Source organism: Azospirillum sp. BE72, assembly GCF_031455875.1.
In the GTDB taxonomy this organism is placed as follows: domain Bacteria; phylum Pseudomonadota; class Alphaproteobacteria; order Azospirillales; family Azospirillaceae; genus Azospirillum.
This window is the reverse complement of sequence record NZ_JAVDTO010000015.1, coordinates 56,486-114,156: the sequence shown is the minus strand read 5'-3', so window position 1 is coordinate 114,156 and position 57,671 is coordinate 56,486. Positions and strand designations below refer to the sequence as shown.

At 69.1% G+C, this 57,671-nt stretch carries 43 protein-coding genes, 2 tRNA genes and 1 riboswitch (1 of these 46 cut by a window edge); of the genes, 23 read left to right on the top strand and 22 right to left on the bottom strand.

What is annotated here, in order from left to right; translation table 11 throughout:
* Positions 1–47 precede the first annotated feature (47 nt).
* The 6 genes from J2Y49_RS26060 to J2Y49_RS26035 all read right to left on the bottom strand — a co-directional run bounded on the left by J2Y49_RS26060 (position 48) and on the right by J2Y49_RS26035 (position 5,872).
* Positions 48–866: a phosphodiesterase gene (locus J2Y49_RS26060; protein WP_310118160.1), complete on the bottom strand. Its 819-nt coding sequence runs from the start codon at positions 864–866 to the stop codon at positions 48–50.
* Between the two features lie 114 nt (positions 867–980).
* On the bottom strand, positions 981–2,030 hold the full coding sequence (locus tag J2Y49_RS26055) for an ABC transporter ATP-binding protein (RefSeq protein ID WP_310118158.1): 1,050 nt from the start codon (positions 2,028–2,030) through the stop codon (positions 981–983).
* A 12-nt stretch (positions 2,031–2,042) separates the two neighbouring features.
* On the bottom strand, positions 2,043–2,837 hold the full coding sequence (locus J2Y49_RS26050) for an ABC transporter permease (RefSeq protein ID WP_409017911.1): 795 nt from the start codon (positions 2,835–2,837) through the stop codon (positions 2,043–2,045).
* Between the two features lie 14 nt (positions 2,838–2,851).
* Positions 2,852–3,727, bottom strand: a complete 876-nt coding sequence (locus J2Y49_RS26045) for an ABC transporter permease (RefSeq protein WP_310118155.1) — start codon at positions 3,725–3,727, stop codon at positions 2,852–2,854.
* Between the two features lie 8 nt (positions 3,728–3,735).
* Complete coding sequence (locus tag J2Y49_RS26040; RefSeq protein WP_310118152.1) at positions 3,736–4,779, bottom strand: ABC transporter substrate-binding protein; 1,044 nt, start codon at positions 4,777–4,779, stop codon at positions 3,736–3,738.
* Positions 4,780–4,786: 7 nt separating this feature from the next.
* Positions 4,787–5,872, bottom strand: a complete 1,086-nt coding sequence (locus tag J2Y49_RS26035) for a LacI family DNA-binding transcriptional regulator (protein ID WP_310118150.1) — start codon at positions 5,870–5,872, stop codon at positions 4,787–4,789.
* 226 nt (positions 5,873–6,098) lie between these two features.
* Here J2Y49_RS26035 and J2Y49_RS26030 point away from each other — a divergent pair.
* Positions 6,099–6,175: transfer RNA gene (locus J2Y49_RS26030), tRNA-Arg, on the top strand.
* A 375-nt stretch (positions 6,176–6,550) separates the two neighbouring features.
* Here the strand turns inward: J2Y49_RS26030 and glmS are convergent.
* Both glmS and glmU read right to left on the bottom strand, forming a co-directional pair.
* Positions 6,551–8,377 carry a glutamine--fructose-6-phosphate transaminase (isomerizing) gene (glmS, locus tag J2Y49_RS26025; RefSeq protein ID WP_310118148.1) on the bottom strand — a complete coding sequence of 609 codons (1,827 nt, stop codon included), beginning with the start codon at positions 8,375–8,377 and terminating at the stop codon, positions 6,551–6,553.
* 56 nt (positions 8,378–8,433) lie between these two features.
* Positions 8,434–9,786: a bifunctional UDP-N-acetylglucosamine diphosphorylase/glucosamine-1-phosphate N-acetyltransferase GlmU gene (gene glmU / locus J2Y49_RS26020; protein WP_310118146.1), complete on the bottom strand. Its 1,353-nt coding sequence runs from the start codon at positions 9,784–9,786 to the stop codon at positions 8,434–8,436.
* A 712-nt stretch (positions 9,787–10,498) separates the two neighbouring features.
* On the opposite strand from glmU, the gene J2Y49_RS26015 reads away from it, so the two are divergent.
* Positions 10,499–10,750, top strand: a complete 252-nt coding sequence (locus J2Y49_RS26015) for a hypothetical protein (RefSeq protein ID WP_310118141.1) — start codon at positions 10,499–10,501, stop codon at positions 10,748–10,750.
* On the opposite strand, the gene J2Y49_RS26010 is transcribed toward J2Y49_RS26015, so the two are convergent.
* A complete protein-coding gene (locus tag J2Y49_RS26010; protein ID WP_310118139.1) occupies positions 10,695–11,576 on the bottom strand; it encodes a DUF3108 domain-containing protein in 882 nt (293 codons plus the stop codon). The two genes, J2Y49_RS26015 and J2Y49_RS26010, sit on opposite strands and share 56 nt — an antisense overlap.
* 188 nt (positions 11,577–11,764) lie before the next feature.
* Here J2Y49_RS26010 and J2Y49_RS26005 point away from each other — a divergent pair.
* The 4 genes from J2Y49_RS26005 to J2Y49_RS25990 all read left to right on the top strand — a co-directional run bounded on the left by J2Y49_RS26005 (position 11,765) and on the right by J2Y49_RS25990 (position 13,827).
* Positions 11,765–11,839, top strand: a tRNA-Val gene (locus J2Y49_RS26005).
* Positions 11,840–12,069: 230 nt separating this feature from the next.
* Positions 12,070–12,234: a sugar tyrosine-protein kinase gene (locus J2Y49_RS26000; protein ID WP_310118137.1), complete on the top strand. Its 165-nt coding sequence runs from the start codon at positions 12,070–12,072 to the stop codon at positions 12,232–12,234.
* Between the two features lie 140 nt (positions 12,235–12,374).
* Positions 12,375–13,256: a pantoate--beta-alanine ligase gene (panC, locus tag J2Y49_RS25995; RefSeq protein WP_310118135.1), complete on the top strand. Its 882-nt coding sequence runs from the start codon at positions 12,375–12,377 to the stop codon at positions 13,254–13,256.
* A 115-nt stretch (positions 13,257–13,371) separates the two neighbouring features.
* Entirely contained in the window at positions 13,372–13,827 is a 456-nt protein-coding gene (locus J2Y49_RS25990; RefSeq protein ID WP_310118134.1) for a flagellar basal body-associated FliL family protein, read from the top strand.
* Positions 13,828–13,886: 59 nt separating this feature from the next.
* Here the strand turns inward: J2Y49_RS25990 and J2Y49_RS25985 are convergent, their stop codons facing one another.
* Positions 13,887–15,278 (bottom strand): class II 3-deoxy-7-phosphoheptulonate synthase, encoded by a 1,392-nt coding sequence (locus J2Y49_RS25985; RefSeq protein WP_310118133.1) that lies wholly within the window; start codon positions 15,276–15,278, stop codon positions 13,887–13,889.
* A 303-nt stretch (positions 15,279–15,581) separates the two neighbouring features.
* Here J2Y49_RS25985 and J2Y49_RS25980 point away from each other — a divergent pair, with 303 nt between their 5' ends.
* Complete coding sequence (locus J2Y49_RS25980; RefSeq protein WP_310118131.1) at positions 15,582–16,946, top strand: AmpG family muropeptide MFS transporter; 1,365 nt, start codon at positions 15,582–15,584, stop codon at positions 16,944–16,946.
* A 27-nt stretch (positions 16,947–16,973) separates the two neighbouring features.
* On the opposite strand, the gene J2Y49_RS25975 is transcribed toward J2Y49_RS25980, so the two are convergent.
* The 4 genes from J2Y49_RS25975 to fliL form a co-directional block, all read right to left on the bottom strand.
* Positions 16,974–17,876 carry a manganese catalase family protein gene (locus tag J2Y49_RS25975; protein ID WP_310118129.1) on the bottom strand — a complete coding sequence of 301 codons (903 nt, stop codon included), beginning with the start codon at positions 17,874–17,876 and terminating at the stop codon, positions 16,974–16,976.
* A 263-nt stretch (positions 17,877–18,139) separates the two neighbouring features.
* The gene (locus J2Y49_RS25970) at positions 18,140–18,622 is read right to left on the bottom strand and encodes a hypothetical protein (protein ID WP_310118127.1); all 483 of its coding nucleotides are present in this window, start codon (positions 18,620–18,622) and stop codon (positions 18,140–18,142) included.
* 177 nt (positions 18,623–18,799) lie between these two features.
* Complete coding sequence (gor, locus tag J2Y49_RS25965) at positions 18,800–20,167, bottom strand: glutathione-disulfide reductase (protein ID WP_310118125.1); 1,368 nt, start codon at positions 20,165–20,167, stop codon at positions 18,800–18,802.
* Between the two features lie 118 nt (positions 20,168–20,285).
* Positions 20,286–20,777, bottom strand: coding sequence for a flagellar basal body-associated FliL family protein (gene fliL / locus J2Y49_RS25960; RefSeq protein ID WP_310118124.1), 492 nt, complete (start codon positions 20,775–20,777; stop codon positions 20,286–20,288).
* Positions 20,778–21,234: 457 nt separating this feature from the next.
* Here fliL and J2Y49_RS25955 point away from each other — a divergent pair, with 457 nt between their 5' ends.
* Positions 21,235–22,377 carry a nicotinate phosphoribosyltransferase gene (locus J2Y49_RS25955; RefSeq protein ID WP_310118260.1) on the top strand — a complete coding sequence of 381 codons (1,143 nt, stop codon included), beginning with the start codon at positions 21,235–21,237 and terminating at the stop codon, positions 22,375–22,377.
* Between the two features lie 222 nt (positions 22,378–22,599).
* Here J2Y49_RS25955 and J2Y49_RS25950 read toward each other — a convergent pair whose 3' ends face one another.
* From J2Y49_RS25950 to J2Y49_RS25935, 4 genes are all read right to left on the bottom strand, one after another.
* Positions 22,600–23,472, bottom strand: coding sequence for a branched-chain amino acid ABC transporter permease (locus J2Y49_RS25950; protein WP_310118122.1), 873 nt, complete (start codon positions 23,470–23,472; stop codon positions 22,600–22,602).
* 4 nt (positions 23,473–23,476) lie between these two features.
* Positions 23,477–24,613, bottom strand: a complete 1,137-nt coding sequence (locus J2Y49_RS25945) for an ABC transporter substrate-binding protein (protein ID WP_310118121.1) — start codon at positions 24,611–24,613, stop codon at positions 23,477–23,479.
* Between the two features lie 71 nt (positions 24,614–24,684).
* Positions 24,685–24,799, bottom strand: a riboswitch (TPP riboswitch).
* Positions 24,800–24,832: 33 nt separating this feature from the next.
* The gene (locus tag J2Y49_RS25940; RefSeq protein ID WP_310118120.1) at positions 24,833–25,747 is read right to left on the bottom strand and encodes a DMT family transporter; all 915 of its coding nucleotides are present in this window, start codon (positions 25,745–25,747) and stop codon (positions 24,833–24,835) included.
* 184 nt (positions 25,748–25,931) lie between these two features.
* The gene (locus J2Y49_RS25935; protein WP_310118119.1) at positions 25,932–26,264 is read right to left on the bottom strand and encodes a (2Fe-2S) ferredoxin domain-containing protein; all 333 of its coding nucleotides are present in this window, start codon (positions 26,262–26,264) and stop codon (positions 25,932–25,934) included.
* Positions 26,265–26,449: 185 nt separating this feature from the next.
* Here J2Y49_RS25935 and J2Y49_RS25930 point away from each other — a divergent pair, with 185 nt between their 5' ends.
* The 11 genes from J2Y49_RS25930 (at position 26,450) to J2Y49_RS25880 (ending at position 38,304) form a co-directional block, all read left to right on the top strand.
* A complete protein-coding gene (locus J2Y49_RS25930; RefSeq protein WP_310118118.1) occupies positions 26,450–27,601 on the top strand; it encodes an ABC transporter permease in 1,152 nt (383 codons plus the stop codon).
* 3 nt (positions 27,602–27,604) lie between these two features.
* Complete coding sequence (locus tag J2Y49_RS25925; RefSeq protein WP_310118116.1) at positions 27,605–28,579, top strand: ABC transporter permease; 975 nt, start codon at positions 27,605–27,607, stop codon at positions 28,577–28,579.
* A 4-nt stretch (positions 28,580–28,583) separates the two neighbouring features.
* Positions 28,584–29,003, top strand: coding sequence for a cytidine deaminase (cdd, locus tag J2Y49_RS25920; RefSeq protein WP_310118114.1), 420 nt, complete (start codon positions 28,584–28,586; stop codon positions 29,001–29,003).
* A 15-nt stretch (positions 29,004–29,018) separates the two neighbouring features.
* Positions 29,019–29,852, top strand: coding sequence for a purine-nucleoside phosphorylase (locus tag J2Y49_RS25915; protein ID WP_310118112.1), 834 nt, complete (start codon positions 29,019–29,021; stop codon positions 29,850–29,852).
* Complete coding sequence (gene deoC / locus J2Y49_RS25910; protein ID WP_310118110.1) at positions 29,849–30,688, top strand: deoxyribose-phosphate aldolase; 840 nt, start codon at positions 29,849–29,851, stop codon at positions 30,686–30,688. Before J2Y49_RS25915 ends, deoC begins: the two co-directional genes overlap by 4 nt.
* Before the next feature lie 3 nt (positions 30,689–30,691).
* Positions 30,692–32,011, top strand: a complete 1,320-nt coding sequence (gene deoA, locus J2Y49_RS25905; RefSeq protein WP_310118108.1) for a thymidine phosphorylase — start codon at positions 30,692–30,694, stop codon at positions 32,009–32,011.
* Between the two features lie 96 nt (positions 32,012–32,107).
* Positions 32,108–32,320, top strand: a complete 213-nt coding sequence (locus tag J2Y49_RS25900) for a hypothetical protein (RefSeq protein WP_310118105.1) — start codon at positions 32,108–32,110, stop codon at positions 32,318–32,320.
* Positions 32,321–32,511: 191 nt separating this feature from the next.
* On the top strand, positions 32,512–34,218 hold the full coding sequence (locus J2Y49_RS25895; protein WP_310118103.1) for an ABC transporter permease subunit: 1,707 nt from the start codon (positions 32,512–32,514) through the stop codon (positions 34,216–34,218).
* A complete protein-coding gene (locus tag J2Y49_RS25890) occupies positions 34,215–34,931 on the top strand; it encodes an ABC transporter ATP-binding protein (RefSeq protein ID WP_310118101.1) in 717 nt (238 codons plus the stop codon). The genes J2Y49_RS25895 and J2Y49_RS25890 overlap by 4 nt, the downstream gene beginning before the upstream one ends.
* A gap of 126 nt (positions 34,932–35,057) precedes the next feature.
* On the top strand, positions 35,058–36,401 hold the full coding sequence (locus J2Y49_RS25885) for a hypothetical protein (protein WP_310118099.1): 1,344 nt from the start codon (positions 35,058–35,060) through the stop codon (positions 36,399–36,401).
* A 61-nt stretch (positions 36,402–36,462) separates the two neighbouring features.
* The gene (locus J2Y49_RS25880) at positions 36,463–38,304 is read left to right on the top strand and encodes a chloride channel protein (RefSeq protein ID WP_310118097.1); all 1,842 of its coding nucleotides are present in this window, start codon (positions 36,463–36,465) and stop codon (positions 38,302–38,304) included.
* A 67-nt stretch (positions 38,305–38,371) separates the two neighbouring features.
* Here the strand turns inward: J2Y49_RS25880 and J2Y49_RS25875 are convergent, their stop codons facing one another.
* Complete coding sequence (locus tag J2Y49_RS25875) at positions 38,372–38,827, bottom strand: hypothetical protein (RefSeq protein WP_310118095.1); 456 nt, start codon at positions 38,825–38,827, stop codon at positions 38,372–38,374.
* A gap of 149 nt (positions 38,828–38,976) precedes the next feature.
* Between J2Y49_RS25875 and J2Y49_RS25870 the strand changes: the two genes are divergently transcribed.
* Positions 38,977–39,819, top strand: a complete 843-nt coding sequence (locus J2Y49_RS25870; RefSeq protein WP_310118094.1) for a DUF533 domain-containing protein — start codon at positions 38,977–38,979, stop codon at positions 39,817–39,819.
* Between the two features lie 54 nt (positions 39,820–39,873).
* Here J2Y49_RS25870 and J2Y49_RS25865 read toward each other — a convergent pair whose 3' ends face one another.
* Entirely contained in the window at positions 39,874–40,341 is a 468-nt protein-coding gene (locus tag J2Y49_RS25865) for a DUF1810 domain-containing protein (RefSeq protein WP_310118093.1), read from the bottom strand.
* Positions 40,342–40,379: 38 nt separating this feature from the next.
* The gene (locus J2Y49_RS25860) at positions 40,380–41,450 is read right to left on the bottom strand and encodes a serine hydrolase (protein ID WP_310118092.1); all 1,071 of its coding nucleotides are present in this window, start codon (positions 41,448–41,450) and stop codon (positions 40,380–40,382) included.
* Positions 41,451–41,794: 344 nt separating this feature from the next.
* Between J2Y49_RS25860 and J2Y49_RS25855 the strand changes: the two genes are divergently transcribed.
* The 3 genes from J2Y49_RS25855 to J2Y49_RS25845 are packed head-to-tail and all read left to right on the top strand — an operon-like array spanning position 41,795 to position 57,129.
* Entirely contained in the window at positions 41,795–43,396 is a 1,602-nt protein-coding gene (locus J2Y49_RS25855) for a PfaD family polyunsaturated fatty acid/polyketide biosynthesis protein (RefSeq protein ID WP_310118259.1), read from the top strand.
* 57 nt (positions 43,397–43,453) lie between these two features.
* Entirely contained in the window at positions 43,454–48,778 is a 5,325-nt protein-coding gene (locus J2Y49_RS25850) for an SDR family NAD(P)-dependent oxidoreductase (RefSeq protein WP_310118090.1), read from the top strand.
* Positions 48,775–57,129, top strand: coding sequence for a polyketide synthase (locus J2Y49_RS25845; protein ID WP_310118088.1), 8,355 nt, complete (start codon positions 48,775–48,777; stop codon positions 57,127–57,129). Before J2Y49_RS25850 ends, J2Y49_RS25845 begins: the two co-directional genes overlap by 4 nt.
* Here J2Y49_RS25845 and J2Y49_RS25840 read toward each other — a convergent pair.
* Positions 57,123–57,671: the 3' end of a cyclic nucleotide-binding domain-containing protein gene (locus tag J2Y49_RS25840; RefSeq protein ID WP_310118087.1), read on the bottom strand. The gene runs 639 nt beyond the window's last position; the window shows 549 of its 1,188 coding nt (coding positions 640–1,188); its start codon lies beyond the right edge, outside the window; the stop codon is at positions 57,123–57,125. The two genes, J2Y49_RS25845 and J2Y49_RS25840, sit on opposite strands and share 7 nt — an antisense overlap.

Here is a 57,671-nt window from a genome sequence, read left to right as displayed (position 1 = left end):
TACGCGAAGCCCGTGACAGGCGCGTGACAGCCTGGCGAAAGCCCGAGTTAATCGATCAGCTTTCCGTCCTTGAAGAAGGGATACGGGCCATCATAGTCGCCGATCACGGCGGTGTGGCTGACCACGCCGGTGTCGGCGCGCCACATGTGTATCTGGTAGCCCGGCGGCTCCATCACGAAGGCGGACGGCGCATCGTCGCGCAAATCGAGCGCCACCTGATGCGCAGTGGATGGGGCGGTCGACGCGATGGTGCCGGCCCAGCGCACCTGGATCGGCCGGTGCAGATGGCCGCACAGCACCCGTTCCACCTGCGGATGACGGCGCACCACCGCGGCCATGGCGTCGGCGCCGCTCAGGCCGAGCCGGTCCATATGGCCGATGCCGGTGTCGAAGGGCGGATGGTGCTGGAAGACGATTGTCGGCCGGTCGGGCTGCTCGGACAGGCGGGCATCCAGCCAGGCGAGGCGTTCCGCACAGAGCTCTCCGGAGCCGGAGCCGGGCAGCACGGTGTCCATGGCGATCAGGCGAACCGGCCAGTCCTCCACCGTGTAGTGGAAGAATGGGCTGTCGCCGACGCGGGCCGCAAGGTCGGGGAAGGCGTCGGAAAGACCGGCCCGTTCGTCATGGTTGCCGGGCACGGCGAAGAGCGGGACGTCGAGCGGGCGCAGCAGGGCGAGCAGGCGCTCGTACTCCTCGGCGTGGCCGGCATCGACGAGGTCGCCGGTGGCGAGGATCAGGTCGGGGCGGGGGGTGAGCGCCAGGACGGCGGCGACCGCACGCTCCAGGAACGGAGCGGTGTCGACGCGGCGGTAGGCGAGGCGACCCTCGGGCTTGATGTGGGTGTCGGTGATCTGGACGATGATCATGGGGGGCCTTTTGGGGGCTTAAGCGATTGATTTGGAAACGTTAGACCCCACCCCAACCCTCCCCCGCTGGGCGGGGGAGGGTTGGGGTGGGGGCAACCGTCGCAACGACCGAACTCACGGAACCGCCAGCACCCTCGCCGGATCGACGCGCAGCCACACCCGGTCGCCGCGCCCCAACTCGCTCCGCCCCAGGGTGTCCACCGTCAGCGCCGGCCCGTCCGTGGGCTCCACCACCAGACGGGTGCGGTCGCCCAGGAACACCGCGGCGGCGACGCTGCCGCCCAAATGCCCGTCGGCCTCCGATGCGAGCGTCAGATCCTCCGGCCGCACCAGCAGCTCCACCGCGCCGTCCGGTCCCGACCAGGGCAGCGACGCCGCTCCAATCGACAGCCTCCCGCCCCGTACCGTGCCGCCCAGCCGGTTCATCGTGCCGATGAAGTCGGCGACGAAGCCATCGGCCGGCTGGTAATAGATCTCGCGCGGGGTGCCGATCTGCGCCACACGCCCCTTGGCCATCACCACGATGCGGTCGCCCAGCGCCATCGCCTCGCCCTGGTCGTGCGTGACATAGACGGCGGTGATGCCCAGACTGCGCAGCAGCCGGTCGATCTCCAGCCGCAGGCTGTCGCGCAGCTTTGCATCCAGCGCCGTCAGCGGTTCGTCCAACAGCAGCACGCGCGGCCGCACCACCAGGGCACGGGCCAGCGCCACCCGCTGCCGCTGGCCGCCGGACAGCTGGTCGATCCGCCGCCCGGCGAATTCGCCGAGATGCATCAGGTCCAGCATCTCATCCACCCGACGGGCGCGCTCAGGCCGGGGCAGCTTGCGCACCTTCAGGCCATAGGCGACGTTCTCCGCCACCGTCATGTTGGGGAACAGGGCGTAGCTCTGGAACACCATGCCGACATTGCGGCGCTCGATCGGCAGAGCGGTCACGTCCTCCTCGCCGAACAGCACGCGGCCGCCGGGATCGGGGCTTTCCAGCCCGGCAATGATGCGCAGCGTGGTGGTCTTGCCGCAGCCGGAGGGGCCCAGGAAGACGATGGTCTCGCCGCCGCGGATGGTGAGGTCCAGCGGCTCCAGCGCGCGGGCGCTGCCGGCGAAAGTCTTGCCGCAGTGCTCCAGGCGGATCGGCACGGCATCGAGATGGAAGCTGTCGGGCATCTGGGAGTGGCCTCAAACGGACGGACGGCCGCGCTTGGCCAGACCCTGCAGCAGGATCAGGCTGGGCACGATCATCATGAAGAAGACGAGGGTGTAGGCGCTGCCGATCTCGATCCGCAGCGAGGCATAGCTGTCGGCCAGCCCGACCGGCAGCGTCTTGGTCAGCGGCGTGTGCAGCAGCCAGGTCAGGTTGAACTCGCCCACCGACAGGGTCAGCACCATCAGCGATCCGGCCAGGATGCCGGAGCGGCAGTTGGGCAGCACCACCGTGGCGAAGCGGCGGAGGAAGCCGGCGCCCAGGCTGGCGGCCCCCTCCTCCAGCGTCGTCAGGTCGATGGAGCCCATCACCGCCAGCACGGCGCGGACCATGAAGGGCAGGGTGAACAGCACATGGCCGATCAGGATGAACAGCCAGCTGCTGCGCAAATCGCCCACGCCGCCATAGGTGACGATCAGCGCCAAAGCGGTGGCGAGGCCGGGGATGGCGACCGGCATCATCAGCAGTTCCTCCACCAGCCGGGCGATCCGGCCGGGGCGGCGCGCCAGCACATAGGCTGCCGGCACCCCCAGCACCAGCGTGCAGGCGAGACAGGCGAAGGCGATCTGCAACGACAGCAGTATGGTGCCGGAATAGACCTGCAACACTTCCTGTACCCAGCGCAGGGTCAGGCCACTTTTCAGCCCGACGAAATAGTTGGCGGTCAGCCCGGCCAGCATCGACATCACCATTGGCACGGTCAGCAGGGCGCAGACCAGCAGGGTGAAGCCCAGTTGCAGCCAGAACCCCCAGCCCCGGCGATTCGACATTGTCTGCATTGCCGTCACCCCGCCGCCGCAACCGATGTGCCGGCGACGCTGCGCGCCACCGCGAGCGCCGCCCAGGTGATGATGCCGAGCAGGACGCTGAGCGCCGCCGCCGCCGCGATGTTCGCCTGGAGCGTGAATTCCGTATAGATCGTCATCGGCAGCACGTTGATCCGTGTGGCGAGCGTGAAGGCGGTGCCGAACGCGCCCATCGAGGTCGCGAAGCACAGGGCACCGGCGGAGATCAGCGCCGGCTTCAGCGCCGGCAGGATGACGTCGGCCACCACCCGCCAGGGGGATGCCCCCAGCGAGCGAGCCGCCTCCTCCAGCCGCGGGTCCAGCTTCTCCGCCGCCGCCATCACCGTCAGGATGACGCGCGGGATCGAGAAATAGACGTAGCCCAGGAACAGCCCGGCCATGGAATAGGCGAAGACCAGCTTCCCCCCGGTCAGCGCCTGGGTGATCGTGCCGATCAGCCCCTGGCGACCGGCCAGCATGATGACCATGAAGCCGATCACCACGCCGGGAAAGGCCAGCGGGAAGGTCAGCAGCGCCACCAGCAGGGCGTGGCCGGGAAAGTGATGGCGGACCAGGAACAGCCCGGCGACGGTCGACACCGCCAGCGTCACCAGGGTCACCCCGGCCGACAGCGCCAGGGTGGACAGGAGACTGTCGAGATGTCCGGGATCGATCAGCGTGGTGAGATAGGCGGACCAGCCCTCCGCCCCGCCGGCCCCGATCAGGATCAGGCGGACCAGCGGCAGCAGGAAGAAGGCCGCGAACACCGCCGCCGCCGGCGCGAGCAGGGCCGCCAGCCGCAGCGGTTCGCCCGCCCACCCCGGCCCGGCCGGCGGCCGTGCCGCCGGCCGGTGGGGGAGGGGAGCGTCCTGCACGCAGACGCTCACTTCACCTCCGCCTGATAGCGGTCCATGAAGCCCTTCTGCGCTTCGGCCATGCGGATGAGGTCGACCGGCTTGGCGCGGGCGTAATCGGCGGCCGGCAGGAACTTCGCCGCGGTCTCCGGCGACATCGCCTCGGCACGGACCGGGCGCATGAAGGCGTTGGCCCACAGGGTCTGCCCCTTGTCGGACAGGACGTAATCCAGAACCTTCTTGCCGTTCTCCGGGTTCGGGCCGTTCTTGACCAGCGCCATCACATAGGGCACCGACACGGTGCCTTCCTTCGGGATGACGAAGGCGACCGGCGCCTTGTCGGTGTATTTGGCACGGTAGGCGTTGAAGTCGTAATCGATCAGGATCGGAATCTCGCCCGACAGCACGCGGGCGTAGGAGGTTTGCTTCGGGACGATGGGCTGGTTCTTCTGCAGGTCCTTGAACCAGCCGATGGCCTTGTCGAAGCTGCCGTAATCGCCGCCCAGCGCCAGATTGACCGCCACCGCGCCGACATAGCCGACGGCGGCGCTGGTCGGGTCGAGATAGCCGACCATGCCCGAATAGTCGGGCTTCAGCAGGTCGGCCCAGCTCTGCGGCACCGGCTTGCCGCCCAGCGCCTCGGTGTTGACGAAGAAGCCCAGCGTGCCGCTGTGGATAGCGAACCAGTTGCCATCGGCGTCCTTCATCCCGTCGGGAATTTCGGCCCAGGCCGCCGGCTTGAAGGGGGTGACGACACCCGCCGCCTTGGCCTGGATGCCGACCGGCCCGCCGAGATAGACGACATCGGCCACCGGCTTGTCCTTTTCCGCCAACATGGCGGCGAGGGATTGGCCGGAGTTCTTGTTGTCGAACGGCACGGTGATGCCGAGATCGGCCTTGATCGCCTTCAACTGCGACGCCCAGTCGGCCCATTCCGGCGGGCAATTGTAGCAGATGGCGGTCGGCTCCGCGGCGGCTGCGGGAGAGACCGTGGCGGAAAGGGCGGCAACCAGCGAGACAGCGCCGAGGGCGGCGCCCAGAAAGAACCGGCTGGGCAGGAACGGCTTCATCATGATCGGGCTATCTCCGTTCGGGAAGCGTTTGGATCGGTTCGGAAGGCGCCGGGCCGAGCGATTCACCCGGACGCAAGGAAAAGGGCAGCATTACGGCGCGGCCCTGCAGGTCGCCGGAAAAGCCGGTGCGCAGGCATTCGAAGGCGGTGGCGCCCATGGCGCGGGCCGGCTGCACCAGGGTGGCGAGGCTGGGCGACATCAGCCGGCCGACCTCGATCCCGTCGAAGCCGCAGACCGACATATCGTCGGGCACCGACAGGCCGAGGTCGCGCAGCGCGCGGATGGTGGCGAGCGCCAGCATGTCGTTGGAGGCGAAGAGGGCGGTCGGCCGCTCCGGCCCTTCCAGATGGGGGGCAAGCCGGTGGGCCAGCCGCAGATCGTTGAAATCCACCTCCACCACCGGACCCGGCGGCAGGCCGGCGTCGGCCAGGGCCGCCTGCCAGCCGGCATGGCGCCGGCGCGAGCGGTCTGATTGGCGGAAGCGCCCGGCGATCATGCCGATGCGCCGGTGGCCGAGCACCGCCATCCGCTCCACCACCGCACGGGAGGCCGCGACATTGTCGACCGACACATGGGCGCGGAATGGGCGTTCAGGCTGGTTGTAGGCCAGGACATAGGGCAGCCGCACCTCGTCCAGCGTGTCGAGCGAACCGCTGCGGTCGGCGTCGGCGACGGTCAGCACCAGCCCTTCCACCCGATTGGACAGCAGCCCTTCGATGGCGCGGGATTCCTTGCCCGGATCATAATCGGTGGAAGCGATCAGGACGCTGTAGCCCGCCTCCGCCGCCGCCTCCTGGATGCCAGCGACGCTCTCGGCGAAGACGGGATTGGTCAGCGACGGCACCAGCACGCCGACGGTGCGCGTGCGCGCCGCCTTCAGGCTGCGCCCGATGGTGCTGGGGCGAAAGGACAGGTCTGACGCGGCGGTCCGGACCTTCTCCATCGTTTCCGGCGTGGCGTTTCCGCTGCCGTTGAGAACGCGCGACACGGTGGCGATGGACACCCCGGCGCGCGCCGCCACATCGCGGATCGTCGCCACGCGCTCCACCGCGCGGGCGGTGCCCCGCGGCGTCTGTCCATCGGTGAACCGCATCCCGTCCCGCACCATCGAACACCCGTCCTTTCAGCGCCGGCCGATCCGGCGTGGGGCAGAGTGACGGCGGCGTGTTGCAATCGCGTGACGTCAGGAAAACGGTTTCATGAAGAATGGAAACGTTTCCATGGACGGAGTTGGGGTGTTGTGGAGTCGTCGAAAAAAGGCTGAATTTAGTGTTTGCGTCGCCGAAGGGCTTGGACTATGTTCCACCTCCACCAGCGATGGACCCGTAGCTCAGCTGGATAGAGCGCTGCCCTCCGAAGGCAGAGGTCATGAGTTCGAATCTCGTCGGGTCCGCCATGAATTCAAGGGCTTAGCCGTTGCCGCGGCTAGGCCCTTTTCGTTTTGATTCGCTTTGTTGCATGTGCCGAGTGGATCGGGTTTTCACCTTGTACATGGTGTCTACCGCCGACCAGCCGACCGGCCGAGCCGCTTTTCGCTTGAACTCTTCCGTCGGCCCGCGCCGATACCCGGCATCCATGCCAAACCTCCCGGTCTCTCAGGCCATAGATGGAGGCTCTTCATTCTATCCGGGCAAGTGAATCCGAGACATGCCCGCTCCCCCGGAAGCCAATCCTCGATTGAAGATTCGCTTCCGCTAGAGCGGGCATCGCTCTATCTTTTATAGGCAGACAGTTCGTCCGCCGACAAATACAACGCTGAGCGTTTTTTGCTTTACTCGACAGTGACCGACTTTGCCAAATTCCGCGGCTGATCGACGTCCGTCCCCTTCAGCACTGCCGTGTGATAGGCAAGCAGCTGAACCGGAATGGCATACAGCAGCGGGGCGACCAGCGGATCGCAGGCCGGGAGCTCCACCGACCAGCGAACCTTGTCCTTCAGCTTGTCGATGCCCTTCTTGTCGGCCAGCAGCAGGACCTTGCCCGACCGCGCGCAGACCTCCTGCACGTTCGACACCACCTTCTCGAACAGCGCGTCGGACGGGACCAGCACGATCACCGGCACATTGTCGTCGATCAGGGCGATGGGACCGTGCTTCAGTTCTCCGGCGGCATAACCCTCGGCATGGATGTAGCTGATCTCCTTCAGCTTCAGCGCGCCTTCCAGGGCCAGCGGATACATGGCGCCGCGGCCGAGATACAGCACGTCGCGAGCCTCAGATACCTCCTGCGCCAGTTCCTTCAGCCGCTCGTCATGGGCCAGCACGTCGGCGGCACGGGCCGGGACCTCGCGCAGGGCGTGGGCGATCTGCTGCATCCGTTCCTGGTCGATGGCGCCGCGGGCGCGGCCGACAGTCACGGCAAGGCAGGCAAGCGTGGTCAGCTGGGTGGTGAAGGCCTTAGTCGAGGCGACGCCGATCTCCGGACCCGCCATGGTGTAGAGCACCGCGTCGGATTCCCGCGCGATGGTGCTTTCCGGCGCGTTCACGATCGACAGGATCTTCTGGCCCTGGCGCTTGCAATAACGCAGGGCCTCCAGCGTATCCAGCGTCTCGCCCGACTGCGAGATGAACAGCGCGATGCCGCCCGGTGGCAGCGGCGCCTCGCGGTAGCGGAACTCCGAGGCGATGTCGACCTCGACCGGGATGCGGGCCAGCGTCTCGAACCAGTATTTTGCGACGAAACCGGCATAATAGGCGGTGCCGCAGGCGACGATGGTCAGCTTGGACGCGCCGGCCAGATCGAACGGGAAGTCCGGCAGGGTGAAAGTGCCGGTTTCCGGGTTGATGTAGGCGTTCAGCGTGTCGCCGATGACCTGCGGCTGCTCGTAGATTTCCTTGAGCATGTAATGGCGGTAGCCGTCCTTGCCGATCAGGGCGCCGGACACCGCGGTGGTCTTCACCGGACGCTCCACCACCGCGTCGGAGGCGTCGTGGACGATGGCGGCGGTGCGGCTGACCTCGACCCAGTCGCCGTCCTCCAGATAGCAGATGCGGTTGGTCAGCGGCGCCAGGGCGAAGGCGTCCGACGCCAGATACATCTCGCCGTCGCCATAGCCGACGGCCAGCGGTGTGCCGTGGCGGGCGCCGATCATCAGCTCATGCTCGCCGGTGAAGATCAGCACCAGGGCGAAGGCGCCGGTGAAGCGCTTGAAGGCGGCGGCCGACGCCTGGACCGGCGTCATGCCGTGCTGGTCCAGGTAGTAGGTCACGAGATGGACGATCACCTCGGTGTCGGTGGCGCTTTCGAAGACGTAGCCGTGGCCGGTCAGCTCGTCCTTCAGCTCCTGGTAATTCTCGATGATGCCGTTGTGGACGACGGCAACGCGCTTGGTGGCATGCGGATGGGCATTGTTCTCCGTCGGGCCGCCGTGGGTGGCCCAGCGGGTGTGGCCGATACCGACCGTGCCGGACAGCGGCTGGTCGCGCAGCTTCATGTCCAGGTTGGCCAGCTTGCCCTCGGCGCGGCGGCGCTCGATGTGGCCGTTCACCAGGGTGGCGACGCCCGCGCTGTCATAGCCGCGGTATTCGAGCCGGCGCAGGCCCTCCACCAGCCGGGGGGACGCGTCGTGAATGCCGTTGATGCCGATGATGCCGCACATGGACCTGATGCTCCTGAAAATAGATGCCGACCGGAGAGTGAGGACCCGAACCGACCTTACGCCTTTTTTGCTTTCTCGTTTTGCTTCCGTTCGCGGAAACGCTGTGCCCAGCCGGCGTAAGCCTTCTGGCTGCCGCGGGCGACCACCAGGGCATCGGCCTCCACCGCCATCGTCACCACGCTGCCGGCGCCGACGATGGCGCCTTCGCCGATGACCACCGGTGCGACCAGCGCGGTGTTCGAACCGATAAAGGCTCCGGCGCCGATCTCGGTCCGGCTCTTGGAAAATCCGTCATAGTTGCAGGTGATGGTGCCGGCGCCGATGTTGGCCTTGGCGCCGACACGGGCATCGCCGATGTAGGTCAGGTGATTGGCCTTGGCCCCGGCCTCAATCACCGCGTTCTTCACCTCGACGAAATTGCCGATGTGGGCGTCCGGACCGATTTCCGCTCCCGGACGCAGTCGGGCGAAGGGGCCGATGACGGCGCCGCTGTCGATGCGCACGCCCTCCAGATGGCAGTAGGGCTTGATCTCCACCCGGTCGCCCACCGTCACCCCGGCGCCGAAGAAACAGCCGGGACCGACGACCACGTCGCGGCCGAGCCTGGTGTCGACGCTGAGGAAGGTGCTGTCGGGGTCGATCAGCGTGGCGCCGTTGTCCATCGCGGCCTTGCGCAGGCGGCGCTGCAGCAGCTTTTCCACCTCCGCCAGCTCGGCGCGGGAATTGACGCCGACCACCTCGGCCGGGGCGGCCTCCACCACTGCGCAGGCCATGCCGGCGCGGCGCGCGATCTGGACCACGTCGGTCAGGTAGTATTCGGACTTGGCGTTGTCGTTGCCGACGCTGCCGATCAGGTCGAACATGCGCGCACCGTCGAACGCCATCAGGCCGGCGTTGCACAGGGTGACCGCGCGCTCCTCCTCGCTGGCGTCGAGATACTCGACGATCTTCTCCAGCCCGCCGCGGGCGTTCAGGATCAGGCGGCCATAGGCGCCGGGATCGTCGGGCCGCATGCCCAGCACCACCACCGCCGGGTCGGCGGCCTGCCGGCGCGCCTGCACCAGGGCACGCAGCGTGTCCGGCGTGACCAGCGGCGTGTCGCCGTACAGCACGATGACGTCGCCGGTGAACCCCTCCAGCAGGCCGAAGGCGGCGCGCACGGCGTCGGCGGTGCCGCGCTGCTCGTGCTGGACCGCGGTGGGGTAGGGGGCGACGGCGGCGGCGACGCTGTCCATGCCGGGGCCGACCACCACCACGACATGATCGGGGTCGAGCGTCTTCACCGCGGCCAGCACATGCCCGACCATCGGCCGGCCGGCCACCCGGTGCAGAACCTTGGGCAGATCGGATTTCATGCGCGTGCCCTTGCCGGCGGCGAGGATCACGCAGGCGAGCGGACGATGGGCCATGGTGGTGTTCCTGGTCGAACCTTGGGTGTGGACGGGAAGGGGTGGAGGGAAACCCAGCGATGAAAGCGCCGTACTTGAGCCGGGAAAGGTTAAGACATCACTGCTCCTGCGGGCGACGCATCTTCCGGAGTGCGCACTGCACCATCGGCAATTCCGAGAGTGGTGTGCCACAGCACGCGAAGGAAGCCCAAGTCAACTTTTGTTTCAGCCTGTCATAGCCGCGCCGGCCATGGCGTGGTCCTGCACCGGACGGCGGAAATAGCCGCTTCGGTCGGGATCGGCCCAAGGCGGACATGCGTGTGGAGAGGGTGGGTGCCGGCCGGTCCAGCACCACTTTGCCGATGCGCCAAACACTCCGTGAAGGCTGCGGACCGTCCGTTCACCCCGGCGACCGCGGGTGCAACGGAACGAGGCATACGCTGATACTATCCTTTTGGACAGCTGCGGTATCCCTCAGGATCCGCCCACGGGCGTGGCAAAGCCCCTACAGTATTAGGGTCGATCCGGGAGGGCGCGCCATGATGCAGGACGATGCCGTGACAGCCGGTTCTCTGGCCATCTGTACCACGCTGCTGATGCTGTCCGCTTCCGGCAGGCAAGACAAGCAATCAAGAACCTGCCGGGTGCGGGCCGGGCGGCGGCACGTCGTGCCGCAGTCGGCGCCGCGCTACGGCGGTCCCCAATGGGAAGGAACTCCACCATGGTCTCTCGCATGGCTCGGATCGTTCATATGGGAAAACTGGGCGGCTATGCGGCGCTTCTCGATGGCGCGCTGCTGGAATTGGACGGCCGCCTTCTCTGGCCGTCGGCGGGGGCGTTGAGCGAAGCGATGCGGCGCGCCGGCATTCAGCCGTCGGACCTGATCCTCGACACCCGCTCGCCCGCCGGGACCACGCCCGCCGCAACGGTCAACGGATCGGCGGCTGTGAGGCCCCGGTCCGGCGGTCTGCCGCTGGCGGCGTGACGCCCGTCAGGTGGACGACCACGCTGCCGAAATCGCTGTCCGTCTCCAGCCGCACCGGCAGGGGCGGATAGCCGGCGGCGACTGGAGCCAGCCACAGATCCACCGGCGGCCGGTCCGCCGGGCTGCTCCGCTGCCAGAACCGGCCGGTGGGGCCGGACCTGCCGTATCCCGCCACCGGCTTGTAGCTGACCCGGCATTGCTGCGCGACGCCGGAGAAGACCGAATAGCGTGACGGATCGACGATCCGCCGTCCCACCTCGGCGAACAGCATGTCATAACGGCGGCGCCCGTCGAACACCGGCAGCGACCGGTCGCAGCGTTCGCTCGCCCCCACCGCGAAGAGCAGGTCCAGCACGGCGGACAGCGGGTCCAGCGTGCCGCGCTGCAGGGCGGGCGGCACCGGCTCGCGGTCGTCGGTCTCCGGCGGGGGAGTGACGGTGGCGGACACGTCGCCCTGCGGTCCGTAGGTCAGGGTGACGTTGCGCGGCTCCCCCCGGAACCGGCTGGACTGCCGATGGCTGGCCGGCCTCAGATCGTCGCCCTGGCGGCGGCCGTCGCTCTCCGATTCCGTCTTCCAGGTGAACAGGCGGCCAATGGTGCCGCCCGTCACCGCCGACACCGCGATCCGGTAGCGGTCGCCCGTCATGTCCAGCGTCGCATCCACGTCCAACGCGGTGACGCCGCCGACGAACACGCGGTAGGTCGCCTTCAGCGGCTCCGCCATGGCCGCCGGTCCTGCGAGTGGCAACAGGGGGAGCGACAGGCCGGCGGCCAGCAGGGCCGTTCCGAAACGGTTGGGGAGGCGGAGAGGGCTGGGATGGGGCACGGTCCGGGGCTCCTGCTGGCGGCGAAATCTTTTTTAAGATGGTGATGAATCTGATGCTTGACACCCGGCAGGGAAGGCCGTAGAAACCCGCCCACCGCAGCGGCGGGGCCGACGAAAGACGGTCGCGACGCTCCCGGGAAATTCAGCCGGAACGGCCGGACGGAACGGGGCAAAGAGTTTCAAGGTTCGGGCGCGTAGCTCAGCGGGAGAGCATTCGCTTCACACGCGAAGGGTCACAGGTTCAATCCCTGTCGCGCCCACCATCAAAAAGGCTTCGGACGAGAGTCCGGAGCCTTTTTCTTTTCCCGGCTATCCTGGCGGGGGCCAAGCCACTGCCGGCTCCGGGAGGCAGGGGAACCACGCCAAAACGTGAATTATATATTTCTTATATAATTGCCGAATCCGCGGTCGATTGACGCAGATCAGCCCCGTTTGCGTTGCAATACGGTAGGTTGGGTCATTCCCTGTCACCCGCTTCGGAAAGCCTCACCTCATGGACGATACCCGCATCGCTCTGCTCTCTGTCGGCCTGCTCGTCGTGGTCCTCGCCATCATCATCGGCTCGGTGATTTTCGTCCCGTCCTTCACCGCCCTGCTCGCCACGCTGCTGGCCTGGGCGAACCTGGCCTATCTGGTCGGCATCACCATCAAGCGCTGATTTCCCAGGGTCGACGCGGCGGGGGAGGCGGTGCCTTCGCCGCCGCCTCGGCAACAGTCTGTCTTACGGAAAGCTTTTCTGGACAGGAACGGTCCGACGCGTTATCCAGCGCGCGAATTCGACGCGCAAGGATCGCCGCCATGACGTTGACTGCCGCCCAGACCTCCAGCGACCTGCCGATCCTGAGGACGGTCGAGGATCTGCGAGCACAGGTCGCGGCTTGGCGCGCGGAGGGACTGACCGTCGCCCTCGTGCCGACGATGGGTGCACTGCATGACGGGCATCTGGGCCTCGTGCGGCGCGGGCGGGAATTGGCCGACCGGGTGGTCGCCAGCGTCTTCGTCAACCCGACCCAGTTCGCCCCACATGAGGATTTCGACCGCTACCCGCGTGACGAGGCCGGCGATTCCGCCAAGCTCGCGTCGGCCGGCTGTCACGCGCTCTATGCCCCGTCGGTGCGCGCCATGTATCCGGAAGGCTTTGCCACCGCCATCTCGGTCGGCGGCCCGGCGGAGGGGCTGTGCGGTGCCTTCCGGCCACAGATGTTCGGCGGCGTCGCCCTGGTGGTGACCAAGCTGTTCCTGCAAGCCCTGCCGGACGTCGCGGTGTTCGGCGAAAAGGACTATCAGCAGCTGATGGTGATTCGCCGCTTCACCCGCGATCTCGACATCCCCGTCCGCGTCGAAGGGCTGCCGACGGTGCGCGAGGCCGACGGGCTCGCCATGTCCTCCCGCAACGCCTATCTCAGCGCCGACGAGCGTGCCCGCGCGCCGGAACTGCACCGGGCTCTGACCGCGGCGGCCGAGGCTCTGACCCGCGGGGCCGAGGCCGACGGTGCCCTGACCGGCATCCGCGGCCGGATCGCCGAGGCTGGTTTCGGCACCATCGACTATGTCGAACTGCGCGATGCCGAAACGCTGGAGCCGGTGACCGCCGTCACCCGTCCTGCCCGGCTCCTCGCCGCGGCCTGGATGGGCAAGGCCCGCCTGATCGACAATGTTCCGGTTGTTCCGGCCGGCTGAACGGGCTGATTGTCCGTCAGGCCGATCGATCGGTATTTGACCTGCCTTTGCTGCAGGCCTAGCATCATCGGCGATGGGACTTTTGACCCTCGTGATTGGGGGCGGAAAGGCGATCTTGCGGCTCGTCCGTCGCAACCGGCATGGGGAAACGGTGTCCCTGATGCCGCTGGTTCTGACCGGCCTGCTGCTGGCGCTGGCGGCGCTCGGCACCACGGGTGCCGTGGTGGCCAGCAAGAACCGCGCACCCGCGCCACAGGCACAGCCGGGGGTCAGCAAGAAATACGCCGCCCTGCCGATGATGACCTTCGGCTTGGGCGGTGGCGGCGCGCGGATGGTCGACGTCAAGGTTCTGCTGGAGATCGACCCGTCGGTCGACGGCAAGGTCGCCGATCCCTACGTCCCCCGCATCTCCGACCAACTGTCCGACCGCATGCGCCAGATCGACCCGCAGCAATTGACCGGCGCCGACGGGGCGATGCTGATGAAGAGCACGATTGCGGGTGTGCTCGACCGCGAACTGCGCGGCGTACGGGTGAAGGATATCCTGCTGGACCGGATGGTGGTGCGGTAGGAAAGGGCGGGGGCAGGCGCCGCGAGGACGCCCACCCCACTCCAATCATGAAGCTCTCGTCACTCGGCCGCGACGGCGGCGCGGCGCTGGGCGTCGCGCGACTGTCGGCCTTCCTTCAGCTTTTCTGCCAGCAGGAACGCCAGTTCCAGCGACTGGCTGGCGTTCAGGCGCGGGTCGCAGGCGGTGTGGTAGCGCAGCGCCAGATTGTGGTCGGTGATCGCCTGGGCGCCGCCGGTGCACTCCGTCACGTCCTGGCCGGTCAACTCGAAATGCACGCCGCCGGCATGGGTGCCTTCGGCCTGATGCACCTCGAAGAACCCGCGCGCCTCGGCCAGCACGCGCTCGACCGGACGGGTCTTGTAGCCGGTGGTCGACTTCACCGTGTTGCCGTGCATCGGGTCGCAGGACCACACCACCGTGCGGCCTTCGCGCTGGACCTTGCGGAGCAGTGGCGGGAACTTCTCCGCCACCTTGTCGGAGCCCATGCGCACGATCAGCGTCAGGCGCCCGGCCTCGTTGGTCGGGTTCAGGATGTCGATCAGGCGGATCAGCTCGTCCGGGTCGGTGGTCGGGCCGCATTTCAGGCCGATCGGGTTCTTCACCCCGCGCAGGAACTCGACATGGGCGCCGTCGGGCTGGCGGGTGCGGTCGCCGATCCACAGCATGTGGGCCGACACGTCGTACCAGTCGCCGGTGGTGCTGTCGACGCGGGTCAGCGCCTGCTCGAACGGCAGCAGCAACGCCTCGTGGCTGGTGAAGAAATCGGTCTCGCGGATCTGCGGCGTCGTCTCCGCGGTGATGCCGCAGGCGGCCATGAAGGCCAGCGCCTCGTCCAGTCGGGTGGCCAGCTCCTGGAAATGCTCGCCGGCCGGCGACTTCTCGACGAAGCTCAGCGTCCACTGATGGACCTTGTGCAGGTCGGCGTAACCGCCCTGGGCGAAGGCACGCAGCAGGTTCAGCGTGGCGGCGGCCTGGGTGTAGGCCTGCATCATGCGCTCCGGATCTGGAACGCGGGCCTCGCTGGTGAAATCGAAGCCGTTGATGATGTCGCCGCGGTAGGACGGCAGTTCCACCCCGCCGATGTCTTCCATGTCGGCCGAACGCGGCTTGGCGAACTGGCCGGCCATGCGGCCGACCTTGATGACCGGGATCGAGGCGCCGAAGGTCAGCACCACGGCCATCTGCAGCAGGACGCGGAAGGTGTCGCGGATGTTGTTGGGGTGGAATTCGGCGAAGCTCTCGGCACAGTCGCCGCCCTGCAGCAGGAAGGCCTGGCCGGCGGCGGCCTCGGCCAGCTTGGCCTTCAGCCTGCGGGCCTCGCCGGCGAAGACAAGCGGCGGATAGGAGGACAGACGCTGTTCGACCGCCTCGACCTTGGACTGGTCGGGATAAGTCGGCAACTGCTTCGCCGGTTTCGTCTTCCAACTGGCGGGTGTCCAACGCTCGACCATGACGCGCCTGCTCTTCCTTGACGATTGCGGAACGGGGGCCGGGCGGGCGGCGAACGACCGGCGGCGAATCCCGTTGGGGGGTACTCTATAGCGCGACTCGCGGTAACTTTTCCACAGTTTCGGCCCGCCTGCCGGCAATGCTGTGCCGCGGCACCCCATGCTCCGCCACCGGGAGTGATTTCAGATGAAAGGAAGTTCGCGTCGGCGCCGCTGGCGGCGGGGCCTTGCGCCCTTTATACATCGGGGCAGCCGACCACCCCCCGACCAATGCCCCCGATCATTGCCCGAGAGGAGCCTTTTTTGGTGAAAGCGACATCCTGGCGGGCAAGTCGCCTGTCCTCCTGGGGGCAGGCCCTGTCGGTCTACCGCGACCCGCGCGTGCTGGCGATCCTGTTCCTGGGCTTTGCCGAAGGGCTGCCGTTCGCGCTGACCGGAGCCACGCTGAATGTCTGGCTGACCGAGGAAGGCGTCAGCCGGACCAACATCGGCCTGTTCGCGCTGGTCACCATGCCCTATGCGCTGAAATTCCTCTGGGCGCCGCTGATCGACCGCATGAGGCTGCCGGTGATGACGCGGCTGTTCGGCCGGCGGCGCGGCTGGGCGCTGACGGCGCAGGCGGCGCTGATCGCGGCATTGCTGGGGCTGGGCACCACCGATCCCGGACAGGATCTGTGGTGGACCGCGCTGTGCGCGGTGCTGGTCGCCTTCTGCTCCGCCAGCCAGGACATCGTCGTCGATGCCTACCGCGTCGAGGTTCTGGAGGAGCATCAGCAGGCCGCCGGTGCCGCGGTGCTGGTGCTGGGCTATCGCTTCGGCCTGATGGCGGCGGGGGCGGGCGCCCTCTTCATCGCGGAGGCCTATGGCTGGCGCACGGCCTACGAGGCAATGGCGGCGCTGGTTCTGGTGGGGATGGCGACCATCCTGCTGTGCCGCGAACCGAAGGAACCGCCGCCCAGCGCCCGCGAAACGCTGATCGCCGAGTGGCTGGCGCGCCGGCCGCATCTGTCGGGCCGCAGCGCGGTTATGCTCGCCTGGCTCTATGGCGCGGTGGTGGCACCCTTCCTGCAGTTCATGGAGCGGCGGGCCTGGGTGCTGATCCTGGCTTTCATCGCCAGCTACAAGCTGGGGGAGGTGCTGGCCGGCCAGATGTCGTCGACCTTCTACATCAGCCTGGGATTCACGAAGTCGGAGATCGCCACGGTCAGCAAGCTGTTCGGCCTGTGGGCGACCATCGCCGGGGGACTGCTGGGCGGGCTTCTGGTCGGCAAAATCGGGGTGCTGCGCGGCCTGATGATCGGCGGCATCCTGCAGATGGTGTCGAACCTGGGCTACGTCCTGCTGGCCTGGACCGGCCATGACGTGTCGATTTTGGCGGTGACGGTGGTGATCGACAATGTCTGCGGCGGCATCGCCACCGCGGCCTTCGTCGCCTACCTGTCGGGGCTGTGCAACGTCGCCTACACCGCGACCCAATACGCGCTGCTGTCGAGCTTCTACAAGCTGGGCGGCGACCTGTTCGGCGCCTCGTCCGGCTGGTTGGCGGAGCGGATGGACTGGATCAGCTTCTTCCTGCTGTCGATGGCGGGCGCCCTGCCGGCGCTGTGCCTGCTGGTCTGGCTGATGGGGCTCCACCGCCGGGACCAGGAGACCGCCGTCCCCGCACAGTGACGGGGACGGCATCGCCGGAGAGAGCTGTCAGCCCCCGGTGGTGGTCTTGGTCTTGCCGGCGCCCGGCCCGGCGCCAAGGTCGGCACCGGTCATCGGATCGGCGTCCGGCTTGGACATAGTGCGGGCGGCCACGGCGTTGACCGCGGCCATCTCCGAGGCGGCCAGCTTGACCGTCGGGTTGCCGTCGCCGCCGTTGACCGGGGCGTCGCCCATCTTGACGTCCACGAACTCCCACTGGGCGCCCTGGTTCCAGGGGCCGCGCATGTCGCCTTCGCCCTGGCTCATGTTGTAGTACTTGTCGGTGTATTCCGGCTTGCCCGGCAGCTTGCCCGGCGGGAAGTTGTTGTCGATGGCGTACAGCGCCTTCTCGAAGCTCTTCTGGTGGGCGATCTCGCGGGTCATCAGGAAGCCCAGCGCATCCTTCACGCCCGGATCGTTGGTGACGTTGATCAGGCGCTCGTAGATGATCTTGGCGCGCGATTCCGCCGCGATGTTGGAGCGCAGGTCGGCCGTCGGGTCGCCGATGCTGTCGATGTAGCCGCCGGTCCACAGCTGCCCGGCCGAGTTCACCAGGGCCGGACCACCGCCATACAGAAGCGACAGGGTGTGGCTGCCGTTGCCCTGGGTGATGTTGGCATAGAGGTCGGTGGTCTCTTCCGCACCCTCGGCCAGCTTGCCCTTGGCGCCCTTGGTCAGCATGGCGACGATGGAGCCGATCACCTCGAGGTGGCTCAGTTCCTCGGTCGCGATGTCGATCAGCATGTCCTTGCGGCCCGGATCTTCGTCGGCCAGACCCTGGGTGAAGTAGCGCATGGCCGCGGCGAGTTCACCCTGCGGGCCGCCGAACTGCTCAAGCATCAGGCTGGCGAGCACAGGATTCGGCTCCGACACGCGGACCGTGTACATGAGCTTTTTGTTGTGCATGAACATGCGAGGGACTCCTCCTGGATCAATTGGCCCGCTTTGCAGGGGCCGCGGATCGGCGCGACCGGGACCGGACCGTATCGCCCATGCCCTTAACCGCGGATCTTTAGAAGCGTTCCAGGAGAAATGCCTGTTTTGGAGTGCTATGACGGACGGATCCTAACGGAGGCTGTAATGACTGCCTTCCGTTCAGATTGCCCCGTCGGTGCGCGAGGCGTCCACGCCGGCGCTCTGCCGAGTGGACGCCCTCGGCCATCGTCGCTACGGACTCACTGTGCCTGGGCCCGGCAGGCTTCCAGGGCAGAAATCGCCTTGCGGGTGTCGTCAAGGTAATAGGTATAGGCGTAGTCGTCGCTCTTGCCGTCGATCTCCATGTAGAGTTCGCGGCCGTTCATCAGGGCATCGATCGCCTTGGAGGTGGCCGGGATGCCGACGACGGCCATCGTCTTGTCGATGGCTGCGCCCGGAACGTTGTCGCTCCACTTTTTATCGACCGAGAGGGAGATGGTGAGGTCTTCCTTCTCCTTCAGCTTCCAGCTGGAGTCGCTGAAGATCAGCACCATTGCCTGGCCTTTGTTGGTATAAGCCAGGGCGATGGCGGCGGTGTCCTTGGAATCGGTCTTCCATTCCTGGCTGATGGCGCAGTCCTTGTCGATCTTGACGTCCCACACGCCGATCTTGGTCTGGGCCTGGGCAGTACCAACCGAAGCGAGTGCCGCAACGCAAGCAGCCGCTGCAAAAATTCCGCGCATGTTTGGAGCCGTTCCCTGGAAAAATTGTTCGTACCACCATGGTAGGTACTACAATCGGGGGAGGTCCAGGGTTTTCGAGGTCTTGCGCTGTGGAAACGAACAGGGCCACGGGCGGAAGAGTCCGGCCATGGCCCTGCTGCGGATTTCAGGCTGCAAGTGCGGGCGGCACCCGGCAGTTCAGATCTTCTTTTCCGGCTCCGCCTTCTCGCGCATCAGCACGAATTCCTCCGAGGTTGAAGGATGAAGCGCGATGGTGCGGTCGAAGTCGCGCTTGGTGGCGCCGCAGTTCAGCGCGATGGCCAGCGGCTGCATCATTTCCGGCGCGTCCATGCCCATCATGTGGCAACCGAGCACGCGCTGGCTCTCGCCGTCGACCACCAGTTTCATCAACACCCGTTCGTCCCGGCCGGACAGGGTGTGCTTCATCGGGCGGAAGCCGGCCTTGTAGATGTCGACCTGCGGGTATTTGGCGCGGGCCTGCATCTCCGTCAGCCCGACGGTGCCGAGCGGCGGCAGCGAGAACACCGCGGTCGGCACGTTGTCGTAGCCGATGTGCATCGGGTTGTCGTTGAACAGCGTCTCGGCCAGCGCGCGGCCCTCGGCGATGGCGATGGGGGTCAGCGCCATGCGGTCGGTGACGTCGCCGATGGCATAGATGCTGTCCACGCTGGTGCGCGACCAGTCGTCGACCGGAATCGCACCTGCCTCGTTCAGCGTGATGCCGACCTCTTCCAGGCCGAGATTCTTGGTGTTCGGGCGCCGGCCGGTGGCGGCCATCACCAAGCCTGCCGAATGCTCGCGGCCCATATGGTCGGTCAGGGTATAGCCGCCCGCACCCTTTTCCAGCTTCACCGGCTTGCAGCGCGAGACGATGTTGATGCCGCGCTTGCGCATCTCCTGCGCCAGGGCGACGCGGATGTCGTCGTCGAACCCGTTCAGCAAATCGTCGCCGCGGATCATCAGCGTCACTTCGGAGCCCAACCCGCGGAAGATGCTGGCGAATTCCACGGCGATGTAGCCGCCGCCGATGATCAGCACGGAATGAGGAAGCTTTTCGAGATGAAGCGCCTCGTTGGAGGTCGCGGCATGCTCGATCCCCTCGATCGGCGGCAGCGACGGCCAGCCGCCGGTGGCGATCAGGATGTTGCGGGCGGTGTAGCGCTTGCCGTCGACCTCCACCGTATGGCGGTCGACGATCCGGCCGAATCCCTCGTACAGGGTCACGCCGGAATTCTTCAGCATGGTGATGTAGATGCCGTTCAGCCGGTCGATCTCGCGGTCCTTGCGCGCGATCAGCGTTTCCCAGTCGAAGGCCGGCGTGTGGGAGCTCCAGCCATAGCCGCAGGAATCCTCGAAGCCGTCGCGGAACTGGGCGGCGTAGACCAGCAGCTTCTTCGGGACGCAGCCGCGGATCACGCAGGTGCCGCCGACGCGGCTGCCTTCGCAGATCGCGACCTTCGCGCCGTAGGACGCGGCGCGCCGGCTTGCGGCGACGCCCCCGGACCCCGCCCCGATGGTGAAGAGGTCGAAATCGAACTCGGCCACGGCCGTCTCCTTCCGCAACTTGACCCTTGTCCCACGAACGCGTCCCGCGAACGGTCGCGGGCCTGCTGATGTGGTCGGGCAGGATATGGGGAGGCAAGGGGCGTTGGGAAGCGCGCCGTCAGCGCAGCAGCATATCCTGGATCAGCACTTGCCGAAGCTTCAGCGGCCGCATGGTCTTGTTGGCGACGTGGCGCAGCGCGTCCTTGACATAGGCCGGCCCGTCGGCCCCCTGCAGTTCGGCCGGATCGACCTCCAGCAGGCGCCGGCTGATGGCGTCGGCGATGCGCGGCAGGTGGGGGATGACCGTTTCCAACGGCGTCGCCGGGTCGAACTCCAACACCGCGCGCAGCCGCAATTCCTGCAGGCGGCGGCCATCGTTCAGGGTCAGGGTCAGGGTGGGCAAGGCGGCGTAGACGGCGGGGGCTGGTGCCATGCCGATTCGGGGAGCGGCGAAGGCGCCCTGTGCGGGGACCGGGCGGAGCAGCAGGGCGCCGCCGACCCCGGCGCCGGCGAAGGCGAGCATCAGCCCGATCAGCGCCAGAACGATCCGGTTCCCCGTCCCTTCGAAGGAGGGCAGGGCGGGCGGAGCCGATTCGGCGGTCGCGGTCATCTTCGCCATTCCGTTCAGCCGCCCTGTTGCGATCGAAGCCTGTGCGACGACTTTAAAAGCGCGGAAGTGGTAGGTCAAATAACGGTATTTGATCTGGTTTTTCTCTGAATGCGACAGGTGAAGCAGGACAACGACTGCAGCCTCTACACGGTGATTTTACGAGCATTCGATCTGTTTGCAGGAGATGTCGGCACCGGAGATCTCACCGGAAAATGCAATGCTGCCATCCGTTCCGGGTTGGCAGGATGGGAAGCCTCTTCCCCCGCCCGCCCGGGGCGTATAATGCTGGGATTCCAACACAACCGGCCGGCTGCCCTGTCCGGCGGCCGGGCCATCCAGAACGAAGCATCGCAAAGCCATGCGCGGACACAGGCGCGGACAGGGGCGGAAGGCGAGGGTTACCGGTATGAGCAACACCGACAACCGATCAGTTGGCGGCCGGGCAGCGGGAAGCGGGATGGCCGGCAAAGGGCCGACCGCCCTCAACCCGTCCTCCGCCCAGATTCCCGACTGGACGGACACCTATTTCCGCCGCACCAGGGAAGCGGTGGGCAAATTCGGCGACAAGACCGTCACCTACGCCATCTTCATGCGGCGCCCGGTGGTCTGCGCCCCGCGTCTGGCGGTGGACTGGCTGGAGGCGGTGGCGCGCGAGCGCAACACGACGTTCCAGATCGAGCTGAACTACCCCGAGGGCAAATGGGTCGGCGCCGGCGAGCCGATCATGTACGTCACCGGCTCCTTCTACCATCTGGTCGATTGCGAGACGATCATCCTGCAGAAGCTGGGGCCCGCCAGCGTCGCGGCCTACAACGCCTTCACCATGTGCGCCGACCTGCCGAAGGTCGCCTTCCTCGCCATGGACGCCCGCCACTGCGCCGGGACGGAGATGGCGGAGATGATGGCCTATGCCGCCTCCGTCGGGTCGGACCGGGCCAAGCGCAAGGTCGGCGCCAAAGGCTTCATCGGCAACGCCACCGACGCCACAGCCTCCTATTTCGGGCAGGAGAAGGGCATGGGCACCATGCCGCACGCCCTGATCGGCTATGCCGGTTCGACCGTGCGCGCGGCGGAGATGTTCCATGAGACCTTCCCCGACCTGTCCCTGACCGTGCTGGTCGATTATTTCGGCCGCGAGATCACCGACGGGCTGGAGGTCTGCCGCCGCTTTCCGCAGCTGGCCGCCCAGGGCAAGCTGGCGCTGCGGCTCGACACCTCCGGCGGGCGTTTCGTCGAGGGGCTGGATCCGCCCGGCTCCTATGCCGTGCTGGAGCGCCATGCGCCGCACGCCATCCGCGGCTATCGCGACGAGACCCAGCTGCGCTACCTGATCGGCACCGGCGTGTCGGCCGCTGCGATCCATTATGTGCGCGAACGGCTGGACGAGGCCGGCTTCCCGGCGGTGAAGATCGTCGCCAGCAGCGGCTTCGGCCCGGCCAAGTGCCGCCTGATGGCGGAGGCCAACGCGCCGGTGGACGTGATCGGCACCGGCAGCTACCTGCCCGAACGCTGGACCGAGACCTATGCGACCGCCGACATCATCGAATATGACGGCGAACGCCGCGTAAAGGTCGGCCGCGAGTTCCTGTTCCGGCGATAGGTCACGACCGCGACGGGTGCGCCCGCATGCTGGCACGCCCACCTGTTTCCGCTCCCCAGAGCCGGCCAAAAGGGCTGTTGCCCGGCTATGTCACGGGCCAGGACAGGACTTCCATCCTGTTCTGGCCCAAAAACGACCGCACCCACCCATAGTCCAGGCCTATTGCAAAGCCCTCGCAAGGGAAGAGGGTTGGGGTGAGGGGGGACGCCTGGCGAGGATCGCTCAGCCACGGCGCCGCACCGCTTCGCCGAACAGGCCTTGCGGCCGCAACACCAGGATCGCCAGCAGCGTCAGGTACAGCGCCCCCAGCGCCACCGGGTAGGACAGCACTGACGACACCCCCACCTCGAACAGCGCGATCAGCAGCGCCCCCACCACAGCCCCCGGCACCGACCCCCAGCCCCCGATGGTTACCGCGATGTAGGCCTTCAAGATCAGGTCGCCACCCGCGGTCGGCGTGACGAAATAGCGGTTGGCGAGCAGCAGGCCGGCCGCCCCGGCACAAGCGGACCCGATGGCGAAGGTCACCAGGATCATCGCGGTGACCGGCACGCCACAGGCCCGCGCCATTTCCGGGTCCTGCGCCGTTGCGCGCAGCCGGCGTCCCAGCTGCGTGCGGGCGAACACCCATTGCTGCGCACCGATCAGCAGCGCCGCCACCGCGACGATGGCGAGCGACTGCTCGGGAACCGCCAGCCCGCCTATGTAAAGCGTGTCGTCGCCGAACAGCGGCGGTGCGGCGCGCGGCTCCGGCCCGAACAGGATCGCGGCGCCGTTCTGAAGTATGATGCCGATTGCGATGGTGCTGATGAAGACCGATACCGGCGGCCGGCGGCGCAGCGGCAGATAGGCCATCAGCGCCAGCAGCAGGCCCAGCCCCGCCATCAGCGCCAGCACCACCGGCAGCAGGGCGATGCCCGGCAGCGGGATCAGCGGCGCCAGCGCCACCGCCAGCAGCCCGCCGGCCATCACGAGATCGCCCTGGGCGAAATTCACTGCCGAGGTGGCATTCAGCACCAGCACGAATCCCAGCGCCACCAGCGCATAGGCCGCCCCCAGCGCCACCCCGTTGACCAGCAGTTGAAGCGCCGCCATCCGCTCACTTCGCCGCGAGCGCGGGGTCGTCGTAGCGCTTCACCAGCGCCGGCACGCGGCTGGTCCCGTCATAGCAGACGATGACGGCGGAATGGGCCATGTTGCCCTTGCCGTCGGACTTGTAGGTCATGGCGAGGCCTTTGAAGGTCTCCGAAGACAATGCTTTTCGGATGGCATCCGGCGTCCGGGCGCCGGCCTTCGCCGCCTCCAGCACCATGGTCATTCCGTCATACTGGCCGAGCGCGAAGGCGTCCGGCTCCTTGCCGAAGGCGGCGCGGTAGGCGTCGGTGAAGGCCTTGACCTCCGGCGTACCGCCCGAGATGGGCGAGGCCGCGGTCTCGGCACAGACGCCCTTCAGCTCCGCCGGCTCCAGCAGGGCGGCGGTGCTCGGCTGATGCATGGCGGAGCCGGCGACGATGGGCACCGCCACCCCGCTGGACGCCGCCTGCCGCAGCAGCAGCGCGGTCGGGCCGGAGTGCAGATGCAGCACCAGCACGTCGGGCTTGGCGGCCAGCGCCTTGGTCAGCACCGGCAGCAGGTCCTTGGCGGCAGGGTCCACCCCCTCCTCGAAGACGGGCGTGACGCCCAGCGCCTTGAAGGCGGCGTCGAGATGCGTCTTGCCGCTCTGCCCGTAGGCGGTGGTCTGGTAGATGACGGCGGGCTGCCGCTTGCCCAATTCCTCCACCACATAACGGGCGTGAGCGGCCTTGGTCACGGCATCGCCGGGGAAGAAGCGGAAGACCCAGGGGTTGCCCTGCTCGGTGATCGACGCGGTGCCCGACACGGTGACCAGCGGCAGCTTCAGCTCCTGCGCCAGCGGCAGCATCGCCAGCATCTGGGTGCCGAGCATGCTGGCGGCGACCGCCCCGACCGTGCCGCTGCCTGCCGCACGTTCCAGCGCCGTCACCGCCGCCTCGGGCGAGGTGCCGGTGTCGACGACTTCGGAGGCGATGGCGATGCCGGCGGGGGTCTGCTTCAGCGCCAGGGCCGCGCCGTTGCGCTGGCTGGTTCCCTCCAGCGACAGGAAGCCGGTCAGCGGCACAAGAACCGGGAAGGACAGCGTGTCGTCGGCCCGGGCTGCGGACGACAGACAGGACGATGCGGCCAGCAGGCCGATCAGAAGGGGAAGCGCACGCCGCATGACCGAAAACTCCTCAACACGCGCCGGCAAGTGGAGCGACGCGGAGGGGACGGGGCATTTGCAGGCGATCCGTCGGGTTCCGGTCGGCTCCCTTCGCCGGCATGACCCGGATCAGGTTCGATGGGTGTTGTCTCAGCCCGCGCGTCCGCCGATCAGGCGTCTGCACGGGCACCCCAGCCGTGAACAGGCGGCGAGAGTGTCGCCGCCGGGCCCGTCCTGTCAAGAACCCAGCCGGCGGCGCTCCGCCGTGGTTTCACGATGCAGGATGTAAAGCCCGCTGCCGATGATGACCATGGCGCCAAGCAGCACCGGCGCGGTCGGCAGGTCGCCGAACACCATCCAGCCGAACAGGCTGGCCCAGACCATGCCGGTATATTCGAAGGGCGCCACCACGGCCGGCGGCGCGCGGCGGAACGCCTGGGTCAGCAGCACCTGCGCCCCGGCGCCGATTGCGCCGACGAGCGCCATCAGCCCCAGTGCGGAGGCGGTCGGCGCGGTCCAGACGGGAACCGTCAGCGCGCCGCTGACCACCGTCGTCGTCAACAGCAGATAGAGCACGATCGACGCGCTGGTCTCCGTCCGCGACAGGCCGCGTACGGCGAGAGCGGCCAGCGCATAGAACAGGGCGGCGCACAGCCCGACCAGCACCGGCACCAGCGGCGCTCCGGCCGACGGCTGCGCCATCACCACCACGCCGCCGAACCCGACCACCACCGCGGCCCAGCGCCGCCAGCCCACCGGCTCCCCCAGCAGCGGGGCGGACAGCGCGGTGATGAACAGCGGCCCGGCGAAGCTCAGCACATAGACGTCGGCCAGCGGCAATTCCCGGAACGCATAGAAGAAGCATCCCATGGAGATCAGCCCGGCGAAGGCGCGCCAGACATGCCCCCAGGGCCGCTGCGTCCGCATCGCCGCGATCCCGCCGCCCCGCCACAGGGTGTAGCCGCCCACCAGCAGGAAGGCGACCAGGGAGCGCACGAACATCAGCTGCGGCACCGGGTAGCCGGCGGTCAGGAACTTGATCAGCGTGTCCATCGCCGCGAAAAGCAGGATCGCGCCGAGGAAGCAGCCGACGGCATAGGGAACCGAATCGGCCTCGACAGGCAGCAGGTCGGCGGTTTCGGCGTCGGTCATTGGATCGGTTCGGACGGGCAATGGCGGGAGTTGCCCACGATATGGGCAAATCCGCCCGCGTCCCAATGCCGCAACCGCAGGTCTGGTAGGCGTGGGATCTTGGAGGGGGGTTACACCCCCACCTATCCTCCCCCGCTGGGCGGGGGAGGATAGGTGGGGGTGTAACCTCGCCGAAGCCTTCCCCTCACCGCGTCAGAACCATCACCAGCCGCTCCACCGGCGCATCGTTGACCAGATGCGACTCGACGATCTCGTCGATATCCTCAGGTGTTTCCGGCCGATACCAGATGCCCTCCGGATACACCACCATCAGCGGACCGGCGGAACAGAAGCCGAGACAGCCCGTCAGCGCCATGCCCACGTCCGTCAGGCCCTTGCCCTGGATTTTCTGGTCCAGCCGCTGCCACAGCGGATGGGCGCCCTTGGCCGCACAGCTGCCGCGCGGATGGCCGGGCGGGCGCTGCTGGGCGCAGCAGAAGACATGGTGGCGGAAGGTCTGCGGCAGGTCGAGCGGCATCGGGCAAGCTCCATAACCATAATTTTCATATGGGTAAGAAGCATGCCAGATTGCTGCGCTGCGGCAAGACTTTTGTGACGCTTCCAAGTCCTCGTGCCCCTTGGCTTTTCCGCGTGACGAAATGCTTGGTCAGCGGCGGGGTTGCCGGTTAAGAATCCCCGGCAGGGGCAATCCAGGAGACGCCGGTGCTGCTGAGCGGGTCGGGGAAGGGTCAGCCGGGCGCCGTGCCGGGCTGGGTCGGGTATGCGCTGCTGCCGGTTCTCAACCTCGTCGCGGCCTTTGTGCTGTCGGGGGTGGTGATCCTGGCGATCGGCGAGAACCCGGTGGACGTGCTGTCGCTGCTGCTGACGGAGGCTCTGGGATACCCGGAGGCCATCGGCTACACCCTCTATTACACCACCAGCTACATCTTCACCGGGCTGGCGGTTGCCATCGCCTTCCATTGCGGACTGTTCAACATCGGCGGCGAGGGGCAGGCCTATCTGGGCGGGCTCGGCGCCGGGCTGGTGGCGCTGGCGCTGACCGGCTGGCCCTGGCCGGTGGTGGCGCTGCTGGCGATCCTGGCATCGGCCCTGTTCGGCGCCGCCTGGGCCTTCATCCCGGCCTGGCTGCAGGCCAAGCGTGGCAGCCACATCGTCATCACGACGATCATGTTCAACTTCATCGCCGCATCGATCATGACCTGGCTGCTGGTGGACGTGCTGATCCGCCCCGGCAGCCAGTCGCCCGAGACCCGCGAGTTCGACCCCGGCGTCTGGCTGCCGTCGATGGACCGGGCGCTGGGCTGGATCGGCATCACGATTCCGGCCTCGCCGCTGAACCTGTCCTTCCTGTGGGCGCTGGCCTGCTGCTTTCTGTTCCATCTGTTCCTGCGCCGGACCCGCTGGGGCTACGAGCTGCGCACGGTGGGCCGGAACGAGCGGGCGGCGGTCTATGCCGGCATCTCGCCGGCGCGAAACATCATCGTCGCCATGCTGATTTCCGGCGCGCTGGCCGGCTTCGTGGGCGTGAACGAGATCCTGGGCGTGCAGCACCGGGTGATCCTGAACTTCACCGGCGGGGTCGGCTTCGTCGGCATCGCCGTGGCGCTGATGGGACGCAACCATCCGGTCGGGATCATTCTGGCGGCCCTGCTGTTCGGGGTTCTGGCGCAGGGCGGCGGCCAGCTGTCCTTCGAATACCCCACGATCAACCGCGAGCTGGTGATGGTCATCCAGGGTCTGGTCATCCTGTTCGCCGGTGCCATGGAAAACCTGTTCAAGCCGCAGGTGGAGGCGCTGTTCCGCCGCCGCGGTGGCGCCACGGCCGCAGATGCCGCCACCGGGGGGAGGGGCTGAGCGATGGAGGACGCGCTTCTTCTGGCGCTGCAACTGCTGGGCGCCACCATCCGGGTGGCGACTCCGCTGGTGCTGGCCGCCTTCGCCGGGATGTATTGCGAGCGGGCCGGCGTGGTCGACATCGGGCTGGAAGGCAAGATGCTGGCCGGCGCCTTCTTCTCCGCAGCGGTCGCCTCGGCCACCCTCAATCCGTGGCTCGGGCTGCTGGCCGGCATCGCCGCGGGCGTGGCGCTGGCGATGGTCCATGGCTTCGCCTGCATCACCCACAACGGCAATCAGGTGGTGTCGGGCATGGCGATCAACATCCTGGTCGCCGGGCTGGCGCCGACATTGGCCTATGCCTGGTTCCAGCAGGGCGGCCAGACCCCGCTGCTGCCCAACCAGGCGCGCATTCCCGCGGTGGAGCTGCCGGAGGCAGACGCGCTGGCAGGCGTGCCCGTTCTGGGGCCGATCTACCGCGAACTGTTCAACGGCAACAACATCCTGATCTGGGTGACGCTGGTCCTGGTGATCGCCACCCACTGGGTGCTCTACCGCTCCCGTTTCGGGCTGCGCCTGCGGGCGGTGGGCGAGAATCCGGCGGCGGTCGACACCGCCGGCCTGTCGGTGGCGAAGCTGCGCTATCAGGCGCTGATCGTCACCGGTGTGCTGACGGGGATGGCAGGCTCCTATCTGTCCACGGGTCATGGCGCCGGCTTCGTCCGCGACATGACCGCCGGCAAGGGCTATCTGGCGCTGGCGGCGCTGATCTTCGGCAAGTGGCGGCCGGGACCGACCCTGTTCGCCTGCCTGCTGTTCGCCTTCACCGACGCGGTGCAGGTGCGCCTGCAAGGCGTCGTCCTGCCGGTGATCGGCGTCATTCCGGTGCAGTTCATCCAGATGCTTCCCTATGTGCTGACCGTGCTGCTGCTGGCCGGCTTCGTCGGCAAGGCCATCGCCCCAAAGGCGAGCGGCATCCCCTATGTCAAGGAGCGCTGAGGCCATGACCGACATGCCCGAGTTGGCACGCCTGATCGAAGCGGCCCGCGCCGCGCGCGAGAACGCCCACGCCCCCTATTCCAAGTTCAAGGTGGGTGCGGCCATCCTCGGCGAATCGGGGCGTATCTTCGCCGGCTGCAATGTGGAGAACGCGGCCTATCCGCAGGGCCAATGCGCGGAATCGAGCGCCATCGGCGCCATGGTCACGGCGGGCGACCGCCGCATCCGCGCCATTGTCGTGATGGGCGGCGAGGCGGGAGCCGAGGATATCTGCACCCCCTGCGGTGGCTGCCGCCAGCGCATCCGCGAATTCGCCACACCAGAGACGCCGATCCACATCTGCGACCCGGCCGGGCTGCGGCGGAGCTTTCCGCTGGAGACCCTGTTGCCGGAATCCTTCGGCCCAACCAATTTAGCCTTCTGAGCGGAGTTTCCCGACATGACCGCAGCCCGCGCCGCCGCGGACATCCTTCACCGTGCCTCCGGCCATCGGCCGCGGGTCGGCATCGTGCTGGGCTCCGGCCTGGGCGGGATCGCCGACCGCATCGCCGATGGGGTCGCCATTCCCTACACCGACATCGCCGGTTTCCCGATCCCCAGCGTGTCCGGCCATGCCGGGCGGCTGGTGGTCGGGCGGCTGGGCGGGGTCGAGGTCGCCTGCATGCAGGGCCGCGTCCATGCCTATGAGGGCAATGGATTCGACGCGCTGAAGACCGCGGTGCGGGCGCTGAAGCTGGCCGGCTGCGACACCCTGGTTCTGACCGCCGCCGTCGGTTCCCTGCGGCTGGAGGTCGGGCCCGGCCGGCTGATGGCGATCAGCGACCATCTGAACCTGCTGGGCGCCAACCCGCTGACCGGCCCCAACGACGAGGCCTTCGGCGATCGTTTTCCCAGCATGACCGACGCCTGGGACCCGGAGCTTCGCGGCCTACTGAAGGATGTCGCCACCGGGCTCGCCATCGATCTGGCGGAAGGCGTCTATGCCGCCTATCCCGGCCCATCCTTCGAGACGCCGGCCGAGGTGCGGATGATGAAGCTGCTGGGCGCCGACGCGGTCGGCATGTCCACCGTCCCGGAATGCATCGTCGCGCGCCATTGCGGCCTGCGGGTCCTCGGCTGCGCCGTCGTCACCAATCTGGGCGTCGGGCTCGGCGACGGGCCGGTCGACCATCACCAGACCCTGACCGCCGCATCGGCGGCAGCTGCCGACCTGGAACGCCTGCTGGTCGGTTTCCTCGAACGCCTGCATGAAAAGGACGGGTCCCGGTCATGAAACTGTCTGCCGACCTGCAAAGCGCGCTCGACTCCAGCGTCAACGCCCCGTCCGACGCCGATCTGGCGCGCCGTGCCGTGGGCATGCTCGACCTCACCAGCCTGAACGGTGACGACACCGACCGCGTGGTGGAGGCTCTCTGCGCACGCGCCGTCACGCCCGTGGGGCCGGTCGCCGCGGTCTGCGTCTGGGCGCGCTTCGTGCCCACCGCCCGCAAGGCGCTGGAGGGTACGCCGGTGAAGGTCGCCACCGTGGTGAATTTCCCCACCGGCGAAGCGGACGCATCGTCGGTGGCGGCGGAAACCCGGCGCGCCATCGCCGACGGGGCCGACGAGATCGACGTGGTGCTGCCCTACAAGGCCTTCATCGACGGCGCCCGCACCCAGCCGATGAACGTCGTGAAAGCCTGCCGCGAGGCCTGCGCCGACAAGGCCCTGATGAAGGTCATCCTGGAATCGGGGGCTTTTCCCGACGCCGACCTGCTGGCCTGGGCGGCGCGCGACGCCATCGCCGCCGGTGCCGATTTCCTCAAGACCTCCACCGGCAAGACCCAGCCGGCCGCCACCCTGCCGGCGGCGGCGGTGATGCTCGACAGCATCTATGAATCCGGCAAGACCGTCGGCTTCAAGGCCTCCGGCGGCATCCGCGACGCGGCGGAGGCGGCGCGCTATCTGGCGCTGGCCGACTACATCCTGGGCGACGGCTGGGCGACGCCGCAGACCTTCCGGTTCGGCGCCTCCAGCCTGCTCGACGCGCTGCTGGCCGCTGCCGGGCATAGCGGACGGGAAGGCGAACGCGAGGGCGAGCGCGAACCGGCCCCGGCGGGAGGGTACTGAGGCATGCTTCCGCAGGAGATCGTCCGCGCCAAGCGCGACGGCCAGCCCCTCGACGCCGCCACCATCCAGGACTTCGTCCGCGGCATCACCGACGGCCGCGTGTCGGAATCCCAGGCCGCGGCCTTCGCCATGGCCGTCTTCTTCCGCGGCATGAGCTTGGACGAACGGGTGGCGCTGACCCGCGCCATGCGCGATTCGGGCACGGTGATGGAATGGCGGTCGCTGGGCCTGCCCGGCCCGGTGATCGACAAGCATTCCACGGGGGGCGTCGGCGACAAGGTCAGCCTGATCCTGGCGCCGATGCTAGCCGCCTGCGGCGGTTTCGTGCCGATGGTGTCCGGGCGCGGCCTGGGCCACACCGGCGGCACGCTCGACAAGTTCGAGAGCATCCCCGGCTATCGCGCCAAGCCCGACAACGAGCTGCTGCGCCGGGTGGTGAAGGAGGTCGGCTGCGCGGTGATCGGTGCCACCGACGACATCGCCCCCGCCGACAAGCGGCTCTACGCCATCCGCGACGTGACGGCGACTGTCGAATCGCTCGACCTGATCACCGCGTCCATCCTGTCGAAGAAGCTCGCGGCCGGGCTCGACGCGCTGGTGATGGACGTGAAGTTCGGCACCGGCGCCTTCATGCAGCGGTTCGAAGACGCGGAAGCCTTGGCGGACAGCATCGTCACCGTGTCGAAAGGTGCCGGTCTGCCGGCGGTCGCCCTGCTGACCGACATGAACGAGGTGCTGGGTCGCAGCGCCGGCAATGCGCTGGAGATGCGCGAATGCCTCGCCATCCTGCGCGGCGAACCGGCCGAACCACGGCTCTTCGAGGTGACGGCGGCGCTGGCGGCGGAATTGCTGGCGCTCGCCGGGCTGGCGCCGGACGCTGCGGCTGGACGGGCCATGGCCGACCGCTCCATCGCCAGCGGCGAGGCGGCGGAACGCTTCGCCCGCATGGTGAAGGCGCTTGGCGGACCGGCCGACCTGCTGGAGCAGCCGGACCGGCATCTGGAACGCGCGCCCATCGTCCGACCGGTCGTCGCCGAGCGATCAGGCTTCATCGGCGCCATCGACACCCGCGGCGTCGGCATGGCGGTGGTGGCGCTGGGCGGCGGCCGGACCAAAACCACCGATGCCATCGACTTCGCCGTCGGCTTCGACGAGGTGGCCGGGCTGGGCGACGCGGTGGGTCCGGGTGAGCGGCCGCTGGCTATCCTGCACGCCCGCACGGAGGCGCAGGCCGATGAGGCCGAACGCCGCCTGCGCGCGTCGGTCACGGTAACGGATACGGCGCCGGCGCGCGGACCTCTGATTGCGAAGCGTCTGGGGTGATGGGATATCGCCCTCTTCCGGGGCGAGGGCTTTGCGCGATTGTCGTTCTGCGGCATTTGTGATTCCCTTCCTGAGTTGGTTGGGGAGAGGGCAGGGATGCGGGTCCGTGTGTGCGGTCAGTTGAGCTTGGCGGACAGTCTGGTGCGGGTGCCGGTTGCCGGTGTGCCGGACCAGATCGCGGCGGCGGTGGACCGGGGGGTGCTGGAGGTGATGCTGGATCCGTTGCGCGACCGTCGCTCGGATGCCGGCGCGCCGGGCTACCCGCCGGTGCCGTTGCGCTGCTTGCTGCTCGGGCTGGCGCAGGCATAGGGGAGGAGTGCGCCCGCATGCCGCCACGCCCCCCTGTTTCCGCCCCCAGAGCCCGCCAAAAGGACTCTTGCCCGGCTACCTCAAGAGCCAAGACAGGACTTCCGTCCTGTTCTGGCCCAAAAACGACCGTACCTGTCCATAGTCCAGCCCTATTGCAAAACACTCGCAAGGGCAGAGGGGACTATTTCGGGGTGGAAAATCTTGCGCTGCTTGCAGGTGCCTTCGCCCTGCTGGTCTACGCGCTCGCCTTCGCCTCTCCCTATGGCCTGCGCGTGCTGACCGTTGCCGGTGTCTATGCGCTGGCGACCTTCGGATTCCAGATCGTCTTCGGGCTCGGCGGCGCGTTGTCCCTCGCCCAGGGCGCCTTCTTCGGCGTGGGCGCCTATGTGACCGGCATCCTCGGCAGCCGCTATGGGTTGGGCTTCGAGGCGACCTTTCCGCTGTCGATGCTGGTTCCGCTCCTGCTGGCGCTGCCGGTCGGGCTGGCGGTGCTGCGGCTGGAGTCGCACTATTTCGCCCTGGCCACGCTGGGCATCGCGCAGGTGCTGCATTTGCTGGCGGTTAACCTGCCGGAGCTGACCGGAGGCTCCAACGGGCTGGCCGGCGTGCCGGCGGTGGTGCTGTTCGGCTGGACGGTGCCGCGCGGACTGCCGATGGCGGGGCTGGTCTGGGGGCTGGTGGCGCTCGGCGGTCTGGTGGGGTGGCGGCTGGCGCGCGGGAGGCTCGGGCGGTCGCTGACCATGCTGCGCGACGATCCACTGGCGGCGGGAACGCTGGGGCTCGACGTCGGGCGGATGCGGCTGACCGCCTTCGGCATCAGCGCCCTGTTCGCCGGAGCGGCCGGAGCGTTGGCGGTCCACACCCAGCGCGTCGTCTCGCCGGAGGTGCTGGAGTTCCCGGTCATGGTCTCTATCCTCACCATCGCCATCGTCGGCGGGCGGGGGCGGATGGCCGGCGCGGTGCTGGGCGCGGTGCTGCTGCTGCATCTGCCGGAATGGTTCCGCTTCATGGAGCGCGGCTATCTGGTCGTCTACGGAATGGCCCTGCTGCTGACCGTTCTGCTGGCACCCGACGGTCTGACCGGGCTGCTCGACCGCGCAGCCGGACGCCTGTTCGGCCGCACCGCCCGTGCCCTGCCGGAGGCGCGCGAACCGCCGCAGCCACCCGCACCGGCGGATGGGCTGACGGTAGAGGGGCTTGCCAAGTCCTTCGGCGGCGTGCGCGCGGTGGACTGCGTGTCTCTGGAGTTGCGGCCGGGCAGAATCACCGGGCTGATCGGCCCCAACGGATCGGGCAAGACCACGCTCATCAACCTGTTGTCGGGGCTGGAGCGCCCGGATGCCGGGCGGGTGCGGCTCGGCAGCCGGGACGTCACCGGCGCCCGCGCCGACCGACTGGCCCATGCCGGGCTTGCCCGCAGCTTTCAAGCGGCGATCCTGCCGGAAGGGGCCGGCGTGCTGGAGGCGGTGGCCGCCGCCCGTCTTGCCTTCGATCCCGACGCGGCGACGGCGGAGGCGCATGCCCGCTGGGCGCTCGACCGGCTGGGGGTCGGCGACCTTGCCGGGCAGGGCTGCGACGGGTTGCCGGCGGCGCTGCGGCGGCGGGTGGAACTGGCCCGCGCCCTGGTCCGCCGGCCGGCGGTCCTGCTGCTGGACGAGCCGGCCGCCGGGCTGACCGACGGCGAGAAGGCGGAACTGGCCGCGCTGCTGCGCGACCTGGCGGGGGAGGGGATGGCGGTCCTGCTGGTGGAGCATGACATGAGCTTCCTGCTGCCGCTGGCCGGGCGGGTGCTGTGCCTCGATCGCGGGCGGGTAATCTATGACGGCCCTGCCGACGGAGTGCGCCGGGATGCGACGGTGGCGACAGCCTATCTGGGCCGGGCGGGGGTGGCCCGATGAGTGAAAGCCATGCGAGTGCTCTGCTCTCCATCCGCGACCTGACTGCCGGCTATGGCGGGGTGATGGCGCTCGACGGGGTTTCGCTGACCGTCGCGGCGTGCGAGACGGTGGCGCTGCTCGGCGCCAACGGGGCGGGGAAGTCGACGCTGCTGAAGGCGCTGCTCGGGCTCGTGCCGGCACAGGGAGACCTGCGCTTCGACGGCGGCGACCTCTCCCCGCTGGCGACGGAGGCGCGGGTCCGGCGCGGCATCGGCTATGTGCCGGAGGGGAGGCGCGTCTTCCCCGGCATGAGCGTCCGCGACAATCTGGAGGTCGCCGGTCTGCCCGACAACCGCGACCGCGCGCTGGATGTCGAGCGTGTCTTCGCCCTGTTTCCCGACCTCGCGGGCAAGAGCGGGGAAAGCGCCTGGCGCCTGTCCGGCGGCCAGCAGCAGATGCTGAGCCTCGGCCGCGCGCTGATGGGTCGGCCGCGCCTGCTGCTGCTGGACGAACCGTCGCTCGGCCTGTCGCCCAAGCTGGCGGACGAGGTCTTCGCCGCGGTCGGCCGCATCGCCGCCACCGGCACCGCCGTGTTGCTGGCCGAACAGAGTGCGGCGCGCGCCCTGACGGTCGCCCCGCGCGCGGTCCTGCTGCGGCTGGGCCGCGTGGTGGGGGACGGGCCGGTGGCGTCGCTGTCGGAAGAGGTGCTGCGCGAGGCCTTCTTCGGCGTTTAGCACAAATCCTCTGCGTGTCCTGTGCAACAGGTGTCTGCCTCCTGCAACAGGATGGGCGGTTGGGCTTGCGGATGGGGGCGGGCGCGGATAGCTTCGCCGCCACAACCATCTATGGATTACCTCGTCATGACCGCCCGCTCCGCCGCTTCGCTGTCCGCGCTTCTCCTGCTGGGTGTGGCGTCGGCGCCGGCGATGGCCGAACTGGTGCCGGTCGAGCCGAGCATTCCCCCCGCAGTTTATTACGGCCTGCCGGTGCCCGAGGCCGAAATCGTGACTCCGGGCGCTCCGGCGCAGGACGTCAAGCCGGGTGAAAAGCCCGGTGAAAAACAGGGTGCCGCGGCGCCGGCCAAGCCCGATGGGCCGGGCGAATTGATCGAGAGCTGGGACGGCGGCGCCGCCAAGAAGAAGGACGGCAGCTTCGCCTATTGCGTGGCGGAGGGGGAATTCACCTCCGGCCATGTGCTGATGTTCGCCCGCAGCCCGAAGGGGGAGACCAACATCGGCATCGGCATCCCCGGCGCCGACCTGCCCAAGGGCGGCGAATGGCCGGTCACCATCGAGGTGGACAGGAAGCTGAAGCGCGAACGGGTCGCCATCGCTTCGCAGCCGGACATGCTGGTGGTCTCCAACGGCAAGGACGAGGAACTGGTCAACGCCCTGATGGGCGGCAGCGAACTGGTGGTGTCGTCGGCCACCGACCGCATCGCCTTCAAGCTGTCCGGCACCAAGAAGGTGCTGGGCGACCTGAAGACCTGCGTCGACAAGGGAGGCAGCGTTCCGCCGATCAAGGTCGCCGCCGGCCGCCCGGCGGAGAAGAAGAACCGCCTGCCGGAAGGGCTGGACAGCCTGCTGACCGCAGCCGGCGTGCATGACGCCGAACTGGTCCCGATGGACAAGATCCCGCAGGAGCGCCGCCCGGCGGACGTCGCCTGGCGCTTCGGTCCCATCGTCGGCGGGATCCGGGAACGCGCGGTGGGTGAGGACGCCCGGATCGACGAACTGTCGGACGGCTTCGCCGACGCGATGAAGCAGCGGTGCGAAGGCACCCCGACCGTCAGCCTGAACCCGTCCGAACAGGCCGGATCGGTGTGGCTGCGCACCGGTTCGGTCGATTGCGCCATGCCCCAGGGCAAGCTGCATGTCACGCTGAACTTCCTGCTGTCGCAGCGCCGCCTGTTCACCGTGATCTTCCACGAGGCGGCCGAACCGGACGTGGCGCTGGCCGAGAAGGTGCGCGACAACCTCACCCATGTTCTGCGCCGTGCCGGCACCGCGCCGGCCACAGCGCCGGCCACAGCGCCGGCCACAGCGCCGACTGATGCCGTGCCCGCCACTCCGCCCGCCACTCCGCCGGCAGTTCCCCCGGTTGCCGAGCCTGCTCCCTCCGCTGCTGCGCCCGCCGCATCGCAGGCGGGATCCGCTCCGCCGACGGTGAAACCGCAGGCGAAACCGCAGCCGGGCAAGTCCTGACGGAACACACGCCCGTCCGGCTCATTGTCCAAGGACGGATGGGCCTTCAGTCAGCGTGATCATGCCGGACAATTCCACTTCCATCGACGGCGTGGGCGAAAACGCCCGCGCCGGCAGCGACCCTTATGCAGTGCTCGACGCGTCGGCCGCGACCACCTTGTCCGACCGTTGGAGCGTACGCAACAGCGCGCTGGCCGTGGTGGTGCTTGCCGGCCTTGTCGGCGGCGCGGTCGGGCTGGCGGTGGGATCGCTGCACGAGGCTGTCCTGCTTCTGCAGGCGCTGGCCTTCGACCTGCCGGAGGGGGAGAAGCTGGGGCAGGGCGTGCCCGACCTGCTGCGGACGCTGGGCGTGCCGGTGGCGGGCGGGCTGCTGCTGGGCATCCTGTCGACGCTGGTGCGGCGCTGGCGGCCCAACGACATCGTCGACGCGGTGGAGGCGAACGCGCTCTACGGCGGCAAGATGTCGCTGATCGACAGCCTGCGCCTGACGGTGACGACCGCGCTGTCCAACGCATCCGGCGCATCGGTGGGCATGGAGGCGGCCTATACCCAGGCGGGCGCCGGTCTCGCCTCCTCCCTCGGGCAGCGGCTGCGGCTGCGGCGGGCCGATCTGCGCACGATGGTCGGCTGCGGGGCGGCGGCGGCCATTGCCGCCGCCTACCACGCGCCGCTGGCCGGGGCCTTCTATGCCTTCGAACTGGTGCTGGGCGGCTATACTCTGGCGGTGCTGGCCCCGGTCGGGGCAGCGGCGGCGCTGGGGGTGGCGGCATCGGCCCTGCTGACCGGCGGCGAGGCGCCGCTGGCGCTCGGCCGGCCGGTGGAGATCGCCGGCTGGGATTATGCCGCCTGCGGCGTGGTCGGCTTCCTGGCCGGCTGGCTCAGCATCCTCGCCATGCAGGCGGTGACGGTGGCGGAGCGTGGGTTCAAGCGCCTGCCGGTCCCGCGCTGGATGCGTCCGGCGGTGGGCGGGCTGATGGTCGGCGGGCTGGCGCTGGCGGTGCCGGCAGTGATGGGCAGCGGTCCCGGCGCCGTGCCGCCGGAACTGGCGGGCGGCGCGCTGGCGCTGGCCCTGACGCTGGTGGCGAAGATCCTGGCGTCGGCCGTGTCGCTGGGCTCGGGATTCCGCGGCGGCCTGTTCAGCGCCTCCCTGTTCATCGGCGGGCTGTTCGGCGGCCTGTTGAGCATCGCCACGGCAAGCTTCCTGCCGGGGCTGGGGATCGACGGCGGGCTTCTGCTGCTGGTCGGGATGGGGTCGGTCGCCGCGGGCGTCGTCGGCGCGCCGGTCACCATGGTGCTGCTGGTGCTGGAGACGACGCAGGATTTATGGGCAGCCTCGGGCGTGCTGATCGGGGTGGTGCTGTCCACCACCGTGGTGCGGCAGGCTTTCGGCTACTCCTTCGCCACATGGCGCTTTCACCTGCGCGGTGTGCCGATCCGCGGCGCCTACGACATCGGCTGGCTGTCGGAACTCACGGCATTCCGGCTGATGCGGCGCGACGCCAAGACGGTGCCCGCCACCCTGACGGTGGAAGCGCTGCGCCGCCTCTACCCGTTGGGCTCCACCAAGACGGTGTTCGCGGTCGACGAATCCGGCAGATATGCCGGACTGATCGACATGTCGCAGATCCATGACCCCGACCAGGATGCGGAGGCCACCGAAACCCGCGTCGGCACGCTCGCCAGCAAGGCGGATGCCGTGCTGATGCCCGGCGACGACGCCCGCACCGTGCTGAACCGTTTCGGCACGGCGGAGGTGGAGGCGCTGCCGGTCCTGTCCTCCCCCACCGACCGGCGCATCATCGGCTATGTGACGGAATCCTTCGCGTTGCGCCGCTATTCGCAGGCGCTGGAGCGCCAGCGCGGCGAGGATTTGGGCGAACGCGGGCTGTGGGGGCGGGATTAGCCCCTCTATTGGCGCTTCTAGGGCACCGGCAGGCGATGACGCCCTGCGCCGCCTGCCGGATAGCCGGTCACCCGCCGTGAAAACCCTTCAGCCGCTCCTCGCCGCGGCCGATGTCGGATTTGAAGTGTCCGTTTCTGGCGGCTTCCAGGACGTCGTCGATGAAGCTCCGGTATTCGTCGGCGGCTTCGCCCGAACTGTTTCCCACCGGCGCAGCCGAGCCGGCATAGGTGTTGCCGTCGGCGGCGGTGGAGTCGTGAAGGCTGAAGGCGGGGACGAAGATAGTGTCCCCTTCGGGGTTCCCTTCCGCCACATGGTGCGAAGCGCGGGAGATCTCGACTTGTCCGGCGGCATCGGGGGCGGAGAGGATCTTCACGCCGTGGACGACCGTCGCCTTGCTGCGCGCGTTCGACGCCGCGTCCTGTTCGAAGGTATGGCGGTCGTAGATGCGTTCGATGCTCGACCGATCGTTGATGTTGGCTTTGGCCATGTCTGTCTCCCTGTGGTCGGACTGGGTAACAGCCATGGTCGCATCCGGTCCCCTGCAATGCCGCATGCCGGAGTGAAAAGTTCGTGGTGCGGAATTTTTGGCATTTCAACTTCAGCCCGCCGCCCGAACGGAATGCCGCTTGTGCTGTTGACGGTCCATCGACGGAATTCGAGTGGGAGAGCGAAATGGCCGATCTGCAACGTATCCTCGGCACCATGCTGGCGACCGGGATGGGAGGGCGCAGCCACGGCGGCATGAACGCCATGGGGTCCGTGCTCGGCAACAGCGGCTTCGGGGCCGGTGCGCCGGGTGGCGGCTTCGGTGCCGCATCCGGGAACCGCGGCATGGGCGTCGGGTCGGTCGCCGGGCTGGGGGCGCTGGGCTACCTGGCCTTCAAGGCCTTCCAGGAGCGCCAGCGGAACCAGACGGGTGCTGCGGGCCAAGGCGCGCAACCCGCCGCCCGGCCGGGAGGCAGCCCGTGGGGCGATGCCGGCGGTATCCTGGGCGGCCTGTTCGGCGGCGGTGCCGCCGGTTCCACGGGGTCTTCCGGAAGCACTCAGGCGAGTGGACAAGGCAGCGGCCAAGGGGGTGGATCGTTGTCCGACCGCCTGTCACAGGTGTTCCAGACCCGCAGTGCGCCGCAGGCCGAAGACCGTGACGACGGCGCCTACCCGGCCGTCGCCATGGAGGACCAGCAGGCGCTGCTGCTGATCCGCGCGATGATCGCCGCGGCCAATGCCGATGGGGAGATCACGCCGGACGAGCGCCGGCACATCCTGGACACCCTGGACGAAGCCGGCGCCGGAGCGGAGGAACGGCGCATCGTCGAACAGGAACTCGACCGGCCCCAGCCGCTGGACTCGCTGCTCCAGTCCGTGAAGGATCAGCAGACGGCGGAGCAGGTCTACCTGGCCTCGCGGATGGCGGTGAACGAGCAGTCGGAAGCGGAGCGCTCCTACCTGCAATATCTCGCGTCCCGGCTGAAGCTCGACCCGCAACGCGTCCAACAGATGAATCAGGCGGCTTGAGGGCAAGTGGCCTGAAGCACGGTTCCCGTCCCTTCCCTCACCTGCGTGGGGCCCTCACCTGCGTGGGGGAGGGGGCGGCGCTGCCGCCAGTGCTCCCACCAGCGTCACAGTCGCATCGTCCATCCGGCCGTCGCACCGGCGGTCCAGCGCCTCATGGTACGGCGAATCCGCATGTCCGTCGGCCAGCGCGAAGAGCGTCATGGAGGACCGGAACTTCATGTCGTCGGGCGAGCCGAATATCTCGTGCAGCGTCCGTCCCTGCACCCCCAGCACAGCGCGCGTCGCCTGTTCCAGCCGGGGCCCGAGCGTGGGATGGGCCAGATATGCCTTCGCCTCGTCGAGGGAGGCAATGCCGTAGAACTCGGCGGTGGCGGAGCGGCCGAGCCCGCGCAACTGCGGGAATACGAACCACATCCAATGACTGCGCTTGCGCCCGCTCCGCAACTCGTCGAGCACGGTTGCGAAGACAGGCTCCTGCGCGCTCAGAAAGCGCTGGAGGTCGAATGGGTCGTCGGTCCGCATGTCGCCGGTCCTTCTTCCAGGGGGCAGGGCGGCGCCGGTCAGGCCTGCTCTGCCGCAGGCATGATGTGGCCGGTCAGCAGTGCGCCCAATTCGCCGACATAGCCGTCGGACCGCGCCGGCCGGGCGGGATCGGAGGTGACGACGACGGTCAGCCCGAGCGACGGCACCAGATACAGCATCTGCCCGCCATAGCCGCGGGCATAGGCGATGCGATGGCCGCTCGATTCCGCCAGGAACCAGCCATAGCCGTAGGCGTCGCCGGAATAGGGTGAGCGGGTGCGCGGCACCCAGGATTCCTGCGCCCAGGCCGCGCTGACCACCGGGTGCCCGTTCCAGGCACCGCCGCGGCTCCACATCTCGCCGAAGCGGAACAGGTCCAGCGGCGACAGCACCATGTTGTTGCCGCCCAGATAGAAGCCCTGCGGATCGCGCGTCCAGCCCGCCAGTTCGATGCCGAGCGGCCGGCCCAGCCAATCCCGCGCCAAGTCCAGCAGGCTGCGTCCGGAGACGCGGGCCAGCACCGCGCCCAGCACGTGATAGCTGCCGGTCGAATAGATCATCCGCTCGCCCGGCTCGGCGACGAAGGGACGGCCGAGCGCATCGGCGACCCAGTTCCGGCTTTCGATCCAGCGGCCGTAACCCGGCCCGGAGGTCGGCTCAAGCCCGGCCTGCATGGTGAGAAGCTGCGCTATGGTGATTCCACCCACCCGCGGATCCGCGCTCTTGGGGATCAGCCCCGGCGCCACCTCGCGGAGCGTCGCATCGACACCGCCCAGCAGGCCACGGTCGAGCGCGATGCCGGCCAGAGAGGCGACGATGGTCTTGGACACCGATTTGACGTTCACCGCGCGTTTGACAGGCGGTCCCCGGAAGGCCTCCGCGGCCACCACGGTGCCGTGCCGTCCGATCACCAGCGCGTGGAGCTGATCCAGAGTCGCGGCCCGGTCGAGCGCGCGGGTCAGCAGTGCCTGATTCAGCGACTTGCCGGCGGCAGGCATCCCGGCAGTCGCGGCGTGGACGGGGCGTGGCAGCAGAAAGCCGACGGAGGCGGCAGCCGCGGCGGCGAGGATGGTGCGCCGGTCCGGCGCGGGTCGGGGTGTCGGCTCCATGCCCAGCCATATGGTTGTGGTGTTTCACAATCCAAGCCTGTGCGGAGCGGCTTTCCAAATACGCACCAAGCTTTGTCCGCCCTCCGGCAGCCGCGACGCTTCGATGGAATTGTTTAAAGCGGGTAAAGATATTTCCAGGGTGAAATAAACTTTACCCTTCATGAAACCCAATTCATGCTTGCCACACCTCAAGAGTGGTAAGTAATAAAACTTCTGATGGGGAGTTCTTTGATTAGGGCTCCCTGATGCCGTACCGGGTGTGGGGACGACGGCTCGGAAGGCTCATGTTCGGATCTCCCGCCCTGGGGGATGGGTAAAGGCAATATTCGGGTGTCGATGTGGACATGAATTACCGGGAGACGGCGGTGCCGCCGCTTACATCGGCGACGGCTGGCTTCGATCCGTCTCCGCTTCTGGAAATGGCCCAGAGGATTCGGGAGCCGCTTTACATCGTCAGGAACCGGGAAGGCCGTCTTGGGGCTTCGACACGTCCTCCGGATTTCATCGCGGAGGGGCTTGAGCCCATCGCCACCCTGCCGCCGTTTTATCCGGAGTGGCTGGGTGATCGCGGTTTCCAGGAAGCCCACGGCTGCCGTTTCGCCTATGTGGCGGGGGAGATGGCGCGGGGCATCGCCACGCCGGCCATGGCGGTCGCTGCTGCCCGTGCCGGCCTGCTCGGCTTCTATGGCAGCGCCGGCCTGTCGCCGCAGCGGGTGCAGGAGGGCATTGCCGAAATCCGCGCGGCGCTTGGGCCGCAGGCGTCGGGCTGGGGCGCCAACCTGATCCACAGTCCCAACGATCCCGCCCTGGAAACCGCGATCTGCCGCCTGTTCCAGCAGCAGGGGGTGCGGCGCGTCTCGGCCTCCGCCTTCATGGCGCTGACCCCGTCGGTGGTGGAACTGGCCGCCAAGGGGTTGAGCCGCGATCCGGCCACCGGCGCGGTCCGCCGCCTGACCCACATCTTCGCCAAGGTCTCGCGGGCCGAGGTTGCTCGCCAATTCATGGCCCCGGCGCCGCAACGCATGCTGGCCGATCTGGTGGCGCGGGGCATCCTCACCGCCGACGAGGCCGAACTTGCCGCCGCCATTCCGGTGGCCGAGGACATCACGGTGGAGGCGGATTCCGGCGGCCACACCGACAATCGCCCGCTCACCGTCCTGTTCCCGATCATCCAGCGGCTGCGCGACGAACTGGTCGCCGGCCACGGTTACGACCGCAACATTCGCGTGGGTGCCGCCGGCGGGCTGGGGACCCCCGCCGCGCTGGCCGGCGCCTTCGCCATGGGCGCGGCCTATGTCGTCATCGGTTCGGTGAACCAGTCGGCGGCGGAGGCGGGGCAGCCGCTGTCGGTCCGCCGCATGCTGGCCGACCTGTCCAGCACCGACGTCACCATGGCGCCCGCCGCCGACATGTTCGAGATGGGCGTGAAGGTCCAGGTGATGAAGCGGGGCACCATGTTCCCGTTTCGCGCCCAGCGGCTGTACGAGCTGTACTGCCGCCATTCCGGCCTCGACGACCTTCCCGCGGCAGAGCGCGCGACCCTTGAACGGGATGTCTTCCAGGCCCCGCTCGAGGAGATCTGGCGCCAGACGAGCGAGCATTTCGCCGTCCGCGACCCCGCGGAACTGGCGCGCGCCGAGGCCGATCCCCGCCACCGCATGGCGCTGGTCTTCCGCTGGTACCTGTTCAACGCCGCCCGCTGGCCGACGCAGGACGAGGGCGCGCGGCGCCACGACTTCCAAGTCTGGTGCGGCCCGGCGATGGGCGCCTTCAACGACTGGGTGAAGGGCAGCTTCCTGGAGGCGGCGGACAAACGCACGGTCGAACAGATTGCCCGCAACCTGCTGGAAGGGGCCGCCGTGGTGACCCGCGCCCAGCAGATGCGCAGCGCGGGCCTGCCGGTGCCGGCCGCAGCCTTCACCTGGGTGCCGCGCCGGCTCGCCTGATCCAGCCTAATCAGCACGCTTCCGCCCCAATCCCCCCTCCGAACCTCCGAGACCGCCTTGAAGAACCGCCACCCCATCGCGATCGTCGGCATCGGCGCCATGTTTCCGGGTTCCGGCACCACTCACGGCTTTTGGCGCGACATCCTCGCCGGCCGGGATTGCATCGGCGACGTGCCCGCCACCCATTGGCTGGTGGAGGATTTCTACGATCCCGACCCCACGGCGCGGGACAAGACCTATTGCCGCCGCGGCGCCTTCCTGCCGCCGGCCACGCTGGATCCGCTGGAGTTCGGCATCCCGCCGCAGGCGCTGAGCGCCACCGACACCGCGCAGCTGCTGGCGCTGATCGTCGCCAAGGAGACGTTGGACGAGGCCTGCCGCACGCAGTTCCGCGACATCGACCGCAGCCGGACCAGCATCGTCCTGGGCGTGGCGTCCGCCACCGAACTGGTGGGGACCATGGGCGCGCGGCTGCAGCGGCCGGTCTGGGTCAAGGCCCTGCGCGAGGCTGGCCTGCCGGAGGATGAGGTGACGGCCATCTGCGACCGCATCTCGTCGCAGTATGTGGAATGGCAGGAGAGCAGCTTCCCCGGCGTGCTCGGCAATGTGGTGGCGGGGCGCATCGCCAACCGGCTCGACCTCGGCGGCACCAACTGCGTGGTGGATGCCGCCTGCGCCAGTTCGCTGTCGGCGCTGCTGATGGCGATGAACGAGCTGGAGCTTGGCCATTCGGATATGGTCATCAGCGGCGGCGTCGACGCCCTGAACGACATCTTCATGTACATGTGCTTCAGCAAGACGCCGGCCCTGTCCAAGAGCGGCGATTGCCGTCCCTTCTCCGACGCGTCGGACGGCACCATCGTCGGCGAGGGGCTGGGCCTGTTCGCCCTGCGCCGGCTGGAGGATGCCGAGCGCGACGGCAACCGTATCTACGCCGTCATCCGCGGGATCGGCTCGTCGTCCGACGGGCGCGCCACCAGCGTCTATGCCCCGCGTCCGGAAGGGCAGGCGGTGGCCTTGCGCCGCGCCTATGCCGATGCCGGCCATGACCCGCGCAGCGTCGAGCTGGTCGAGGCCCACGGCACCGGCACCCGAGCCGGCGATCTCGCCGAATTCACCGCGCTGACCCAGGTGTTCCGGGAAGCCGACGCGGAGTCCGGAGCCTGGTGCGCCATCGGCTCGATCAAATCGCAGATCGGCCACACCAAGGCCGCCGCCGGTTCCGCCGGGTTGCTGAAGGCAGCACTGTCGCTGCATCAGAAGGTCCTGCCGCCCACTATCAAGGTCGAGCGGCCCGACAGCCGGCTGAATCTGGAAAGCAGCCCCTTCTACCTGAACACCCGCGCCCGGCCCTGGGTGAAGGCGGACCGTCCCCGCCGCGCCTCCGTCAGCTCCTTCGGCTTCGGCGGCAGCAACTATCACGTGGCGCTGGAGGAATATACCGGGCCGCGAGCCGCGTCCCGCCTGTGGGCGGGCGGTGCGCTGCTGCTGGTGGGGGGCGCCGATGCGCGTGCCCTGGCCGACGCGGCGCGCGCCCTCGCTACCCGCGTGGAGACGGAGGGGCTGGAGGCGGTCGCCCGCGACAGCCAGATCGCCTTCGATCCACGGTCGCGCCACCGCCTCGCCATCGTCGCCGCCGATGCCCGGCAGTTCGAAGCGCGACTGGCGACCGCGCTCAAGCAGACTGGCGCCTTCAGCGCTCCCGGCATCCATCTGGCGGTGGACGAGGGTGGGGGCGAGGGCGGCGGCGGCAAGGTCGCCTTCCTGTTCCCCGGCCAGGGCAGCCAGTATGTGAGCATGGGCGCCGATCTGGCCGTCGCCTTCGACGAGGCCCGCGCCGTATGGGACCGCCAAGCGGCCCTTCCGGCGGCCTCGGGCCAGCCGCCGCTGCATCGCGTGGTCTTCCCGCCGCCCGCCTTCACTGGTGAGGAGGGGGAGGCGCAGGAAGCGACCCTCACCCGAATGATCCACGCCCAGCCCGCCATCGGCACAGCGAGCCTCGCCCTGCTGGCGGTGCTGGAGCGGGCCGGCGTCCGCGCCGACGCCGTGGCCGGCCATTCCTTCGGCGAGATCACGGCGCTGTGCGCTGCCGGTGCCATCGACCGCGACACCGCGCTGTCTCTGGCCGCAGAGCGCGCCCGCTGCATGGAGGATGCCGCGTCCGGCAGCGCCGGCGCCATGATCGCGGTTGCCGCCGGACGCGAGCGGGTGGAGCCGCTTCTGCAGGGGCTGGACGTGGTGCTGGCCAACGACAACGGTCCGGAGCAGGTGGTCCTGTCCGGTGTGCGCGCGGCGGTCGACTCTGCGGCGGCGCGGCTGGAGGCCGAGGGGCTGCGGGTGGTCCGGCTGAAGGTCGCCAGCGCCTTCCATTCGCCGGTGGTCGCGCAGGCCGCAGAGACCTTCCGCAGTGTCCTCGACGGCATGGAGTTCGGCTCTCTCACGGTCCCGGTCTACGCCAACCTCACCGCTGCACCCTATGGCGCTGCCGAGGTCCGCGACCTGCTGGCCGGGCAGATCGCCGGCACGGTCCGCTTCCGCGAGACGGTCGAGATGCTCTATGCCGACGGCGTCCGGACCTTCGTTGAGGTCGGGCCGGGTGCGGTGTTGAGCGGTCTGGTGGCGCAGTGCCTGGGCGACCGTCCGCATCTGGCCGTGGCCCTGGACCGGCGCGGCTCCAACGGCGTCGCCTGCCTGCTGGAGGGGTTGGGCGCGCTGGCGGTGCATGGCGTGCCCGTCGATTTCCAAGCGCTGTGGGCCGGCTTCACCGAAGAGCGTAAGCCCAAGCCCGCATCGCCCGCCGCCGTCCGGATCAGCGGCGCCAATTTCGGCAAGATCTACCCGCCGCCGGGCGGGGCCGCAGCATTGCCGAAGCCCAACCCGCCGCGCCCCGCCGTTGCGTCGTCCGCGCCGACTCCCCTGGCACCGGCTAAATCTGCCCCGGTCCACTCCCCGTCCATCGAAGAAGCTCCGATCATGGTCACGAACTCTCCCGCTCCGCAGCCGGCGCCCATTCCCGTCGCGACCGCGCCGGTTGAGACGATCTATCACCATGTCGCCGACGCCCACGCCGCCTTCCAGCGCGCCATCGCCGAAAGCCATCAGGCTTTCCTGGCGGTCGCCGGTCAGGCGATCCAGAGCCTCAGCGGTGTCCCGGCATGGCCGGCGGCAGCACCCGCCGCCCCAATGGCGCCGACCATGGCGCCGAGCATGCCGGCGCCCGTTGCCATACCGGCCTTGGCGCCGGTGCCGCCGGCACCACCGGTGATGCCAGCACAGAGGCAGACGCCCGTCACCGCAGCGCCGCAGCATTTCGCTCCGGCCAGGGTGGAACCTGTTCAGGCCAAGCCCCAGCCGGTGACGGCACCCGCCGCGCCCGTTGCCGCTCCGCCCGCGGTCAACGCCCGGGACATCGTGCTGGCGGTGATTGCCGACAAGACCGGCTACCCGGTGGACATGCTGACGGCGGACATGGAGCTTGAGGCCGGTCTGGGCATCGATTCCATCAAGCAGGTGGAGATCTTCTCGACCCTGCAGGAGCGCATTCCGGCGCTGGGCGACGCCGACATGCGCGAACTGAACGCGCTGAAGACCATCGGCCAGATCCTCGCCATGGCCGACAGCCGCAGTGGCAGCGCCCCCGCACCGGCACCCGCACCGGCACCCGTCCAGGCGCCCGTGGTGGCGGCGGTGGCTCCGTCGGTCGACGTCGGCACGTTGTTCATGGGGCTGGTGGCCGAGAAGACCGGCTATCCCATCGAGATGCTGAGCCCTGAAATGGAATTAGAGGCCGGTCTGGGCATCGATTCCATCAAGCAGGTCGAGATCTTCTCGGCCCTGGTCGAACGCCTGCCGGAACTGGCATCGGTCGAGATGCGCGAATTGACCGCGCTCAAGACGGTGGGCGCGGTGATCGCCCGGATCGAGGGCGACGCCCCGGCCGCCCAGCAGACGCCCCAGACCCAGGCCTTGCCTGCGTTATCGGCCGGCACGCTCCGCACGTGCTCCGTCCTGGAAGAGCGGAAAGCGGGCGGTGCCGACATGCTGCGCGGCCTGACCAGTGTCGCCGTCGTGCCGGATTCGTCGGGTGTCGCCGCCGAACTGGTGGCGCTGCTGTCGGCCAAGGGCATTGCCGCCCGGATTGCCGACCTGCCGGGCGAGCAGGATGACGCGGTGCTGTTCTTGGCCGGGCTCGACGGCGCCGATGCCGCTTCGGCCGCCGACCTGCATTGGCGGGCGCTCGCCGTGGCGAAGGCCGCCGACGCCCGCTTGGGCAAGACCGGCGGGGCCTTCGTCACCGTCGAGAAGGGCGGCGAGGCGTGGCTGGGGCTTGGCGGCCTCGTCCTGACGGCGGCGCATGAATGGCCGGCGGCGCGGGTGAAGGCTATCGATCTGGAGCCGGGCGACCGCTCCGCCGCCGAACTCGCCCGCGCGCTCGCCGCCGAGATCGCCACCGGCGACGGCGATGCGGAGGTCCGGCTGGCGGCCGACGGCAAGCGCCTCGTGCGGACACTGCGCGACGGGGAGGCGGTCGACGGCCCGCTGCCGCTGGACCAAGGCGCGGTGATCGTCGTCTCCGGCGGTGCCCGCGGCGTGACCGCCGTGGCGCTGGAGCAGCTGTCCCGCCGCATCCGTCCCACCTTGGTCATCCTGGGGCGCAGCGACCCCGGCGCGGCACCGGTTCTGCCGGGCATGCCCGAGGATGCGGATGAGACCGCCGTCCGCCGGGCGGTGATCGCCGGCCCCGGCGCCGGCAGGCAGCCGCGCGAGATCGAGGCGATGGTCAAGGCCATCCTGTCCGCCAACGAGGCCCGTTCCACCATCCGCCGGCTGGAAGCGGCCGGCGCCCGCGTCCACTACTGCCGCGCCGACGTGCGCGACGCGGCGTCGGTCGCGCAGGCGCTGGCGGCGGTCCGTGCCGAGGCCGGGCCGATTTCCGGCATCGTCCATGGCGCCGGCGTGCTGGCCGACAAGCGCATCGGCGACAAGACGCGCGACCAGTTCGACGCCGTCTTCGGCACCAAGGTGGAGGGAATCGCCAATCTTCTGGCTGCCACCCGCGAGGATCCGCTGCGCGTCATCTGCCTGTTCTCCTCCATCGCATCGCTGCACGGCAATGCCGGGCAATGCGACTACGCCATGGCCAACGGCGTGCTGAACGCCGTGGCGCGGGCGGAGGCGGCGCACCGGCCGGGCTGCACGGTCAAGGCCATCGCCTGGGGACCGTGGGACGGCGGAATGGTCGGGCCGGCACTGAAGCAGCATTTCCGCCGCATGTCGGTCGAGTTGATCGCGCCGGCCGACGGCGCCGACTTCATGCTGCGCGAACTGGCCCAGCCGCCGGCCGGCGATGTGGTCGTCTCCTGCATCGGGCGTCAGGCATGAGCCAGTTCCCGCCCATCGCCATCATCGGTCACGGCTGCGTGCTGCCGGGCGCCCTCGGCCCGGCCGATCTTTGGCGGGCCGTCGTCGAGGGGCGGGATTTGCTGCGTCCGGTACCGCCGGGCGTCTGGCGCGTCGATACCGCAAAGGCGCTGTCGCCCCAGGCGCCCGAACGCTCGGCGACCGACCGCGGCGGCTATGTGCAGGGCTTCGACGCCATCTTCGATCCCAACGGCTTCGCCTGCCCGGCGGCGGAGTTGGCCGGGCTCGATCCGTTGGTGCTCTGGCTGGTCCACAGCGGACGCGAGGCGCTGCGCGAAGCCGGGCTGGACGTCGCCCCGCGCGGGCGCTGCGGCCTGATTGCCGGCAACCTGTCCTACCCGACCGCCAGCCTCAGCGCCTACGCCGAGGCGGTCTGGCTGGACTGGGAGGGACCGAAGCCGGCCAACCGTTTCTCGTCAGGCCTGCCGGCGCAGCTGGCCGCCCGCGCCCTTGGCCTGCAGGGGGCGGCCTTCTGCCTGGATGCCGCCTGCGCGTCCTCGCTCTATGCCGTCAAGCTGGCCTGCGACCAGCTCCATGACGGTCACGCCGACCTGATGGTCGCGGCGGGCGTCAACCGTGGCGACGACCTGTTCCTCCATATGGGCTTCACCGCGCTCAACGCGCTCAGCCCCACCGGCCGCAGCCGGCCCTTCCACCGCGAGGCCGATGGACTGATCCCCGCCGAGGGGGCGGCCTGCGTGGTGCTGAAGCGGCTGGACGACGCGGTGCGCGACGGCAACCGCATCCTCGGCGTCATCCGCGGCATCGGCCTGTCCAACGACGGGCGCAGCCGCGGCTTCCTCGTTCCCGACGCCGGTGGGCAGGAGCGCGCCATGGCCGCGGCCTATGCCCAGGCGGGTTTCGGGCCGGAGGCGGTGTCGCTGGTGGAATGCCACGCCACCGGGACGGCGTTGGGCGATGCCACCGAAATCGCCAGCATGGGCCGGGTCTTCGCCGGCCTGAGGGATGTGCCGATCGGGTCGCTGAAGTCCAACCTGGGCCATCTGATCGCCGCCGCTGGTCTGGCCGGCATGGTCAAGGTGATCCAGGCGATGGCGGCCGGCATCCGCCCGCCGACCCTGCATGCCGATGCGGCGCCGCTGGACGGCATCCATGCCTCGCCCTTCCGCCTGCTGGACCGGGCGGAGCCGTGGGACGCGGAAGGGCCGCGCCGCGCCGGCATCAGCGCCTTCGGCTTCGGCGGCAACAACGCGCATCTGGTGCTGGAGGAGTGGCACCCCGCCACCGTGTCCGTTCCGGTTGTCGTTCCCCCGCCGCCGCTGCGCGTGGCGGTCGTCGGCCTTTCCGTCGTCACCGCTGCCGATGACTTCGCCGCGGCCTTGGCCGCACCTCCTTCGGGAAATGCCCCGTGCGCCCTGGACAGCATCACGCTGGATCTTGCCGCCACCCGCGTCCCGCCCGCCGACCTGCTGCATGCCCTGCCGCAGCAGTTGCTGGCGATGAAGGCGGTGGCCCGCGCCGTCGCCGATGCGCCGGCCCTGCCGGCGGCCACCACCGGCGTGCTGATGGGCATGGGCTGCGACGCCGAGGTGGCGCGGCGCGGCCTTGGCGTGCGGCTGGCCGACCTCTGCGGTCCCGACGCCAGCGTGGATCTCGGTCCGCCGCTGAACGCGGCGGGCGTCATCGGCACCATGCCCAACATCGTCGCCAACCGCTTCAACGCCCAGTTCGACTGGCGCGGCCCCAGCTATTCGGTGTCGGCGGAAGAGTTGTCCGGGCTTGCCGGGCTGCGCATCGCCGCCCGCGCCCTGGTGACGGGCGAGCTGGACGCGGCGGTCGTCGGCGCGGTCGACCTGTCCTGCGAGCCGGTGCACCGGAGCGCGCTGGCCGTCCTGCGCCCCGGTCTCGACACGCCCGGCGACGCCGCCGTCGTCCTGGTGCTGCGCCGGGTGGAGTGCGCCGAGGCAGCCGGCGAGCCGATCCACGCCATCCTCGACCTGTCGTCCGCCGCCGAAGCCGAGTTCACCATCGTCGGGCCGCAAGGGGCGAATTCGGGGGCGAGCCCCGTCACCCGCCGCTTCGGCCATGCCCATGCGGCGTCGGGCCTGCTGCATGTGGCCGCCGCCGTCGTCGCTTGCCGCGGGCGCATGAAGCACGGTGACGGCGCCGCCCAGCCCTGGCTGGATGCCGGTCGCCTGCGCGCCCGCGTGAGCGTCGAGGCGCTGGGCGGCGCGGCCGACGGCCTTCTGGTCGAAAGCGGAAGCATTGCCGAGCCGGCCGTCCCGCCGCCGGCCACACGCCTGCGCTGGTTCGCCGCCGCCGACCGGGCGGAGCTGTGCGCGCGCATCCGGCGCGGCGAGGATGGCGGGCAGGGTCCGGTGCGGCTGGCCTTTGCCTGTCCGGCCGGCAAGGAGGCCGACACCCTCTCCCGCGCGTTGACCGTTGCCGAGGGACGCGAGGCTGCCCCCGACGGCATCCATTTCGGCGAGCGGCCGCTCGGTGGCGGGCTGGCGCTGGTCTTCACCGGGGCCGCGGCGGCCTATGAGGGGATGGGGCGCGAGCTTTTCCTGTCGATGCCCGATGTAGGCCGGAGCGTGACTGCGCGCTTTCCCATCCTCGCCCATGCGGCGGATCGGCTCTACGGGTCGGCGGAAGCGCTCGACGCCATGGTGCAGCTGCAGACCTGCGCCCTGATCTGCCAGACCCATGCGGAGGTGAGCCGGGCCGTCCTCGGCCTGCGGCCTGCGGCCGTGATGGGGCTGTCCTCCGGCGAGACCAACGCGCTGTTCGCCGCGGGCGTGTGGTCGGACATGGGCGCCATGTTCGCGGAGATTGACGCGTCGGGCATCTACGGCCGCCATCTGACCGGCGACTGCCTTGCGGCCGCGCAATCCTGGGGGCAGGCGGGGGCCGCAGACTGGCGCAACTGGCGCCTGCTGGCCCCGATCGGGGAGGTGGAGGCGGCGTTGGCCGGCCTGCCCCGCGTGTCGATCACCATCGTCAACGCGCCGCAGGATTGCGTGATCGGCGGCGATGCCGATTCCTGCCGCCAGGCGATTGCCCGCATCGGGGCGCACCGCGCCCTGCCGCTGGGCCAGGACATGGTGGTGCATTGCGCGGAGATGGCGCCCTGCGCGCCGGTCTGGCGCCGGATCCACAGCCGCGAAACCACGCCGCCCGAGCGCATCGCCGTCTATGCCAACGCCTTCGGCCAAGCCTACCGGCCGTCGGTCGAGCTGTGCGCCGAGGCACTGACCCGTCAGGCGCTGGAACGGGTGGACTTCCCCCGCACGATCCGCCGCGCCCATGACGACGGGCTGCGGATCTTCGTCGAGCATGGTCCGCGCAACGCCCTGACCCGCTCCATCGCCGCCACGTTGGCCGGCCGCGAGCATCTGGCGGTCAGCCTGGACCACCCCGGCCGTGCGCCGCTGGAACAGCTCGCCCATGTGGCGGCCGCGCTGTTCGCCGCCGGGCAGGAGCCGGCCATGGCCGAAGTCGCCCGCCGCCTGGAGCGCCGGACCGCAGCGCCGCCAGCCCAGCCCCTGACCTTCGCCGCCCATGCCGCGCCCGTCGCGGTCGTTCTCGGACAGCCGATGCCCCCCGCACCGCCCCTGCCGCCGGTCGCCGACCTGCCGCCCCCCGATCTGGCCGCCCGCCGCCCCCTGGATGAGGCGCCTGAGCCTGAGCCTGAGCCGATTCTTGCAGTCCCCACGGCCGACAGTCCAATCGCCCGCATCCTCGCCCGTACGGCGGAGCTTCACACCGGCTACCTGAAGACCGCGTCGGATCTGCACCGGACCTACCTGCAGGGTTTCGGGGTGCCGACGCTGTCCACTCTCCCTCTCCCCCCCGGGGAGAGGATCGGGGTGAGGGGGATGCATGGAGTGGATTCTCGGGTAACGAACACTGCGGAACCCCCTCACCCTAACCCTCTCCCCGGGGGGGAGAGGGGATTGTCCCTGCCGGACCGTCCGCTCTGGGACCGCGCCCAGCTGGAAATCCTGGCGTCCGGCAAGGTGTCCGACATCTTTGGTCCGCTGTTCGCGCAGCAGGACGGCTACGCGCGTCAGGTCCGTATGCCGGAGCCGCCGCTGCTGCTGGTGGACCGCGTCATCTCCATCACCGGCGAACCGGGCGGCATGGGGCTGGGCTCCATCGTCACGGAGACGGACGTCACGCCCGACAGCTGGTATCTGCACAACGACCGCATGCCGGTGGGGCTCGCCATCGAATCCGGGCAGGCCGACCTGCTGCTGGTCTCCTGGCTGGGCGCCGATTTCCGCAACAGGGGGGAGCGCGTCTACCGCCTGCTCGGCTGCGAGATGACCTACCATGAGGGCGGCCTGCCGCGGGTCGGCGATACCCTGCGCTACGACATCCACATCGACGGTCATGCCCGCATGGGCGAGGTCGGGCTGTTCTTCTTCCATTACGACTGCCGCATCGGCGACCGGCTGGTGCTGTCGGTCCGCAACGGGCAGGCCGGCTTCTTCACCGACCATGAGCTGGCCAACTCCGGTGGCGTGTTGTGGAGCGCCGAGGAGGACCGACCCAAGGACGGCGCGCGCCTGGACCCGCTGCCCTGCCCGTCGCGCCACCGCGCCTTCACCGCCGAACAGCTAGACCTCTGGACCGCCGGCCGGGCCTTCGCCTGCTTCGGCGAGGGGTTCGAACTGGCCGGCAGCCACCAGCGCACCCCGGCGATCCCGCAGGGGCGCATGCGCCTGATCGACAGCGTGAGCGCCTTCGAACCGCAGGGCGGCCCCTGGGGCCGGGGATATCTGCGGGCGGAAAGCCATGTCCCGGCCGACGCCTGGTTCTATGCCGGCCATTTCAAGAACGATCCCTGCATGCCCGGCACGCTGATGGCCGAGGGCGCGGTGCAGGCGGTGGCGACCTTCATGGCGGCCGGCGGCTTCACCATCGGGCGCGATTCCTGGCGGTTCGAGCCGGTGCCGGACGAGCCCGCCCGCTTCGTCTGCCGCGGGCAGGTGATCCCCGACGACGCCCATCATCTGGTCTACGAGGTCTTCGTCGAGGAGATCGAGGACGGGCCGACGCCCATCGTCCGTGCCGCGCTTCTGTGCAGTGCCGATGGCTTCAAGGTTTTCCACTGCCGCGCCTTCGCCGTGCGGATGGTGCCCGACTGGCCGCTGGGCCACGGGGGTCATACCCTGCCGGCGCTGCTGGAGGCGCCGCGCATCGTCGGTACCCGCGGCGATGTGCGCGGCGATTACGAGGCGCTGCTGGCCTGCGCCTGGGGGGCGCCGTCGCTGGCCTTCGGCAGCATGTATGCCCGCTTCGATGCCGGGCGGGTGCCGCGCCTGCCGGGGCTGCCCTATCACTTCATGACCAGCGTGGTCTCGGTGAACTGCCCGGCCGGGGAGCCGACCGTCGGCGGTACGCTCCTCGTCGATTACGCGGTGGAACCGGAGGCGTGGTATTTCGCCCGGAACGCCGCGCCGGTCATGCCCTTCTGCGTGCTGATGGAGGTGCTGCTGCAGCCCTGCGGCTGGCTGGCCTCCTATATGGGTTTCGCGCTCGCCTCCACTGAGGATCTGGCGATCCGCAACCTGGACGGCGACGCCGCCCGCGTGATGGCCGAGGTGACGCCCACCGATACCCGCATCCGCACCGAGGCGACGCTGTCCCGCTTCTCCCGCGCCGGCGGCATCACCCTGATCTCCTTCAAGGTCCGGGCCTGGGTCGACGACCGGCCGCTGATGGAATTGGAAACCTCCTTCGGCTTCTTCGCATCCGCCGCGCTGGCGAAGCAGAACGGCCTGCCGCCACTGCCGGACGACGATGCGCGGGGGATTCCCCCCGCCACATCCGTCGTGGAGCCGCGCCGCACGAGGCTGGCGGACGGCATGCTGAGCATGGTGGACGAGGTCACCGGCTGGTGGCCGCAGGGCGGAGCCGGCGGGCTGGGGCTGATCCGCGGCCGGCAGGTGGTCGATCCGGAATCCTGGTACTTCAAGGCCCATTTCTTCCAGGACCCGGTTCAGCCCGGCTCGCTGGGGGTCGAGGCGCTGCTGCAATTGCTGGAGCGCGCCATGATTCTGGCGGGGCTGGACAGCGAATTGCCGGCGCCGCGCTTCGAAGGGGCGGCGCTGGACCAGACGCTGCGCTGGAAGTATCGCGGTCAGGTCGTCCCCACCAACCGGACCGTCACCACGGAAATCGAGATTGTGCGGATCGAGCGCGACGAGCGCGGCATCCTGGCCGTCGCCCGCGGCAGCCTGTGGGCCGACGATCTGCGCATCTACGAGGTGGACGGGCTGGCGGCGCGTCTGGTGCCCGGCGATGGCGGCAACGGCGGCATCCGTCTGGATTTGGACAGCGCTCCCTGGCTGGGCGACCATCGCCCCACCCATTCCGCAGCCGCGGTCCCGCTGACCTGTCTCGCCGACATCATGGCGGCGGCGGCTCATGGGAAATGCATCGCCGCCTTGGAGGATGTCAGGGTGCAGCGCTGGGCGACGGTGCCGGTGACGCTGGTTCCGGAGGTGGAACCCGATGGGCGCGTCACTCTGCGGGACGGCGGCAGCATCCTGGCGACCGGCCGGGTGGTGCGGGCGGACGCATGGCTGGCCCCGCCGCAGCCCTTCGCCCCCCTGGAGGATGCCCGGCCCTCGCCATGCCCCTATGCCGCGGCGGAGCTGTTCCACGGCCCGGCCTTCCAGATTCTGAGCGGCTTGCGAACCGGTTCCGGCGGCGCGTCCGCCGATCTGGACGCGGCCAAGGCGGCGCGGGTTCCGGGGCCGATCGGTCCAGCGCTGCTCGATGCCGGTCTCCATGCCACCCCCCGCCATGCCCCCGAACTCTGGTGGGGGGACAGGGCGGCGGGGATGCTCGCCTATCCCAGCGCCATCGAGCGGCTGAGTTTCTTCGGCCCGACCCCGCGCGACGGCACGGTCCGCATCGAGGTGCGTGCCCTTCCCCTGGACCCGCAGGGGCGCGCCCGGTCCCGCCTGCAATGGATCGCCGATGGACGGGTCTGGGCCGAGATGGAGCTTGCCGACGTGCTGTTCCCCAAGGGCGCGCTCGGCAAGGCTCCCGCCCCGGCGCGACAGGCGTTCCTGCGCGACCGCAAGGCGGCACCCGGCGTGCGCCTGTCGCGGGCGGAGAACGGAGTCACCCGGCTGAGCGCCCGCGAGGTGGCGGCGAGCAACTGGCTGCCGGGGACCCTGGAAAGCCTCTATGGCGTGTCGGGAAACCCCTCCGACATGGCCCGCGCCATTGCCGCAAAGGAACATGCGGCGGCGCAGCTCGGCGTCCATCCGGGGGTGGTGACGGTCGAGGGCGATGTCGCCCGCTGCACCGGTGCGCCGCTCAACCCGGTTCCGCTTTCGGTCACGCGCGACGGCACCGACTGGGTGGTGACCGGCACGGTCCCCGCCGCTCCCGACGTCGCGCCGCTCAAGGCCTTCTGGCGTTCCCATCTGGGGACCGCCGACTGGCCGGTGGAGGACCTGTTCCTGGCGCTGGCCGGCGAGTTCGTCGGCCAGGTTCGCGTGACGGAGCTGGACGAGCTCGCCCGCATCCGCGACCGCGGCGCGCTGTTCCTCGGCAACCATCAGGTGGCAGTGGAATCGCTGACCTTCACGCTGGTGGCCGCCGCCCTGACCGGCCGGCCGATCCTGACGGTCGCCAAGGCGGAGCATCGCAACACTTGGCTGGGCAGCCTGCTGGCCTTGTCCGGCAGCGCTCCGGGGCTTCGCCTGCCGCAGATGATGATGTTGTTCGACCGGGAGGATCCGGCGGCCATGCTGGGGCTGATGGAGCAGGCGCGCGAGGCGGTGAAGCACCACGGCATGTCGATCATGGTCCATGCGGAGGGCACGCGGTCGCTGTCCTGCCGGACGCCGGTGTCCCGCCTGTCCGGGGTATTCCTGGATCTGGCGGCGAGGCTGGAGGTTCCCATCGTGCCGGTCCGCTTCGCCGGTGCCCTGCCGGTGGAATCTGCGCCGGAGCGGCTGGACTTCCCGCTGGGCTTCGCCCGTCAGGACATCCATATCGGCGCCCCGCTGTGGCCGGAAGACCTGGCGAGCCTGCCCCTGGCGGAGCGCAAGAGGGCCGTCCTCGACGCCATCAACGGGACCGGAGCGGCGCTTTCCGACGAAGTGCCCAACGAACCGCGCCCGGACTTCGAAGAGGCGGCGAGGGCGATCGCATCCACGCAAGGGCTCGGCCTGCCCCGCGCGGCGACCCTGCAGGCGGTGTTGAACGCGATCCCAAGCGACCGTCCGCTCGCCGGTCTCGCCCGCCGCATGGCGATGGGCGAGGGGGCGGAGGACGCCGACCCGTGGCTGTCTGCCCTGGCCGGCTGGTTCCGAACTCAGTAGATGGGAATGCCGACGATCATCAGGCCGAAGACGCCGAGGATGGCGTGGGACACGCTGCTGCCGACCAGCGATCCCTGGCGGGCGAAGATCCAGCCCCAATAGAGGCCGATGGGGAACACCGCGAGCGCGAGCGCGATGGAAACATGCAGGTGGGTGGCGCTGAACAGCATGTTGGACAGGACGATGGCTTCCGCCGTCTTGTATTTGCTCGTCAGGAAAAGCTGGAAGGACGCCTGGGTGCCGCGGGCGATGGTTTCCTGGATCGGTGTGAAGGCGCAATAGGCGCTGCCGTAGAGAAGGATTTCGCCCAGAGACAGCCCGGTGGACCGCGCGAAATCGAACACCGGCTGCCCCTGCAGGGATGGGATCATCGTCACGCCGATCCATTTCAGCATGACGATCAGCAGGGCGACGGGGATGGACAGCACCACGCCTTCCAGCGCGTTGCGCCGCCAGTTCTTCAGGGTGAAACCATAGGCGCTGGGCGGCCAGGGGCTGGTCTTTACGGTTCGGTACACGCCGAAGGCGAAGGCGGTCAGGAT

What these genes read in the sequence shown, in the direction of transcription:
- J2Y49_RS26060 (WP_310118160.1), bottom strand. Translation starts at nt 866, where the DNA reads ATGATCATCGTCCAGATCACCGACACCCACATCAAGCCCGAGGGTCGC.
- J2Y49_RS26055 (WP_310118158.1), bottom strand. Translation starts at nt 2,030, where the DNA reads ATGCCCGACAGCTTCCATCTCGATGCCGTGCCGATCCGCCTGGAGCAC.
- J2Y49_RS26050 (WP_409017911.1), bottom strand. Translation starts at nt 2,837, where the DNA reads ATGTCGAATCGCCGGGGCTGGGGGTTCTGGCTGCAACTGGGCTTCACC.
- J2Y49_RS26040 (WP_310118152.1), bottom strand. Translation starts at nt 4,779, where the DNA reads ATGATGAAGCCGTTCCTGCCCAGCCGGTTCTTTCTGGGCGCCGCCCTC.
- J2Y49_RS26035 (WP_310118150.1), bottom strand. Translation starts at nt 5,872, where the DNA reads ATGCGGTTCACCGATGGACAGACGCCGCGGGGCACCGCCCGCGCGGTG.
- glmS (WP_310118148.1), bottom strand. Translation starts at nt 8,377, where the DNA reads ATGTGCGGCATCATCGGCATCAACGGCATTCACGACGCGTCCCCCCGG.
- glmU (WP_310118146.1), bottom strand. Translation starts at nt 9,786, where the DNA reads ATGGCCCATCGTCCGCTCGCCTGCGTGATCCTCGCCGCCGGCAAGGGC.
- J2Y49_RS26015 (WP_310118141.1), top strand. Translation starts at nt 10,499, where the DNA reads ATGGCTCGGATCGTTCATATGGGAAAACTGGGCGGCTATGCGGCGCTT.
- J2Y49_RS26000 (WP_310118137.1), top strand. Translation starts at nt 12,070, where the DNA reads ATGGACGATACCCGCATCGCTCTGCTCTCTGTCGGCCTGCTCGTCGTG.
- panC (WP_310118135.1), top strand. Translation starts at nt 12,375, where the DNA reads ATGACGTTGACTGCCGCCCAGACCTCCAGCGACCTGCCGATCCTGAGG.
- J2Y49_RS25985 (WP_310118133.1), bottom strand. Translation starts at nt 15,278, where the DNA reads ATGGTCGAGCGTTGGACACCCGCCAGTTGGAAGACGAAACCGGCGAAG.
- J2Y49_RS25975 (WP_310118129.1), bottom strand. Translation starts at nt 17,876, where the DNA reads ATGTTCATGCACAACAAAAAGCTCATGTACACGGTCCGCGTGTCGGAG.
- J2Y49_RS25970 (WP_310118127.1), bottom strand. Translation starts at nt 18,622, where the DNA reads ATGCGCGGAATTTTTGCAGCGGCTGCTTGCGTTGCGGCACTCGCTTCG.
- fliL (WP_310118124.1), bottom strand. Translation starts at nt 20,777, where the DNA reads ATGACCGCGACCGCCGAATCGGCTCCGCCCGCCCTGCCCTCCTTCGAA.
- J2Y49_RS25955 (WP_310118260.1), top strand. Translation starts at nt 21,235, where the DNA reads ATGGCCGGCAAAGGGCCGACCGCCCTCAACCCGTCCTCCGCCCAGATT.
- J2Y49_RS25950 (WP_310118122.1), bottom strand. Translation starts at nt 23,472, where the DNA reads ATGGCGGCGCTTCAACTGCTGGTCAACGGGGTGGCGCTGGGGGCGGCC.
- J2Y49_RS25945 (WP_310118121.1), bottom strand. Translation starts at nt 24,613, where the DNA reads ATGCGGCGTGCGCTTCCCCTTCTGATCGGCCTGCTGGCCGCATCGTCC.
- J2Y49_RS25940 (WP_310118120.1), bottom strand. Translation starts at nt 25,747, where the DNA reads ATGACCGACGCCGAAACCGCCGACCTGCTGCCTGTCGAGGCCGATTCG.
- J2Y49_RS25935 (WP_310118119.1), bottom strand. Translation starts at nt 26,264, where the DNA reads ATGCCGCTCGACCTGCCGCAGACCTTCCGCCACCATGTCTTCTGCTGC.
- J2Y49_RS25925 (WP_310118116.1), top strand. Translation starts at nt 27,605, where the DNA reads ATGGAGGACGCGCTTCTTCTGGCGCTGCAACTGCTGGGCGCCACCATC.
- cdd (WP_310118114.1), top strand. Translation starts at nt 28,584, where the DNA reads ATGACCGACATGCCCGAGTTGGCACGCCTGATCGAAGCGGCCCGCGCC.
- J2Y49_RS25915 (WP_310118112.1), top strand. Translation starts at nt 29,019, where the DNA reads ATGACCGCAGCCCGCGCCGCCGCGGACATCCTTCACCGTGCCTCCGGC.
- deoC (WP_310118110.1), top strand. Translation starts at nt 29,849, where the DNA reads ATGAAACTGTCTGCCGACCTGCAAAGCGCGCTCGACTCCAGCGTCAAC.
- deoA (WP_310118108.1), top strand. Translation starts at nt 30,692, where the DNA reads ATGCTTCCGCAGGAGATCGTCCGCGCCAAGCGCGACGGCCAGCCCCTC.
- J2Y49_RS25900 (WP_310118105.1), top strand. Translation starts at nt 32,108, where the DNA reads ATGCGGGTCCGTGTGTGCGGTCAGTTGAGCTTGGCGGACAGTCTGGTG.
- J2Y49_RS25890 (WP_310118101.1), top strand. Translation starts at nt 34,215, where the DNA reads ATGAGTGAAAGCCATGCGAGTGCTCTGCTCTCCATCCGCGACCTGACT.
- J2Y49_RS25885 (WP_310118099.1), top strand. Translation starts at nt 35,058, where the DNA reads ATGACCGCCCGCTCCGCCGCTTCGCTGTCCGCGCTTCTCCTGCTGGGT.
- J2Y49_RS25880 (WP_310118097.1), top strand. Translation starts at nt 36,463, where the DNA reads ATGCCGGACAATTCCACTTCCATCGACGGCGTGGGCGAAAACGCCCGC.
- J2Y49_RS25875 (WP_310118095.1), bottom strand. Translation starts at nt 38,827, where the DNA reads ATGGCTGTTACCCAGTCCGACCACAGGGAGACAGACATGGCCAAAGCC.
- J2Y49_RS25870 (WP_310118094.1), top strand. Translation starts at nt 38,977, where the DNA reads ATGGCCGATCTGCAACGTATCCTCGGCACCATGCTGGCGACCGGGATG.
- J2Y49_RS25865 (WP_310118093.1), bottom strand. Translation starts at nt 40,341, where the DNA reads ATGCGGACCGACGACCCATTCGACCTCCAGCGCTTTCTGAGCGCGCAG.
- J2Y49_RS25860 (WP_310118092.1), bottom strand. Translation starts at nt 41,450, where the DNA reads ATGGAGCCGACACCCCGACCCGCGCCGGACCGGCGCACCATCCTCGCC.
- J2Y49_RS25855 (WP_310118259.1), top strand. Translation starts at nt 41,795, where the DNA reads ATGAATTACCGGGAGACGGCGGTGCCGCCGCTTACATCGGCGACGGCT.
- J2Y49_RS25845 (WP_310118088.1), top strand. Translation starts at nt 48,775, where the DNA reads ATGAGCCAGTTCCCGCCCATCGCCATCATCGGTCACGGCTGCGTGCTG.